The sequence below is a fragment of the Pseudomonas sp. NY11955 genome, assembly GCF_048068035.1.
Classification (GTDB): Bacteria; Pseudomonadota; Gammaproteobacteria; order Pseudomonadales; family Pseudomonadaceae; genus Aquipseudomonas.
Window position 1 is genome coordinate 114,299 of record NZ_JBLUPS010000014.1, and the last position, 46,127, is coordinate 160,425.

At 60.8% G+C, this 46,127-nt stretch carries 40 protein-coding genes (1 of these 40 cut by a window edge); 12 read left to right on the plus strand and 28 right to left on the minus strand.

Features of this window, described 5'->3' with window-relative positions; genetic code table 11:
* Positions 1-575, plus strand: partial view of a class I adenylate-forming enzyme family protein gene (locus tag ACNFBR_RS23110; RefSeq protein WP_416736957.1) — the final stretch only. 970 nt of this gene lie to the left of the window's left edge; 575 of the gene's 1,545 nt are visible here — the last part of the coding sequence; its start codon lies off the left edge, out of view; the stop codon is at positions 573-575.
* A gap of 286 nt (positions 576-861) precedes the next feature.
* Here the strand turns inward: ACNFBR_RS23110 and ACNFBR_RS23115 are convergent, their stop codons facing one another.
* The 10 genes from ACNFBR_RS23115 to ACNFBR_RS23160 all read right to left on the minus strand — a co-directional run bounded on the left by ACNFBR_RS23115 (position 862) and on the right by ACNFBR_RS23160 (position 12,256).
* Positions 862-1,902 carry an aldo/keto reductase gene (locus tag ACNFBR_RS23115; RefSeq protein ID WP_416736958.1) on the minus strand — a complete coding sequence of 347 codons (1,041 nt, stop codon included), beginning with the start codon at positions 1,900-1,902 and terminating at the stop codon, positions 862-864.
* Between the two features lie 97 nt (positions 1,903-1,999).
* Positions 2,000-2,371, minus strand: a complete 372-nt coding sequence (gene pcaC, locus ACNFBR_RS23120) for a 4-carboxymuconolactone decarboxylase (protein WP_416736959.1) — start codon at positions 2,369-2,371, stop codon at positions 2,000-2,002.
* Between the two features lie 61 nt (positions 2,372-2,432).
* Entirely contained in the window at positions 2,433-3,446 is a 1,014-nt protein-coding gene (proX, locus tag ACNFBR_RS23125; RefSeq protein WP_416736960.1) for a glycine betaine/L-proline ABC transporter substrate-binding protein ProX, read from the minus strand.
* A gap of 75 nt (positions 3,447-3,521) precedes the next feature.
* Entirely contained in the window at positions 3,522-4,436 is a 915-nt protein-coding gene (locus ACNFBR_RS23130; protein ID WP_416736961.1) for an ABC transporter permease, read from the minus strand.
* The gene (locus ACNFBR_RS23135) at positions 4,429-5,607 is read right to left on the minus strand and encodes a quaternary amine ABC transporter ATP-binding protein (protein WP_416736962.1); all 1,179 of its coding nucleotides are present in this window, start codon (positions 5,605-5,607) and stop codon (positions 4,429-4,431) included. Before ACNFBR_RS23135 ends, ACNFBR_RS23130 begins: the two co-directional genes overlap by 8 nt.
* A gap of 232 nt (positions 5,608-5,839) precedes the next feature.
* The gene (locus tag ACNFBR_RS23140) at positions 5,840-6,667 is read right to left on the minus strand and encodes an alpha/beta fold hydrolase (RefSeq protein ID WP_416736963.1); all 828 of its coding nucleotides are present in this window, start codon (positions 6,665-6,667) and stop codon (positions 5,840-5,842) included.
* An 18-nt stretch (positions 6,668-6,685) separates the two neighbouring features.
* Positions 6,686-7,750, minus strand: a complete 1,065-nt coding sequence (locus tag ACNFBR_RS23145) for an LLM class flavin-dependent oxidoreductase (RefSeq protein WP_416736964.1) — start codon at positions 7,748-7,750, stop codon at positions 6,686-6,688.
* 39 nt (positions 7,751-7,789) lie between these two features.
* Positions 7,790-9,301: an aldehyde dehydrogenase gene (locus ACNFBR_RS23150; RefSeq protein WP_416736965.1), complete on the minus strand. Its 1,512-nt coding sequence runs from the start codon at positions 9,299-9,301 to the stop codon at positions 7,790-7,792.
* Between the two features lie 29 nt (positions 9,302-9,330).
* Complete coding sequence (locus ACNFBR_RS23155; protein ID WP_416736966.1) at positions 9,331-10,302, minus strand: flavin reductase family protein; 972 nt, start codon at positions 10,300-10,302, stop codon at positions 9,331-9,333.
* Between the two features lie 160 nt (positions 10,303-10,462).
* The gene (locus tag ACNFBR_RS23160; protein WP_416736967.1) at positions 10,463-12,256 is read right to left on the minus strand and encodes a helix-turn-helix domain-containing protein; all 1,794 of its coding nucleotides are present in this window, start codon (positions 12,254-12,256) and stop codon (positions 10,463-10,465) included.
* Between the two features lie 142 nt (positions 12,257-12,398).
* Between ACNFBR_RS23160 and ACNFBR_RS23165 the strand changes: the two genes are divergently transcribed.
* From ACNFBR_RS23165 to ACNFBR_RS23175, 3 genes are read left to right on the plus strand one after another with little or no spacing between them, the layout of a single operon-like run.
* Positions 12,399-13,001, plus strand: a complete 603-nt coding sequence (locus ACNFBR_RS23165; RefSeq protein ID WP_416736968.1) for an amino acid synthesis family protein — start codon at positions 12,399-12,401, stop codon at positions 12,999-13,001.
* 60 nt (positions 13,002-13,061) lie between these two features.
* Positions 13,062-14,534, plus strand: a complete 1,473-nt coding sequence (locus ACNFBR_RS23170; RefSeq protein WP_416736969.1) for an NAD-dependent succinate-semialdehyde dehydrogenase — start codon at positions 13,062-13,064, stop codon at positions 14,532-14,534.
* Positions 14,535-14,555: 21 nt separating this feature from the next.
* Positions 14,556-15,947, plus strand: a complete 1,392-nt coding sequence (locus tag ACNFBR_RS23175; RefSeq protein WP_416736970.1) for an aspartate aminotransferase family protein — start codon at positions 14,556-14,558, stop codon at positions 15,945-15,947.
* Between the two features lie 161 nt (positions 15,948-16,108).
* On the opposite strand, the gene ACNFBR_RS23180 is transcribed toward ACNFBR_RS23175, so the two are convergent.
* The 9 genes from ACNFBR_RS23180 to ACNFBR_RS23220 all read right to left on the minus strand — a co-directional run bounded on the left by ACNFBR_RS23180 (position 16,109) and on the right by ACNFBR_RS23220 (position 27,686).
* Positions 16,109-17,113, minus strand: coding sequence for a hypothetical protein (locus ACNFBR_RS23180; RefSeq protein WP_416736971.1), 1,005 nt, complete (start codon positions 17,111-17,113; stop codon positions 16,109-16,111).
* 246 nt (positions 17,114-17,359) lie between these two features.
* Positions 17,360-17,998 carry a transcriptional regulator BetI gene (gene betI, locus ACNFBR_RS23185; protein ID WP_416736972.1) on the minus strand — a complete coding sequence of 213 codons (639 nt, stop codon included), beginning with the start codon at positions 17,996-17,998 and terminating at the stop codon, positions 17,360-17,362.
* A 113-nt stretch (positions 17,999-18,111) separates the two neighbouring features.
* Entirely contained in the window at positions 18,112-19,554 is a 1,443-nt protein-coding gene (locus ACNFBR_RS23190) for a purine-cytosine permease family protein (protein WP_416736973.1), read from the minus strand.
* A gap of 58 nt (positions 19,555-19,612) precedes the next feature.
* Positions 19,613-20,797 carry an iron-containing alcohol dehydrogenase gene (locus ACNFBR_RS23195; RefSeq protein WP_416736974.1) on the minus strand — a complete coding sequence of 395 codons (1,185 nt, stop codon included), beginning with the start codon at positions 20,795-20,797 and terminating at the stop codon, positions 19,613-19,615.
* Positions 20,798-20,809: 12 nt separating this feature from the next.
* Positions 20,810-22,300, minus strand: coding sequence for an aldehyde dehydrogenase family protein (locus tag ACNFBR_RS23200; RefSeq protein ID WP_416736975.1), 1,491 nt, complete (start codon positions 22,298-22,300; stop codon positions 20,810-20,812).
* Between the two features lie 195 nt (positions 22,301-22,495).
* Entirely contained in the window at positions 22,496-25,669 is a 3,174-nt protein-coding gene (locus tag ACNFBR_RS23205; protein ID WP_416736976.1) for an efflux RND transporter permease subunit, read from the minus strand.
* Positions 25,670-25,687: 18 nt separating this feature from the next.
* Complete coding sequence (locus ACNFBR_RS23210) at positions 25,688-26,842, minus strand: efflux RND transporter periplasmic adaptor subunit (protein ID WP_416736977.1); 1,155 nt, start codon at positions 26,840-26,842, stop codon at positions 25,688-25,690.
* A gap of 43 nt (positions 26,843-26,885) precedes the next feature.
* Positions 26,886-27,113, minus strand: a complete 228-nt coding sequence (locus ACNFBR_RS23215) for a hypothetical protein (RefSeq protein ID WP_416736978.1) — start codon at positions 27,111-27,113, stop codon at positions 26,886-26,888.
* A 132-nt stretch (positions 27,114-27,245) separates the two neighbouring features.
* The gene (locus ACNFBR_RS23220; protein ID WP_416736995.1) at positions 27,246-27,686 is read right to left on the minus strand and encodes a carboxymuconolactone decarboxylase family protein; all 441 of its coding nucleotides are present in this window, start codon (positions 27,684-27,686) and stop codon (positions 27,246-27,248) included.
* Positions 27,687-27,796: 110 nt separating this feature from the next.
* Between ACNFBR_RS23220 and ACNFBR_RS23225 the strand changes: the two genes are divergently transcribed.
* Positions 27,797-28,717: a LysR substrate-binding domain-containing protein gene (locus tag ACNFBR_RS23225; protein WP_416736979.1), complete on the plus strand. Its 921-nt coding sequence runs from the start codon at positions 27,797-27,799 to the stop codon at positions 28,715-28,717.
* A 52-nt stretch (positions 28,718-28,769) separates the two neighbouring features.
* On the opposite strand, the gene ACNFBR_RS23230 is transcribed toward ACNFBR_RS23225, so the two are convergent.
* The 4 genes from ACNFBR_RS23230 to ACNFBR_RS23245 all read right to left on the minus strand — a co-directional run bounded on the left by ACNFBR_RS23230 (position 28,770) and on the right by ACNFBR_RS23245 (position 31,702).
* Complete coding sequence (locus tag ACNFBR_RS23230) at positions 28,770-29,519, minus strand: amino acid ABC transporter ATP-binding protein (RefSeq protein ID WP_416736996.1); 750 nt, start codon at positions 29,517-29,519, stop codon at positions 28,770-28,772.
* 11 nt (positions 29,520-29,530) lie between these two features.
* Positions 29,531-30,190, minus strand: coding sequence for an amino acid ABC transporter permease (locus tag ACNFBR_RS23235; protein WP_416736997.1), 660 nt, complete (start codon positions 30,188-30,190; stop codon positions 29,531-29,533).
* A gap of 10 nt (positions 30,191-30,200) precedes the next feature.
* Entirely contained in the window at positions 30,201-30,848 is a 648-nt protein-coding gene (locus ACNFBR_RS23240) for an amino acid ABC transporter permease (protein WP_416736980.1), read from the minus strand.
* 65 nt (positions 30,849-30,913) lie between these two features.
* Positions 30,914-31,702 (minus strand): ABC transporter substrate-binding protein, encoded by a 789-nt coding sequence (locus ACNFBR_RS23245; protein ID WP_416736981.1) that lies wholly within the window; start codon positions 31,700-31,702, stop codon positions 30,914-30,916.
* 287 nt (positions 31,703-31,989) lie between these two features.
* Between ACNFBR_RS23245 and ACNFBR_RS23250 the strand changes: the two genes are divergently transcribed.
* Complete coding sequence (locus ACNFBR_RS23250) at positions 31,990-32,430, plus strand: Lrp/AsnC family transcriptional regulator (protein ID WP_401049735.1); 441 nt, start codon at positions 31,990-31,992, stop codon at positions 32,428-32,430.
* A gap of 105 nt (positions 32,431-32,535) precedes the next feature.
* Here the strand turns inward: ACNFBR_RS23250 and ACNFBR_RS23255 are convergent, their stop codons facing one another.
* Complete coding sequence (locus ACNFBR_RS23255; protein ID WP_416736982.1) at positions 32,536-35,604, minus strand: aminotransferase class III-fold pyridoxal phosphate-dependent enzyme; 3,069 nt, start codon at positions 35,602-35,604, stop codon at positions 32,536-32,538.
* Positions 35,605-35,747: 143 nt separating this feature from the next.
* On the opposite strand from ACNFBR_RS23255, the gene ACNFBR_RS23260 reads away from it, so the two are divergent.
* Positions 35,748-36,188, plus strand: coding sequence for an Lrp/AsnC family transcriptional regulator (locus ACNFBR_RS23260; RefSeq protein WP_016714074.1), 441 nt, complete (start codon positions 35,748-35,750; stop codon positions 36,186-36,188).
* Positions 36,189-36,229: 41 nt separating this feature from the next.
* On the opposite strand, the gene ACNFBR_RS23265 is transcribed toward ACNFBR_RS23260, so the two are convergent.
* On the minus strand, positions 36,230-37,576 hold the full coding sequence (locus ACNFBR_RS23265) for a dihydroorotase (protein ID WP_416736983.1): 1,347 nt from the start codon (positions 37,574-37,576) through the stop codon (positions 36,230-36,232).
* A 147-nt stretch (positions 37,577-37,723) separates the two neighbouring features.
* On the opposite strand from ACNFBR_RS23265, the gene ACNFBR_RS23270 reads away from it, so the two are divergent.
* Both ACNFBR_RS23270 and ACNFBR_RS23275 read left to right on the plus strand, forming a co-directional pair.
* Positions 37,724-38,161 carry a DUF4440 domain-containing protein gene (locus ACNFBR_RS23270; protein ID WP_416736984.1) on the plus strand — a complete coding sequence of 146 codons (438 nt, stop codon included), beginning with the start codon at positions 37,724-37,726 and terminating at the stop codon, positions 38,159-38,161.
* A gap of 73 nt (positions 38,162-38,234) precedes the next feature.
* Complete coding sequence (locus ACNFBR_RS23275) at positions 38,235-38,489, plus strand: type B 50S ribosomal protein L31 (protein ID WP_416736985.1); 255 nt, start codon at positions 38,235-38,237, stop codon at positions 38,487-38,489.
* Between the two features lie 334 nt (positions 38,490-38,823).
* Here ACNFBR_RS23275 and ACNFBR_RS23280 read toward each other — a convergent pair whose 3' ends face one another.
* Complete coding sequence (locus tag ACNFBR_RS23280; RefSeq protein ID WP_416736986.1) at positions 38,824-39,441, minus strand: dTMP kinase; 618 nt, start codon at positions 39,439-39,441, stop codon at positions 38,824-38,826.
* Positions 39,442-39,612: 171 nt separating this feature from the next.
* Entirely contained in the window at positions 39,613-40,401 is a 789-nt protein-coding gene (locus ACNFBR_RS23285) for a response regulator transcription factor (protein ID WP_416736987.1), read from the minus strand.
* Positions 40,402-40,564: 163 nt separating this feature from the next.
* Here ACNFBR_RS23285 and ACNFBR_RS23290 point away from each other — a divergent pair, with 163 nt between their 5' ends.
* The 3 genes from ACNFBR_RS23290 to ACNFBR_RS23300 all read left to right on the plus strand — a co-directional run bounded on the left by ACNFBR_RS23290 (position 40,565) and on the right by ACNFBR_RS23300 (position 45,511).
* Entirely contained in the window at positions 40,565-41,386 is an 822-nt protein-coding gene (locus tag ACNFBR_RS23290; RefSeq protein WP_416736988.1) for a carbon-nitrogen hydrolase family protein, read from the plus strand.
* Between the two features lie 97 nt (positions 41,387-41,483).
* The gene (locus tag ACNFBR_RS23295) at positions 41,484-42,809 is read left to right on the plus strand and encodes an APC family permease (RefSeq protein WP_416736989.1); all 1,326 of its coding nucleotides are present in this window, start codon (positions 41,484-41,486) and stop codon (positions 42,807-42,809) included.
* A 155-nt stretch (positions 42,810-42,964) separates the two neighbouring features.
* A complete protein-coding gene (locus ACNFBR_RS23300; protein WP_416736990.1) occupies positions 42,965-45,511 on the plus strand; it encodes an HWE histidine kinase domain-containing protein in 2,547 nt (848 codons plus the stop codon).
* Positions 45,512-45,631: 120 nt separating this feature from the next.
* Here ACNFBR_RS23300 and ACNFBR_RS23305 read toward each other — a convergent pair.
* On the minus strand, positions 45,632-46,127 hold a 496-nt coding region (locus tag ACNFBR_RS23305; RefSeq protein ID WP_416736991.1), incomplete at its 5' end, for a thiamine pyrophosphate-dependent enzyme.

The window sequence follows — 46,127 nt, forward strand, 5'->3', positions numbered from 1 at the left end:
AGACTCGCATCGACGAGCCTCGCCAGGACAACTCAGTCGGGCGACCCATTCCAGGGCTTGAGGTGCGCTTGCTCGATAGCGAGCGAAAGGCCACGGTGGGGATTGGGGAGGTCGGCGAACTGTGGGTACGCGGCCCCAACGTGATGAAGGGCTACTACCGCGCCGCCGAGCAGACAGCCGAAGTGATCGACACCGACGGCTGGCTGAACACCGGTGACATGGCTCGCCAAGATGCGGATGGCGCGCTGTTTATCGTCGGGCGTAGCAGAGAGTTGATCATCCGCTCAGGCTTCAATGTTTACCCACCCGAAGTCGAAGGCGCATTGATGGGTTTTCCTGGTGTGGTGCTCAGCGCAGTGGTCGGCCGGCCGATCGATGGCAACGAAGAAGTGGTGGCATTCGTCCAGGTTACCTCGCCTGAAACGTTCGACGTCGCCGCACTCAAGGCTTACTTGAGCAAACACCTGTCGCCCTACAAACGACCCAGCCACATCTGGGTGCTAGAGAGCCTGCCCGCTTCGGCGAGTGGCAAGGTGTTCAAGCACCAGCTCAAGACCCTCGCCACGACGCTCTGACGCCCGCCCCGCAACCAGGCCTCCGCTGCCTGGTTGCCGGCGAGTTGTCAGCCGATACATAGTTGACCTCGGTTTCGTAGACATTTCGAACGGCTACAAAGGGTCGAGTGCGGCCATTCGCGTCCGGCAGCTCTCGACCCAAAGCTGCCAGTGAGCCGAACAGCAACCTTTGTGGGAGCGGGCGCGCCCGCGAAGAATCAAACGCGTAGACTGGCACCGGCTGCGCCGGTGTTCGCGGGCACGCCCGCTCCCACAGAGTGCGCATAGCACTACGACATCAGTTTTTTCAGCGTCCGCTTTGGGGCGATAGCGGCCGGCCGTGAGCTGAACTGAAGCGCCCCTCGACCGGATAGCTAGGGTCGGTGTAATGCGGCGTGGAGCAATGCCCAGGCGGCACCAGGTTGTCGACGAAGCGCTCGTCCTGTTCCTCGATACGCACCTGCAATGCCTCCAGGTAACCGTGCCACTGCGCCTCGGTGCGCGGCCCGGCGATAACCGAGCTAACGCAGCGGTTGTTGAGGACCCAGGCCAGGGCAAAGGCAGCACTGTTGGTACCGCGCGAGGCGGCGTGGGCCGCAACAGATTGGGCAATGTGCAAGGATTCGCGTCGCCATTCGGTTTGGCGGATGCGCTGGTCGCCGCGCCCTGCCCGGCTGTCCGCAGGTGGCGGGCCGTCTGGAGCGTACTTGCCGGTCAGAACACCCCGCGCCAGCGGGCTGTAGGGCACAACGCCCAAACCGTAGTGATGGGCAGCAGGCAATTGTTCGACTTCGACGGTGCGGTTGACCAAGTTGTACAGCGGTTGGCTGGCCACCGGCCGGTCCAGGCCCATATCGTCGGCCAGACGCACGACTTCGGCAATGTACCAACCGCGGAAGTTCGACACCGCAAAATAGCGTACCTTTCCCTGGCGAATCAGGTCGCCGACGGCGCGCACGCCCTCCTCCAGGGTCACGCCGGGAACGGCACGGTGGAAGTAGAGGATATCCAGGTAGTCAGTGCCGAGGCGTTTGAGGCTTGCTTCTACGACTTGATTGATCCATTTGCGCGATTGGCCCTGACGGTTCGGGGCCGTATCGACGGGCGAGCCGAACTTGCTCGCCAGCACCCAGTCGTAGCGCCGGGAGGCGATGCCCCGGCCGACGATACACTCGGCGGCACCGCCGGTGTAAACGTCGGCGGTGTCGATGAAGTTGACACCCAGGGCCTGGGCGTGGGCGATGATGCGCTGGGCGGTCGGTTCGTCGGTGGCACCCCCGAACATCATGGTGCCCAGGCACAACGGGGAGACCTTAAGGGCACTGCGGCCCAAGTAGCGGTAGTCCATGAGTATCACCGTGGGAAGGGTTGCAAGTGTGCCTGCAGTGGCTGTGTCACGGGGCAAGCTCGCAATAGCGCTGACGCGAGCGCCCCGTGCCGAGGCATCAATCCTGCTGGAACACCTCACGGGCGCAGCGGAAGCTGTCCACCGCCGCCGGCACCCCGGCGTAGATCGCCGCCTGCAGGAACACCTCGCGGATTTCCTCCTTGCTCACCCCATTGTTCAGTGCGCCACGAATGTGAAGCTTGAGCTCGTGCGGCCGGTTGAGGGCAGTCATGAAGGCCAGGTTGAGCAGGCTGCGGGTGCGCCGGTCGAGGCCCGGCCGGTTCCATACATCGCCCCAGCAGTATTGCGACACCAATTCCTGCATCGGCATGCCGAACTCATCAGCGTTGGCCAGGGCGGCGTCCACGTAGGCGTCGCCGAGCACTTCACGACGGGTCTGCAGCCCGCGTTCAAACAGTTCCTGATTCATGCAAGGTTCTCCGTTTCGATTCTGGATAAGCGCCGGGGCGCCAGCCGCCCCGGCGTGACTGTCACTTGGCCGCGGCCACCCACTGATCGAACTGCGCCTGGTTGGCGCCGATCCACTGGTCGGCGAGCTTGCGGATCATTTCCGGCGAGCCGCCCTCCTTGCCGATCGCCGCCTCCCACTGCGACCACACGGCGGTGGGGAAATGCACCTGCTGCATCAGTTGCCGGATCGCCGGGTTGTCGGCGAGGAACTGCTTGTTCGCTACCGTATGGTAATTCCACGAGCCCATGGCCATGCGGCACGGGTTGGCATCGCCGGCGCAGCCCTCGACGTCCTTGACCAGCGCCGAGCCGTCGTTGGGAATGTCCGGCGGCAGCGCGTCCTTGGGCGTAGGCAGCCACAGCACGTCGCTACCCGGTACCAGCGCATTGGTCACCCATGACGGGCTCCAGGCGTAGAAGAACACGGGTTTGCCGCCCTTGACCTTGGTCACCACGTCGGCCATCAGCGCCTCGTACTTGCCACGCACCTGGCGCACGGTACCGGTCAGTTCGAAAGCCTTCATCTGGTAGTCGATCACCTTGCCACAGCTCCAGGCCGGGTCGCAGCTGGTCAGCTCGGCCTTGCCACTGGAGCCGAACAGCGCGGCGACCTGCGGATCTTTCAACTGGTCCAGGGTAGTGATGTTGTTGGCCAGTGCGGTCTTCTTGTCGATCAAGTAGCCGTTGATGCCACCGCCAATGATCATCCCCTCGCCCACCAGTTCGGCGTCCTTGGCCACCGCACGAAAGCCCGGCTCGCGCTGCGGCAGGGTGATATCGGTGCCGATGTCCATGTCTCGTTGGGCCACGGCGGGAAAGAACAGGGTATTGTCCAGGGTGACCAGCTTGACCTTGTATCCCAGCGCCTTGAAGGCGTCGGAGACGATCTGCGCCACCACATAGTTGCCGCCCAAGCTGCTGTCCTGGGCATAGCGGATGGTCCGACCATCGCCAGGCAGCCCTTCGGCTCGGGCGGTGCCCGTCAGGGCCAGAAGTACGGCGGCGCAGGCGAGCGTCTTGTGAAACATGTTCATCGTTGTCTACCTTCTTCTTATGCTCGTTATCGGGTTGTGGCACACACGCAAACGCATCAAGCAAGGTGTTGCGGCTCAGCGCCCCTGGGACAGCAGGCGTTCACCGCGCAGGCAGCGGCGAAGCACGCTTTTCAAGGTCAGGCTCTTGCCTGGCCGGGGCGCGCCCAGTGCCTGGGAAAAACGGTCAAGCATGATCGCCAGCAACACGATGGCGATGCCGCCGACCGCCGCGCCACCAACGTCGAGCCGGCCGATGCCCTGCAGCACCACCAGGCCCAAGCCCTCGGCGCCGATCATCGAGATCACCACCGACATCACCATCGCGGTCAGCACCGTCTGGTTCAGGCCACCGAGGATGGTCGGCATTGCCAGCGGCAGTTGCACCTCCCACAACAGTTGCCACTTGTTGGCCCCGAACGCCTGGCCGGCCTCGACGATCTCGCTGTCGACCATGCAAATGCCCAACTGGGTGAAGCGGATCAGCGGCGGCATCGCCGCGGTGGCCACGGCCACCTCACCGGGTACGTTGCCGACACCGAACAGCATCACCACCGGTACCAGGTACACGAAGGTCGGCGTGGTCTGCATCACGTCCAGCACCGGGCGCACCACCATCCATGCCCCAGGGCTGCGTGCGCACCAGATGCCGATGGGAATGCCAATTACCGCGCAGAACACGATGGCCGTGGTGATCAGCGACAGTGTGGTCATCGCCTCCGACCACACCCCAAGCACCGCGATAGCCACGTAGGCGGCAACGCTGAAGAGCGCCACGCGAAGGTTGGACAGGCGCCAGAACAGCACGAAGGTCAACAGCACCATCACCGGGAAAGGCATGGCATGGAAGGCGCCGTCGACGAAGTTGAGCAACTGCTCGATCGGCCATTTCAGGCTGGAGAACAGTGGACGGAAGTTCTCCGCCAGCCACTGCACACCGTTTTGTATCCAGTCGGCGATGGGGAACACCGCCAGGTCGTTGGCTTCAAGCATGTCGCACCTCCACGCCCTGAGCGGCGCCAATACGGGCGAGAATATGCCCAGCATCCAGGAACCCGAGCAGCCGCCCGGCCTCGTCCGTGACCCCCACCGGCTGGCCGCCAATGCACTGCGGCGCCACGTCCACCAGGCGTGCCGTGCTCGGCACGCAGGTGAAGCCTGAAGCGGGCTGCGGCGCCTGCTGGCCGCTGCAGGCCAGGGCGACCTGCTGCTGACTGAGGATGCCCAGCAGCCGCTGCTCGCCATCGACCAGGAACCCAGGCCCCTGGCTGCTGGCACCCAGCAGGGTGCGGCCTTCGCCACGCCACACCGGCGTAAGCGCGGTCATTACCGAAGCGGCGTCGAACACCCTGGCGCGGTCGACCTCGCGGGTGAAGCCGGCCACGTACTCGCTGCCCGGCTCCATGACGATCGACTGCGGCGTGCCTTCGCGCACCACCCGCCCTTCGGACATGATGGCGATACGCGAGCCAAGCTTGAGCGCTTCCTGGAAGTCGTGGGTGATGAACAGGATGGTCTTGTTCAGGGTGCGTTGCAGGCGCAGCAATTCATCCTGCATCTCGGTGCGGATCAATGGGTCGAGGGCGCTGAACGCCTCATCCATGATCAGCACGTCGGCGTCGGTGGCCAGGGCGCGGGCCAGGCCCACCCGTTGACGCATACCGCCGCTGAGCTCATGGGGCATGTGGTAGGCCCACTTGCTCAAACCCACCACCGCCAGCACTTCCTCGGCCCGGGCGCGGCGCTGGGCCGGCGCGGTGCCGCGCATCTTCAGGCCGAACTCGACGTTCTCGATCACTCGCCGGTTAGGCAGCAGGCCGAAGTGCTGGAACACCATGGAGATCCGCGAGCGGCGCACCTCGCGTAGGCCCTCTTCGTCCAGCGCGCAGAGGTCTTCGCCATCAAGCAGGATGCGCCCGGCGCTGGGCTCGTTGAGGCGATTGATGCAGCGCGCCAGGGTCGATTTGCCCGAGCCGGACAGCCCCATGATCATGTAGATAGAGCCGGACGGGACGCGCAGCGACACGTCGTCCACGCCCACCACCTGGCTCAGGGATTCCAGCACCTCGGCGCGGCCCTTGCCTTCGCGCAGCATCGCCAGCGCGGGGCCGGGCTTGTCGCTGAACACCTTGTAGAGATTCTCGATGACCAGTCGGTCAGTCATGGCTGCGACTCCTCGTGCAAATTCGGATGGCCCGCGAACCGAGTTCGCGGGGACACGGCAGTCGATGAAGGCCCGGCCTCACGCAAGGCGGCCAGGTGGAGGGATATCGAACCGCTTTTTATTCGGGGGATGCGTTTTTCGATGTTCATTGCCAGCACTCTCGTAGCAAACAGAATCTCACTGACCGGACCGACGCCCCCGCCACAGCGGGTTTGGTGGCGTGCCCGTCCACTCACTGATCGTCCATGAAAAACTCATGCAATAGGCCGGCGACCTGCCGTGGCGCCTCGATCAGGATCGAGTGGCGCAACCCCGGCAGGATTTCCAACCTGGAGCCTTGGATGCATTCGTGCATGAACGTCGCCATGCGCGGGTTGGAGCCCTGGTCGTGTTCGCCGGTGGCGATCAGGGTGGGTACCTGGATTTGGTCGATGAAGCCGCCATAGTCGGTCTCGGCCAGCACCCGATAGGCCGCCGCGTAGCACTGCGGGTCGTTCTCGGCGTCGCGTTGACGCAGGCGGGCAATCAGCTCCGGATTGCGCGCCTGGAAATCCTCCGACAGCCAGCGTGACAGCGAGGCATCATGGTGCGAGCCGCGCTCGCCCTCCTGCAATGCCGCCAAGCGCTCCAGCACCCGCGTGCGTTCCTCGCGGGTGCGCCCGGAGACCGTGGCCAACAGCGCCAGGCGCCGCAGCCGGTGTGGGTGTTGCAGGGCCAGGCGCTGGGCGATCAGGCCGCCCAGGGAGAAACCGGCCAGGTCGAAGGTGTCAAAGCCCACGTGGGCGGCCAGCGCCAGGGTGTCGCCGACGAAGTCGTCGATTTCGTAGCGGCCGAACACCCGCGAGGAACGCCCGTGGCCACGCAGGTCGAAGGTGAGGATGCGAAAGTCCTCGGCCAGGTGGCTGGCCACCGCGTCCCAGGCTTCCAGGTACGAGCCCACGCCGTGGATGCACACCAGCGGGCGCGGGCCGCGCCCCTGCAGGCGGTAGTTCAGTTCGATGCCGCCGGTGGCCAGGGTGCCCTGGATCATGCCCGATGGGTCGGAGGTTTGCGTCAGCATATGCGCTCCCTGTCCGTCTCAACCGGCCTGACGCGCAGCGGCGCGACGGGCGAAGTGCGGCATGACTTCGTCGATGAACAGGCGCAGCGTCTTCTCCTGCAGCTCGAACGGCAGGTTGAAAGCCAGCCCCAGACAGAATTGGTCGACCCCTTGCGCCTCGTACACTTCAAGCTTGCGGATGATCTCGTCGGGGGTACCGAACATCAGGTTCTCGCGGATCGCCTCGGGGTTGTAGCTGTCGCGGTTGGCCACCCGCTCATAGGGTACCGCTTCGGGGAAGCCGTTGTTCACTGTGCCGATGTTCTGCATCAGGTTCTCGAAGGCGCGGCCGTAGTCGATGCTGTGGCGCACGGCCACTTCCCAGTCCTGCTCACGGTCGTAGACACAGGTGCGGCGCTGCATCATGAAGCGCGAGCGCGGCACCTCGGGATGGTCGGCCACCGCCTTGCGGAACTTCTCACCCAGCACGACGACTTCGCTGGCCGGCGCTGACAACGGCGTGGACAGGATGTTGGCGCCGACACTGACGGCCCAGTCAAAGCTTGCCGGATCACGCGTGGCGACCCAGATTGGCGGATGTGGCTGCTGCAGCGGCTTGGGGACCGAGGTCGCGACCGGGAACTTCCAGTAGTGGCCATCGTGGGCATAATCCCCCTGCCAGAGCTTTTTCACCGCCGGCAACAACTCTTTCATGTAAGCCACCCCTTCTTGCTGCGGGATGCCGCCGGCCATGCGGTCGAACTCATACTGGTAGGCACCGCGGGCGATACCGAACTCCAGGCGCCCACCTGTCAAGTGGTCACACAAGGCGGACTCACCCGCCAGGCGAATCGGCGACCAGTACGGTGCCACCAGCGTTGAGGTGCCGAGGCGAATGTTCTGCGTGTGTTGGGCCAGCCAAGTCAGCGTAATGAACGGGTTGGGCGAGATCGTGCACTCGAGTGTATGGTGCTCGGCGGTCCACAGGGTCTCGAAGCCACCCTCATCGGCCATGCGCACCAGCTTGAGGAAGTTGTGGATCTTGTCGCTCATCCGCTCCTCGGGGTTGAAGCGCTCCATGCTCAGGGAAACTGCGAATTTCATTGTTGTTGTCTCCAGTCGTGTGAGGTTGGGCAAGCGCAATCAGCGCAGGCGGATGACGAATGGGTCCTGCAAGGTCTCGGAATAGTCCACCAGCACGTTTTTCAAGCGCGAAAACTCACGCATCACCTCGAAGCCCCCGCGGGTGCCGTAGCCGCTGTTCTTCATGCCGCCGTTGGACGACATATAGGCCGTCGAGCGATAGGTGTTGATCCAGACCGTGCCGGCGTCGACGTCACGGGCAAAGCGCATGGCGCGACTGATGTCTCGGGTCCAGACACCTGCGGCAAGGCCGTACTCGGTGTCGTTGGCCAGTTCAATCAACTGCGCTTCGGTATCGAAGGGAATGACCCCGACTACCGGGCCGAAGATTTCATCGCGCATGAAGCGCATGTCGTTGCGCGCATCGACAATGACCGTCGGTTCGAAGTACCAGCCACCGTCGCCCACTGCTTCAGCTGCGCGCCGGCCGCCTACAGCCACACGGGCGCCCTCTCGGACCGCTGAATCGACGTAGTGCTCGACTTTCTCCAACTGCGCGGCCAGCGCCAGCGGGCCGATATCGGTGTCCTCCATGGTCGGGTGGCCGACCTTGATCCGCCGTGTGCGCTCGACCAGCGCATCGACGAACGCAGGGTAGATCGACGACTCGACGAAGCAACGCGAGCCAGCGACGCAGGTTTGCCCGGCGGCGGCGAACACGCCGGCGACTACGCCGTTGACCGCATGCTCGATATTGGCGTCGGCGAACACCACATGGGGCGACTTGCCGCCCAGTTCCATCTGGCACGACACCAGGTTCTGCGCCGCATTGGCGGCGATTTTGCGGCCCGTGGCACTGCTTCCGGTAAACACCAACTTGGCAACGCCAGGGTGGCGACTGAGCGCCTCGCCGGTCGTCGCGCCATCGCCCGTCACCACGTTGATCACACCCGGCGGAATACCGGCCTGGATGGCAAGCTCCGCCAATGCCAGGGTCGACGCGCTGGTGTGTTCGGACGGTTTGATGACGACCGTGTTGCCGATCGCCAGGCACGGCGCCAGGGTGCCGGTGAGCAGCATCAGCGGCGAGTTCCAAGGCGTGATCATGGCCACCACGCCAATCGGCTCGCGCAGGTTGTAGTTCAGCGCATCGAGTTTGTTGACCGGGATGGTGTCGCCCTGCAGCTTGTCGGCCATGCCGGCGAAGTAGTAGAACGCGTCAGGCAGCCCGCGCATCTGCGCGACCATTTCCTTGAGCAGCTTGCCGTTGTCGCGGCACTCGATGCGCGCCAATTCGTCGGCATGAACCGCTACCAGCTCACCCAGCCGGCGTACAAGCTTGCCGCGCTCAGTCTGCGTCATGCGCCGCCAGGCAGTGCCTTTCAATGCAGCCTGTGCGCTACGTACCGCTGCATCAACGTCCCGCGCATCGGCCTGGGAGAACTCGTACCAGGGCTGCCCGGTGGTTGGGTCGAAACTGGGCAGGAACTCGCCGCTCTGGGCGGCGGTGAACTGGCCGTCGATGAACAGTTGCTGCCGTGAGCCTTGCAGGCTTTGCAGTGTGGTTTGCATGTGTTACCAACTCCTGATTGCTTTCTGACTCAGTAGGCTTTGTCCCAGCTCTGCGCGCTGCCGACCATCGCGACACGCCCGCCTTCCTGGGAGTCCATGTAGATGCCGAAACTGCCGCGCTCGGTCTCACGCGCATAGCGCTGCAACATGGCGCGTATCTCGTGGGAGGTGATGGTTTCGTAGGGCAGTTGATCGAGGGAGAAGAAGTGCAGCGACGGCGGCAGCGCATCCTCCACCCGTGACTCACCCAGTTTGGCGCGATAGATCAGATAACCCGGGTCGTTATCGGCGGTGTCGAATACCGAATAGAGGAAGGTGTCATCGGGCAACAGCGCCAGCTCGCCGCCCACGGACAGCGGCAGACGGCCGTCCTTGAGCCGACGCGAGGCGGTCGGCAGTACCCAGCCGCCCTTGCCATCCTCGGCCAGGAGCAAGCGCCCTTCGGATTCGATCAGGTAGCCGGTGATCATGTCGCTCGCCGAGAGCCAGCCCGGTGGCAGTGGGTCCTTGACCTGGGCATAGCGGCCACGACAGAAACCCAACGGCGCCTCAGGGCTGGTACCGAACGCCTGGACCTGGCCGAGCAGGATGATATGGTCACCTGCGTCGATGCATTGGTGCACCGTGCAGTCGAACCAGGTCAGGCAATCGGTCAGCACCGGTGCCCCGGTGTGTACCGCGACGTGGCTAACCTGGTCGAATTTGTCGAGGGCTTTGGAGGCGAAGACGTTGGAAAGCGTGACCTGCCCTTCGTGCAGCAGGTTGACTGCAAAGCTGTCGGCCTGCAGGAACACCGGATAGCTCGCGGCCCCCTTGCCAATGCACACCAGCAGCAACGCCGGGTCAAGAGAAACGGAGGTGAACGAGTTGGCGGTCATGCCCCTCGGGCTACCCTCCTCGTCACGGGTCGTGACCACGGTTACCCCGGTGACGAACGTACCGAAGGCACGGCGCAGGGCCATTGGGTCTATCGTCTTGTATGCGTGTTCAACGGTCTGCATGTCACTCACCTCAAGAATGCCGTTGCATTGATTGAGGTCAACTATAGGGACGGTGACAGGCAGGGGTCCTCCTAGGAATGGAGGAATAATCGGTGATTTATTCTCGGTTTAAGAGCAAAGCGGACTACCCCTGGCGCGTTCCCCAAGGGCGCCCTGCCCCTTACCTTTTGCCCAGTTCTGCGCCGGTAGTCAGCTGGTGCAACTGCAGCGCTAGTTCAACGGCGAAACGCCGCTCCGGCGTATCGAAGTCCAGACCGAACAGTTCCTGAATCCGTGCCAACCGGTAACGCAGCGTGGTCACGTGCAAGCCCATCGCATCGGCGGCCAACTGGCTGCGACACCCTGAGCGAAGGTACGCCGCCACTGTTTCGAGGTAGGGCGCGGCGTTTCGCTTGTCATATTCGATCAGCTTGCCCAGGGTACCGCTGACGAAGTGCCGCACATCGGTGGCGTCGGCGGCACCGATGAGCACAGGCAGCGCACCCAGGTCCGGCATTTCGAGCATGCCGCTACGCCCGTAGTCACGCGCCACCCGGATCATTCGCCAGCAGCGCTCCCACTCGATAGCCAAAGGCTCGAGCCCCTCGAAGGTTTCCCCCAGCACCACGATCGGCTCATGGCCCAGCACACGCCCAAGGGCATCGGCGATACGCCGCCCGAACCGCGCTTGCACCGCGACCTGCTCGGCGTCTACCGGCAGCAGGCAGACCAGGCCGCTACCCAGGGTGACCATGTGCATGGGCACCTGCAACTGCTTGGCCAGGCCGGAAACCTGCCGGCTGCATTCGAGCATCAGGTTGCTCCGATGGCTTGCATGACCTGCAAAATCCATGATCAACATGCGTAGCGGCGCCGCCAACGGCAAGCCGAGGCGCCGGGCGCGCGCGAGGACATCCTCCGAATCGCGGAAGCGTCGCTCGACGATCTCGGAAAACAACTCGGTCAGGGTACGGGTCTCGAAACGGTAGCGGATCACGCTGCGCATCAATTGCACACTCAAGGCAAAACAGGCGTTTTCCAATAGCAGCTTGCGCAGGGTGTCGGGCGGCGCATCACCCACGACTAGCAGCGCACCGACCTGTTCATCATCCACCGTCAGCGCTTCGATGTGCGCCGCCAGCCGGTGCTCTCCCTCAAGCGGCAGCATCACCTGACCGTCACGCTGATGCTGCAAGGTGTCGTGAATGTAGCCCAGCAACTCGCGCCCGCCGCTGCCAGCCAGCCAGCGTGTCCATTGCGCGTCATCGTACAGTGCCGGTAAGGCCGAAGCCGAGCCGACCACGTGGCCGGCGGAGAAATCCGCCACCAGTACCGCGCCACCGAGCAACTCGCCCAGGGTGGCGGCCAAGGCTTGCAACGAGTCGCCCGCCAGCACGTTGCGTAACAGCGAACGCTGCGAACCGAGAATGCGTTGCAACTGCTCATTGGCTTCCAGTTGCGCACGGCGCCGATGGGCACGGTCCACGGCGATCGCCCCCAGATCAACCACCGCGGCCATGAAGGTCAGGTCCTCCTCGGCCACCTCCCTGACCGAGCGCGAAATGACGGTGAGCACCATCGGACGTCCTTCAGCATCGCTGCTGGGCATCGGCAGGGCCAGTACGGTGCGGTAGTTGCGTGCCAGGGCGTCACGCCGATAGCCCGGAAAGCGTGTGGTGTGCTGGGCATCGCGGATGTAGACCGGCTCCCCACTTTGCAACGCGATCAGCGAGGGACTGGTCGCCAGTTCCCAGCGGTCCTGCATTTTCTGCGGCAAACGGCTGCTCTCATAGCGCGCCATGACCACACCGTATCCGTGAGCGAGATCGATGCACATCACAGACCCAAGGTCCCAGCCACCTTGCTGGCAGGCTGAGCGGGTCAACTCACCGAGCAACGATTCCAGGTCCTCGTCGGAACTGATCTGGCTCGCCACCCGCCGCAACGCCGTGATTTTTTCTTGTTGTTCAGGCATCGGGTACCCCTTTCACTGATAAGGATTAATCGAATCAGAGGAAAAATAACAGAATCTTGCAATGGTTCGACGGAAGATTCGCGCCGAATCAGTGACTAGCATGGCCTTCAAACCCACATGGCCCACTGTCCTGGAGGCTTTGATGCCCGCTGATATCCGCAAGATCGTGACGTTTATCGAAACTACCCATCAGGAAGGCGGCAAGGACGCCCCCAGGCCGATTACCTCGGTGGTTGTCGCCGCCGTGCTGCGCAACCCTTGGGCCGGCCAAGGTTTCGTCGAAGACCTGAGTCCCGAGATCGTTCGTCTGGCACCCGAGTTGGGCCAAATGATGTCCGCAGCATTGGTGGCCCACCTGCCCAAAGAGCGTGTACAGGCCTATGGGAAAGCCGCGGTGGTGGGCACCAGCGGCGAGATCGAGCACGCCGCCGCACTGATCCACACCCTGCGTTTTGGCGACGTGTACCGCGAGGCGGTGGATGGCACGGCGTTTCTCAGCTTCATCAACACCCGGGTTGGCGCGGGTGCGTTGCTCAGCGTGCCGATGATCCACAAGTCCGAGACAGGTAAGCGCTCGCACTTCATCACCTCCACCTTCCAGATCGCCGACGCACCTGGCCCTGACGAGATCGTCATCGCCATTGGTGCCAGTGATGGCGGGCGTGTCCACCCCCGTATCGGGGATCGATTCAAGGACCTGGAGGACATTGCCGCAGAAAGCAAGCTTGCCGGACATCCCGCATGAACACCTGACGACTGTTCCCCATGAGCAAACCCTCACGCCGGAAAAACCGAGGCAAAAATAATGAAAAATCGTGCAACGGCAGCGTTACAACAGTTGAGTCGTCCCGACCTCCTGGAGCTGCGTGCCTACATAGCTGGGCAATGGATTAATGGCGAAGGGCGCTTGGCCGTCACCGACCCTGCCACCGACGAGGTCATTGCCCACGTCGCCCATTGCGACGAGCACTGGATCGACCGTGCCGTGGACGCCGCCAGCGAAGCCTTCGCCAGTTGGCGTGCACTGCTGCCCGCTCAGCGCGGCAATCTGTTGCGCAAATGGGCTGCGCTGACCCGTGAGCATTGCCAGGACCTCGCGACCATCATGTCGGCCGAGCAAGGCAAGCCCTACACCGAGTCCCTCGGTGAGATCGACTACGGCGCCAACTTCCTGGAGTGGTTCGCAGCAGAGGCCGAGCGCAGCTACGCAGCATCGATCCCTAGCCATCTGCCGGGTAGCCAGCTCACCACCCGGCTGCAACCGATTGGCGTCACTGCAGCAGTCACGCCATGGAATTTTCCGAACGCCATGATCACCCGCAAAGCCGGTGCGGCACTTGCCGCCGGCTGCCCAATGATCATCAAGCCGGCGCCAGAAACACCCCTTTCCGCGCTCGCCCTGGCGAGGCTCGCCGAAGAAGCCGGGCTCCCGGCCGGGGTATTCCAGGTGGTCACCGGTGATGCGCCGAAACTGTCCAGGCAGTTGCTTCAGCGCACCGAGGTGAGGGCCTTCAGCTTCACGGGTTCCACCGAAGTCGGCCGGATTCTGCTGCGTCAGTCCGCCGACACGGTGAAAAAGGTCTCGCTTGAGTTGGGCGGGCACGCGCCCTTCATCGTCTTCGATGACGCCGACGTGAACGAAGCCGCCACCGCGTGCATCGCCGCCAAGTTTGCCACCTCTGGCCAGGATTGCCTGGCCGCCAACCGCATCTACGTGCAGCGCAGCCACTATGACGCCTTCGTAGCCGAGTTCACTCGGCTGGCCAAGGCACTGCGTGTCGGTCACGGCCTGGTAGAGGGTGTGGATATCGGCCCGATGACGCGTGTCAGCGTTGCCAACAAATGCCGTGATCATATTGGCAATGCGATTTCGCTGGGCGCACGGCTGATGTGCGGCGGCCTGGATCACAACCTGGGCAGCAGTTTCGTCCTGCCGACCGTGCTGGCGGACGTCACCGATGAAATGGACATCGCGTTTGAAGAAACCTTCGGCCCGGTGGCGGCGATCCTACCGTTCGACAGCGAGCATGAAGTCGTTCAGCGCGCCAATAAAACCGAGTACGGCCTGGCGGCTTATGTCTACACCAACGACCTGAAGCGCGCGGCGCGCGTATCCGAGCAGCTGGAGTACGGCATGGTCGCGCTCAACACGCCGAAATTCACCGGCGCACCGATTCCGTTCGGTGGCTGGAAACAGTCCGGCCTGGGCCGGGAAGGCTCAAAACATGGCCTGGCCGAGTACATGGAGCTCAAATACGTCTGCGTCGGCGGCCTTTGATCAAATAACAGGAGAACAACCATGGACAAGCAAAAGATCGACCTCATTTCGGCCCAGGATCGTGGCGCGGTACTGCACCCGTTCACCCACCTTAAGGACTTCGCTTCCGGCAAGCTGGGGGCCCCAACAATCGTCGAGACCGGCAAAGGCATCACCATCACGGACGCGACCGGTCGTGAGTACATCGACGGCTTCGCCGGTTTGTATTGCATGAACGTCGGCTATGGCCGCACCGAGGTAGCCGAAGCCATCTCCCGTCAGGCGCACAAGCTCGCGTACTACCACACCTATGCCGCGCACACCACCGACGAGTTAGCGCGGCTGTCCGATCGGCTGGTAAAAATGGCTCCGGGCAAGATGAGCAAGGTGTTTTACGGCCTGTCGGGCTCCGATGCCAACGAAACCCAAGCCAAGCTGGTCTGGTACTACAACAACCTGCGTGGTCTGCCGAAGAAGAAAAAGATCATTTCCCGTGATCGCGGTTACCACGGCTGTTCAGTCGTCTCGGGGTCCATGACCGGCATGTCGTTCTACCACGACTACATGGACCTGCCGGTCTCCGGTATCTTGCGGACCGGCGCTGCGCACCACTACTGGGGCGCCGAACCCGGTGAGACCGAGCAGCAGTTCTCGCAGCGTCGAGCCAACGAGTTGGAGGAACTGATCCTGCGCGAAGGCCCCGACACCATCGGTGCATTCATTGCCGAGCCAGTGCTTGGGACCGGCGGCATCACACCACCACCCGCTGGATACTGGGCAGCCATTCAGCCAATCCTGAAAAAGTACGACATCCTGCTGATCGCCGACGAAGTCATCACCGGCTTCGGCCGTACCGGCGCCATGTTCGGCTGCGACAAGTACGGCATCGAGCCAGACCTGATCACGGTGGCCAAGGGCCTGACCTCGGCCTATGCGCCGCTCTCCGCCTCGATCGTGGGCGAGAAGGTGTACAAGGTCATGGAGGAAGGTGCGGACAAGGTAGGGGCGTTCTCCCACGGCTACACCTATTCCGGTCACCCCATCGGGGTTGCAGCGGCCAATGCGGTGCTGGACATCGTCGAGCAGGAAGACATTCCGGGCAACGCGGCAAGGGTCGGGGAGTACTTCCAGAAGTCCATGCAGGAAACCTTCGGCGCGCTGCCGATCGTGGGCGAGGTGCGTGGCGTGGGCTTGATGGCGGCCATCGAGTTCGTCGCCGACCCACTTAGCAAGACGCGCCTGGACCCGTCACTGAAAGTCGGTGCGCGTATTTCCAAGGCGGCCCGTGATCGCGGCCTGATCGCCCGGGCCATGCCCCATGGCGAAATCCTTGGCTTCGCGCCACCGCTGGTCACCACCCGAGAAGAAGTCGACCGGATAATCGACATTGCTCACAGTGCAGTCTTGAGTGTTATGGGCGAGCTTAAGCTTTGACCTTGATGTGATCGGAATGGTCGACCTGCTATGAGAACTGGCTGAGCCACTGCCCTGATCGATTTGGGCGAAGAAGAAAGCACCGGCTTTCTACTTCGCCCTCGGCAGCGCAAAAGCTGCGCCAAACCCACGCTCCTCGAGTGCAAGCGAGAATTTGAGCGCTACTTCGCGTGCTCCCGCAGCCACTGCTCTCGGTGTCGCAGCTTACGCTGCATCTGTTGCTCAGGTAGATCATAGGCCCTGAGGTGGGCGACCCGAATTTCAATCCGAGCATTCAGTTCAGTGTGAAGTGCCGGCACACCATAGCCGTTTTCGGCATCTCGGATGAAACATACCCGCTCTTCTTCGATTGAGATCACTGAGGTACGCAACCTGGCAAGTTCATGGGCCACCTCGTCCTGCTCGTTTTTCAAGGCCTTTAAGGTCTTACCTGACGCTTTCAAGTCGAAAAACTCAGCCCTATCGCGCTTGGTATCAACAATACGTTGCTTGGTCTGGCCAAATTTCTCACCCATTTGCTCCAGCGCCTTATTCAAGGCGTAGATATCACTGTTGGCCTTGTCGATCTCTTTTTTCACCCGTTTGATCTTCTCGAATACAATATCCCGGTCGCTCTTGGCGCGCCGCAATGAATTTTGGCTAATCCCGAAGATTGAGTATTGGGGAATCTCTCGATCCTTTTTCCCCAGCAAAACCCGACTCCGGTTGGCTTGCGCATACCAGCTCGCAATTTCATCCTTTAGTGCTTGGTGTTCTCCATACAGCTCTTTTTTCTCCTCGTGTAACTCTTCGCGGCTTTCGTATTCGGATGATTTCTCATTCCTCTTCAATCGCATTTCACCGAGCAGCCGATCTTTTTCCGCGTACAGGGCTTCGAGCTCAGCGCGATAGTCGCGCTGAAAGAGGCTTACCAGACGCTTGGCTTCAGCAACTTTGGGGTGCAGCGCTGCGACCGCACCGTCCAGCCGATCACGGGTAGCATCGAATTTTGCGGCCGCCTCATCCTGGACGCGCTTACGGCGCTCGGCTAGATCCGCCTCCATCTCTTGTGTAGGGAATTGATCGTAGGCCTCCGTGACATAGCGGTAACGCTCTGACTCCTCGAAACGCGGCCAGTCAAGGTGAATGCGAACATCGCGACTAATTGAGGCAAGCCATTTAAGCATCAGGGGAAAGCACCTTCACCGAGACGAACAGATACCAGGAAAATGGCTTCCCAACACCCCGGGAGCCGTCGTGATTGCCCTACGCCGATACCCTTTACGAAATCAGCACAGGTGGCGACACCTACGAGCGATAGCCGAGCGGATGGCACTCTTAGGTTTTAGCCTGCCGCCCCACACCTCCCCTAAGCGATGCCCAGGATCTTCAAGTCAGGTCATGCGGCCAATTCTAATTGCCATTGGAATGCGCTAGCCGGGCTGAGCACCAATCAACAGCTGCGCCGTCTGCAAACAGCACTTTTCTGCCTTGCGGGCGCTGAAAGCCCTGTGGTCCAGCGCCCACTCCAACCAGAACCCATCAATCAGCGCGGTGATAATCAGCGCGCTGCCCTTGGCATCCAGCGCCAGGTCCCGCTCGGCCGCGATGGCCTTGAACACCCCCTCAAGCTCCTTGCGATAGTCAGCGTAGAGTTTGCGATTGAGTTCTCGCAATTGCTCGGAAGACACCGCCGCGCTCCAGAAGCCGAGCCAAGTGGTGAGGATGAACTCGTTGAAGATACTGCCTCGGAACGAGGAGCGAATGATCGCGGTGAGGCGCTCCACCGGCGTACCGCCCTGGGTTTCCAGATAACGACGGGTCTCCTCGCGCAACTGGTTGGTGAGCTCCTGATAGGTGGCGAGCATCAGTTCGTCCTTGCTGGAGAAATGATGACCGATCAGCCCGACCGACACCTCGGCCTCGTCACAGATACGTTCGATCGTGGTGCCAGCGTGGCCGAAGCGCGTGATGCAGCGCATGGTGGCTTCGACGATGGCCTTGCGCCGTGTCTCTGGATCGACTCTGGTCCTGCGCTTTCGGGGCTTATCGTTCAGGCTGTCCACGCTCATAGCTGAATCCGCTTCTCTTCTCACTGGAATGGCAAACCCGCCCGGTGCAGAGCACCGGGCGGGGACGCCAATCTAACAAGATTTACCGATACGTGCAGGTGCCGACCTCAACCTCAAGCCGTGGCGCCGTTTTCCAGGTCCTGGTCGAGGCGGCTGACCTGGCTGAGTTCCTGCTGAATGTTCTGCGAGCGGCACAGCCACCAGTAGGCAACCGCCGATACCGCCAGGCCGATCGGCATGCTGATGTCGGCACCGTCCAGTTGCCGCGCCACGTAACCGGTGTACAGCCCAGTGGCGGAGAATGGCAGCATGACCACGAAGCCCACCAGGTAGGCACCAATGCCACGCCAGTTCCAGCGTCCATAGAGGCCTTTGGGCTTGAAAATTTCCCGGATAGAGAACTTGCCGTGGCGCACGACGTAGAAGTCCACCAGGTTGATGGCCGTCCAAGGCGTGAACAGGTACAGCAGGATGGCGAGGAAGTCACCAAAATCCTTCACGAAGTTGTCCGAGGCGGTCATCGCGATATAGATCGCCGCGCCGCCCACCGCAAGCATCGACAGCACACGCTTGAGCAGGGTCGAAGTCTGGGGTTTCACAGTGTCGACGATGCTCAGGAGAGTGATCGACGCGCCGTAGAAGTTCTGGGCGGCACTGGTCACCAGGCTCAGCACGGCGAGAATCAGGACAATCTCGCCGAAACCGTGAAACACCATGTCGCCCAGCAGCACCAGGCCCTTGGCAAGATTCTGCCCAGGACTCAGGGCCGCGGCCAAGGCGCCCAGAAGCATCATCCATACGCCTCCGATCATCGCGCCCAGGTACGTCCACCAGAACGAAGAGCGGACGCTGACATTCGGCGGCAGGTAGCGCGAGTAGTCCGATACATAGATCGCCCAGCTCAACTGGTACGCGGCGGCAACGAAGAACTGCGCAAGGAAGGGCGTAGCCTTGAAGCCGCTGAGGGTCAGTTGCTCCTGCGGCAGTTTCACGTAGACGCATAGGCCGACGGTGAATACCGCCATGACCCCGATCAGCAGGAACGCCAGCCAACGCTGCACCTTGTGGAAGGTGTTGTAGCCGGCAATGGCCATGACGATGGCCAGTATCGAGAAGAGGATTGCCGATGGCTCCTGCGGGGCGTCGAACAGCTCGTGCAGGGTCTGCCCCACCAGCAGCTGGTTGAAGGCGTTGTAGCCAACGTAGGTGACGATGGCCACCACGTACACCAACAGCGCGCCCAAGTAGCCGAACTGCGGCCGCGACTGGATCAGCTGCGGCAGCCCCATCTGCGGCCCCTGGGTGGAGTGCCCGGCCATGAACAGGGTGCCGAAGGCACAACCGAGGAAGATGGCGATGGCAGACCACATCAGGTTGGCACCCAGGCCGATGCCGATGATGCCCACCGCCAAGGTGGTCAGGTGCGCCTCGCCACAGAACCAGATTGGCCACAGGTGCCAAGCCTTGCCATGGCGCTCGGCGAGAGGCACGTAGTCGATGGAACGGGTTTCCAGATTCAGCCGTCCGTTGGCGGAGGCAGTCTTGGGAGCTGACATGGGGTTCGTACCTTTATTGATATTGTTGTGAGCACAGCAAGGTCGTCGCTTCCCGCGACTAGGCCCGTTCCTCATCCAGGGCCAGATGCAGCAGCGATTCCAGGTCTTCGATACTGCTTGAGCGCGGGTTGGTCTGCCGCGCCGGATCGCCCATGGCCTTGCGCGCAATGGCTGGAATGTCATCGCGACGTAGCCCGAGCGAGGCCAGGGAAACCGGGATGGCAAGGCGGTCCAGGCACGCACAGATCGCCTGCTGGAAGCTCTCGAAGTCATCGCCCGCCAGGCCCATGGCGCGGCATACCGGCCCCAGGCGCGGCTCGATGGCCGCGCGGTTGAAGCGCAGTACCCTGGGCAGGATCATGGCGTTGGTCAAACCATGGTGGCTGTTGTAGGTGGCACCCACCATGTGGCTGAGCGCATGAACCAGGCCAAGCCCCTTGAGGAAGGCCACGCCCGCCAGGCACGAACCGATCAGCATGCGTCCGCGTGCTTCGAGATCGTCGCCCTGCTCCACCGTTCGCTCCAAGGAGCCCCAGAGCAGCTCCAGCGCCTGCAGCGCAGCGCCGTCGCAGAGCGGGTTGAAGGTTGGCACGAAGTAGGCTTCCAGGGCGTGGATAACCGCATCCAGGCCGGTCCAGGCCGTCAAGTGCGCCGGCAGGCTGAGGGTCAGTTCGGGGTCGAGGATCACCGCCTGAGGGCGCGCCAGCGGATGCCAGACGCAGCCTTTGATCGCTCGCTCGCTATCGGTGAGCATTGCCGTGCTCTCGGTCTCGGCACCGGTGCCGGCGGTGGTCGGGATGCAGATCACCGGCGGGAAATCGCTGGCGACCAGGCCTTCGGGTACCGGTTTGTCGAAATCGAACGCCCACAACGGCAAGCGCGTCTGCCGGGCCACAAGGGCCACGGCCTTGCCGCCGTCCAGGCCACTACCGCCACCGAGGGCGATGATGCCATCGGCACGCCATTCGCGGAACGCCGCGGCGCCCTTGAGCACTGCCCGGTCACTGGGGTTGGGCTCGATTTCGCCGAACAGCCCGCAGGCCAGGCCCGCATCGTTCAGCAGCGCCTGCAGCTCGGCCACGAAGGGCAGGCGCAGCGAGCCCTGGTCGGTCACGATCAGCGGCCGGGAAATGCCATGCCGCTTGCACAGTTCCACAAGCGCGGTGCGCGCGCCTGGGCCGTACTCGATGGGAAGTGGCAGGGTCCAGCTCTGCCGCGACAGGGGGGAAAGGTTGTCAATCACGGTATTGCACCTTCAGCAGCGGATGATGGTCGACTTGAGTTCGCTGTACTTGTCCAGGGCGTGCACGGAGTTGTCACGGCCATTGCCGGACTCCTTGAAGCCGCCGAACGGGAAGTTCATGTCGAGCAGCTCGTCGTAGCAGTTCACCCACACAGTACCGGCACGCAGGCGTCGCGAGGCATGGCGGATGGCGCCGAGGTCGGTCGACCAGAAGGCTGCCGCCAGGCCGAATTTGCTGGCATTGGCGAGCGCGATGGCGTCGTCCAGCCCATCGAATTCGATGACGCTCAACACCGGCCCGAAAACCTCTTCGCGGGCGATGCGCGAGGTGGCGTCAGTGGCGAAGATAGTCGGTTGCAGATAGTGGCCGCCGGGGACCACCCCACAGTCCTCGCCCCCCAGCAGCAAGCGAGCTTCACGCTTGCCCAGCTCGATGTACTGGCGCACACGCAGGTACTGGGCTTCGTCGATCAAGCTGCCGGTGACGCTGGCCGGGTCAAACGGGTCGCCGGGTAGATAGGCACGCGCAGCCTCCAGCAGTTCAGCGATGAAGGCCTCGGCGATGGGGCGCTGCACCAGCAGGCGCGAACCTGCGCTGCACACTTGGCCCATGTTGCTGAACACCGCGGCCGCAGCCGCCTGAGCCGCACGGCGCAGGTCCGGGCAATCGGCCATGACGATGTTCGCCGACTTGCCGCCCAGCTCCAGCCAGACGCGCTTGAGATTGCTATCCGCCGCATGGCGGCTGATCTGCCGGCCGACAGCGCCGGAGCCGGTGAAGGCCAGGCAGTCGATCTGTGGGTGCAGGCTGAGCAGGCGACCGGTCTCGCCATCGCCGGGCACCACGTTGAAAACGCCCTCGGGAACCCCCGCCTCGCGGGCCAGGCCGGCAATGCGCAAGGCGCTCAGCGGGCTCTTCTCCGAAGGCTTGAGGATCAGGCTGTTCCCGGCGGCCAGGGCCGGGGCGAACTTCCACGTCGCCATCAGCAGCGGGTAGTTCCAGGGCACTATCGCCGCCACCACGCCGACCGGCTCGCGCGTCACGGTGCCGAGGAACTGCGGATCGCAGGCGGGTACCTCGCCGGTGACCTTGTCGACCAGCTCGGCGAACCATTCCAGACAGTAGATGGAACTGGGGATATCCACCGCCGTGGTATCGGCGATGGGCTTGCCGGTGTCCAGTGTCTCCAGCAGCGCCAGTTCTTCGGCATGCTCCCGCATCAGCGCAGCCCAGCGCAGCAGCACGGCCTTGCGTTGGCGTGGCACCAGGTCGGCCCAACCACCGCTCTCGAATGCCCCACGGGCGGCAGCCACGGCGTGATCTACGTCAGCCCGACGGCACAATGCAACTTGCGCCAGCTCGCGGCCATCGATCGGGCTACGCACGGCAAACGTCTCGCCATCGCTGGCCCCCACATAGGCGCCGGCGATGAACGCACGCGCCTCCATCACCAGGTCGGTGCTCCGTCCACGCCAATAGACGGCATCTCTGAGTTGCGACATGCGCATCCCCTCATGTTGTTTTTGTTCAGGCCCGGGGATGCTATGGCATACTGAAAATCTATTCAATAGAGTATCGGGCCGCTATTGAATTTATTTTCAATAAATCGACAGGTGACCGATGGCTGGAGCAACGCCACAGCACTGTTATCTGCTTACTCGATGTGAAAAAATTCCTTTCGCCAGATCCAGCGGGCATCACGCCAGGCGCTGCGCCTCATGCGCCGGCATGCTTGAAGGATGGTCGGGGATGGTTGCGCCTAGCTTCCTCATCACCACATAGAACACCGGGGTCAGGAACAGCCCGAAAAGGGTCACGCCGAGCATGCCGCCAAAGACGGTGACACCTGTGGCGTAACGGACCTCACTGCCCGCTCCGCTGCCAATCAAAAGCGGTACCGCGCCGGCAATGAATGCCACCGATGTCATCACGATGGGACGCAGACGAAGCCGGCAGGCTTCCAACGCCGCTTCAATGGTTCCCCGCCCCTGCATCTCCAGCTCCCGCGCAAACTCGACAATCAGGATTGCGTTCTTGCACGCGAGCCCCATCAGGACCACCAGGCCAACCTGGACGAAGACGTTGTTGTCACCGCCCGCGATCCATACCCCCACCAGCGCGGCGAACATGCAAACCGGCACGATCAGGATGACCGCCAGTGGCAGCGTCCAGCTCTCGTAAAGCGCGGCCAATACCAAGAAGGCCAGCATGACGGCGATCGGGAACACGATAACGGCCGTATTGCTCTGGGTGACCTGCTGATAGCTGAGATCTGCCCATTCCAGCTCAATGCCTCGTGGCAGTGTGCGAGCGGCGATTTCCTCCAGCTTCTTGATCACCTCGCCAGAAGACATGACCTTAGGGTCCGCGTCGCCGATCAAATCCGCAGCCGGGTAACCGTTGAAGCGCATCACCGGGTCGGGTCCAAAGGCCGAGGCAATGTTGACCACGGCACTTAATGGCACCATGTTCCCTTGAGCGTTGCGTACACGAAGGTTGCCTACGTCTTCTGCGGTTTGCCTGAAGCGTGAGTCGGCTTGAGCAATGACACGGTAAACCCGGCCGAACAGGTTGAAATCGTTTACGTAAACAGACCCCAGATACGTTTGCAGCGTGTCGAAGATCGCCGGCAGCTCAACCCCCTGAGCTTGCGCCTTCACTCGGTCGACCTTGACCTCCAGTTGCGGGATGTTGGATTGATACGAGCTGACGGGGAAGGTCATCCCTGGAGTGCTGGCGACCTCGGCCTGGAATTTTTCCAGTGCCTGCTGCAATGCCGCGTATCCCAAACCACCTCGGTCCGTTAAAAACAGCGAATAGCCGGAGCCGTTACCGAGGCCTTGGATGGGCGGTGGCAGCAAGGCATAGGCTGCGCCGTCCTTGATGGCAGCGAATTTGCTGTTCAGCTCGGCATTGATGTCCGCGGCACTGCGGGTGCGTTCACCGAAAGGTTTGAGGATGACGTAGGCGGTCACCAGGTTCGGGGTAGCGGTGTTTTGCAGCGCGTTGGAGCCGACATACGAGTTGGCAAAGTCCACACCCTCCACCGTCGAGGCGATCGCAGACATCTCTCGGGCTACCGCGTCAGAGCGGGAAAGCGATGCACCCGGGGGAAGCGTCGCGCCGGCGAAGAGATAGAGCTTGTCCTGGCTGGGAATGAACCCGGTCGGGATGGTGTTGAACAACAGCCCGGTCACCCCTAAGAGCGCGGCGTACACCAGAAAAACCAGTCCCTTGCGTGGCAGCAGCCTGGCGATGCTCCGTTCATAACGTTGCGAACTGCGGTTGAAGAACCGGTTGAAGGGGCGCAGCAGCCAACCAAGCGCAAAATCCATGCATCGCGTCAGCCTGTCCTTCGGGCTGTCGTGGTGACGCAGCAGCTTGGCTGCCAGCGCCGGCGATAGGGTCAGGGAGTTAACCGTCGAAATCACCGTCGAGATCGCGATGGTGACGGCAAATTGCTTGTAGAACTGCCCTGTCACACCACTCATGAAAGCCATCGGGATGAACACGGTGCACAGCACCAGACCAATCGCCAGGATAGGGCCTGATACCTCCCGCATCGCCTGATGGGCAGCTTGCAGGGGTGTCTGACCTAGCTCGATGTTTCGTTCGACGTTTTCCACGACCACGATCGCGTCGTCGACTACGATACCGATCGCCAACACCATGCCGAACAGAGTGAGCGTGTTGATGGAGTAGCCGAGCAAATAGAGGAACGCGAACGTTCCCACGATCGAAACTGGCACTGCGATCAGCGCAATGATCGATGCCCGCCAGGTTTGCAGGAAAATCACGACCACCAGAACGATCAGCGCCATCGCCTCGAACAGCGTGTGCTGCACGGCGTTGATCGACTCGCGCACGAAGACTGTGGGGTCCCATACACTGACGTACTTGACCCCTTCCGGGAAGTCTTTGGACAAAGCGTCGAGTTTCGAATACACCTTGTTGGCGACGTCGATTGCGTTGGCCCCGGGGGTTAGGAAGATCCCGACTGCAACCTCCTGACTTTTGCCTCGGAATACACGCATCGTGTAATCCCCCGAGTCCAGCTGCACCCGGGCAACGTCGGCGAGCCGGGTGATCTGGCCATCACGCCCGGTTTTCAGGACGATGTCAGAGAATTCCTGCTCGGTCTTGAGCCGACCTTGCACGTTTATGGAAATCAGAAAATCGGTGTTCTGGGGCGAGGGTTCGGCGCCGAGCTGCCCGGCGGATACTTGAACGTTCTGCTGGCGGATAGCATTGATGGCGTCCTGTGCGGTAATACCACGCGCGGCGAGCTTGTCTGGGTCAAGCCAGATCCGCATCGCATAGTCGCCGGAGCCGTAAAGCACCACGTCGCCGATCCCCGGAATACGCGCCAGCTCATCCTTCACGTGCAGGCGAAGGTAGTTGCGCAGGTAAAGGGCATCGAACTTCTCGCTGGTGGAGAACATGTCCACATACATCAGCGGTGTCGGGGATTGTTTCTGCGTGGTGATGCCATATTGGCGCACCGTTTCAGGCAGGCGAGAAAGCGCCTGGCTTACCCTGTTCTGTACGCGAACCGCCGCCGTGTCTGGGTCTACCTTGTCGTTGAAGGTGACTACGACCTGCAACGTGCCATCGGAGCTGGCCACCGACTTCAGATAGACCATGTCTTCAACCCCGTTGATGGCCTCCTCCAGGGGAACAGCAACCGACTCGGCAATCTCTTTAGGGTTCCCGCCCGGATAGGTGGCCTTCACCACCACGGTAGGCGGAACAACTTCTGGGTACTCACCAACAGGCAGCAGCGGGATTGCGATCAGCCCCGCTGCAAAAATGACAATCGACAGAACAATCGCAAAGATTGGCCTATCGATAAAAAACTTAGAGAAATCCATGAGACAGGCCTTCGCAGGTTATTTCAAGCTTTTATGCGTACTGGACACGTTCATTTCAGTACTTGCTGGGACGAGAAGATTGGGTGAGACCGCCATGCCGGAGGCATAAATTTGCTGAAGACCGGAAACTATCACGCGCTCGTTATTGTCGAGGCCTGCGGCGACCACACGCTGCTGCCCAACCAACTTGCCGGGCTCGATATACCTTTTTTCAGCCTTGCCATCGCCGCTCAGTACGTAGACATACTTTTTATCTTGATCACTCAAGATGGCGCGTTCAGGCACCAGTGTTTGCACCTGCGATTCACCCACTGACAGTTCTACTTTGGCGAAGAGCCCTGGCACCAGCAACCTGTCTGGGTTCTTCACCGTCGCCCTTGCGCGAATGGTGCCTGTTGCAGCGTCCACCTGGTTATCAACGAACGAGAGTTCCCCTTCATAGGGAGAGTGTTCGTCATTTGCCAGTCCGACGCGCACCTGTGTACGTTGAGAGGCCTTCAAGCGTTCTTGATAGTTCAGGAAGCTTTGTTCATCCGGGTCGAAGTAAACATAGACCGGGTCCTGCGACACCACCGAGGTGAGTACAGACTGGTCCGCGACGGCCAGGTTGCCGACCGTGAGTTGTGCCCGACTTGTCCGGCCATCGATGGGCGATCGAACCTCGGTGAACGCCAGATTGAGAGCCGCTGTCGTCACCTCGGACTCAGCAGCATGTACCTCAGCAACGCCCTGTTCGTAGGCTGCTCGCTTCTGCTCAGCCTCCTCCATCGATATCGCATGGCTCTTGATAAGCTGCTGCGCTCGCTGATTTTGTTGCTTGACGAAAGCAAGTGAAGCCCGTGCCCGCTCCAGCCGGGCTTGCGCACTCGCCAAGGTAGCGCGATAGGGGCGTTGGTCAACGACAAACAAGAGGTCGCCTTTGTTGACCTCGCTGCCTTCCTTGTAAGCGACCTTGGTGATGTAACCACCGACTCTTGGCAGCACCGATACCGTTTCCATAGCCCCGATGCGGCCATTGAAACTGTCCCAGGGTTTCACGGGTTGAACGGTTACACTAACAACATCGACAGCGGGAGGATTGGCTGGCACTTCCAGCGTGGTCTCTTTGTTACATCCAGCGATCAGCGAAATTGTAGCAACGAAGCCAGTTGCAATGAGGGCGGGAGAGCGCACGGATTGATCCTTTTCACTAAATGGCAAATCGATTCGCCGTGGTTTATTCAGCAATCATTCCAGCGCTGACAGAATCGTCACCCACCTGCAGCGAATCTTTACTCGCCTGATGATCCTGTTGTTCGCGCTCCGCTCGCGCCTTTGCTTGTTGAGCAAACATCGCCTTGTTTCGTTCCTGGAAACGCTTCGCCGCTTCTGCACCGTCAGCGGCATGTGCAAAAAAAGGCAGTACTATCATGAGTGCAGCACAGGTTTTGATAATGTTTTTCATATTGACTCCGTCAAAGAGCGCGCACAGACACGCGCAAAACGTTAAAGATTTGATTCGAGTGGGGGTGTTTGAAAGTTCAGGCTGGGAGGAAAGTCGCTGTGTAGTGTCAAACACCCGAATTCGGATGGGGGATTACTTTGGCTGCATGGCGAAACCGACGCCGAAGCGGTTCCAGGCGTTGATGGCGGCAATCACAAAGGTGAGCTCGGACAGCGCTTGCTCGTTGAAGTGAGCTGCAACCTCTTGGTAAATCTCATCCGGTGCATGCCTCTCTGCCACCAGGGTGAGGGTTTCAGTCCACAGCAACGCAGCACGTTCCTGGGCATCGAAAAACGGTGTTTCTTTCCAGGCACTGACAGCCATCAGACGGCGTGGGGTTTCACCTGCTTTCAGCGCATCGGCGGTGTGCATGTCGATGCAATAGGCACAACCGTTGATCTGCGATGCACGAATCCGCACCAGCTCTCGCAGCGATGCCGGCAGAATGGATTGAGAAGCGGCCTTTTCCAGCCCCATCATGGCTTTCATGGCTTGTGGGGCTGCTTCGTAATAATTGATACGTTTGGTGCTCATCACGATTCTCCAGTTGGTTCGCCACCGCTCGGTGGGATGAGCAAACTGTAGTGAAACCGTGATTTCGGATAAACTGGGTGCAATCGTTTTGTTTGTACGGAAACCGCACAATGGCATTGGACCGTTTGGAGGCGATGCGGGCGTTTTGCCGCATCGTCGAAGTGGGCAGTTTCAGCGGTGCTGCAGACTCCCTGTCGCTGGCAAAAACAACGATCTCAGGCCAAATCCAGGCCCTGGAAAATCTGCTTGGAATCAGGCTGCTGCATCGTACAACGCGTAAAGTTTCACCCACACCCGAAGGGGCCGCCTACTACATCAGAGCGCGTGCCGTGATTGACGATGTGGACGAGCTGGAGGCTTCGACTTCGCAAAGCCGAAATGTCGTGCGCGGGCGGGTTCGCATTGAAATGCCCTCCCCTGTCGGAATCTTGTTTGTGGTCCCTGCCCTTTCCGAGTTCGCCTCGACATTCCCCGAAATCCATCTCGACATCGGCTGCAGCGAGCGTGTCGTTGATCTTGTTCAGGAAGGTGTGGATTGTGCGATTCGTGGTGGAACCATTACTGATCAGGATTTGGTGTGTCGGCCTATTGGCCAAATGCGGTTTTGCTTCTGCGCATCCCCCAGGTACCTGGACAGTGTCGGCATCCCCGACACCCCTTGGGACCTGCCAAACCACAAACATTTAGGGTTCAAGTTTCCTGCAACGGATAGGCGTTTCGTGCCAACCCTCACACGCGGGTCAGACAGTTTCACCTTGGATCATCAGCCATCCATGTACTTCAACAACGGCAGTGCAACTGCCGCCGCCGCGGTCTCCGGGCTAGGTGTTGCCTTCCTTCCAACGGCCGAGGCCGTGCCGCATTTCAAAACGGGTGCGCTGGTGAGGGTCTTGCCTGATTGGCAGATGGCGAGCATGCCCCTTTCCATCGTCTACCCCTACACCCGCCACTTGTCAGCAAGGGTACGCGCCTTTACCGATTGGGTGACCCTGTTGATGGCCAGCGATCCGCTATGGTCGTTGTCGGACTGATTGCTGGCTCAGACGAGGCGACGGATCGATTGCGCCGAGCGCCTGCAATGTCCTAGCACTGATGCAGATGTTTTTTCAAGAAAGCCCGGGTGCGGTCCTGCACGGGATTGCTGAGGATCTCACTCGGTGCACCCTGCTCCACGACCACACCGCCGTCCATGAACACAATCTGATCGGCCACCTCACCGGCGAAACGCATCTCGTGTGTGACGATGAGCATGGTCATATGTTCGGCCGCCAGTTGCTTCATGACCAGGTTCACTTCTTCGACAAGCTCGGGGTCTAGTGCCGACGTCGCCTCATCGAACAACATCACCTTGGGTTCCATGGCCAGTGCACGGGCAATGGCAACCCGCTGTTTTTGCCCCCCAGACAAACGCGATGGGTACTCGTCGATCTTGTTAGCCAACCCAACCTTCTGCAAGTACTCCAGGGCCAACGCCCTGGCCGCACTTTTCGAATAGCCTTTTAACTTCACCGGCCCTATCGCGATGTTTTCACAGACGGTGAGGTGCGGAAACAGATTGAAGTGCTGAAACACCATGCCCATCTGTTGGCGCACCTGGTTGATATGCTGTTCGAAGGCGCGGCCTTTCAAGGGCCGGTTGACCTGGTCGCCGTCAAGCCACACCTCACCACCATTGAGCACTTCGAGATGATTGATCGAGCGCAACAAGGTACTTTTACCCGAACCACTCGGCCCAATGATGGCGACGATCTGCCCACGCGACACCGACAGGTCGATACCCTTGAGCACCTCAAGGTCACCGTAGGCTTTACGGGCACCTTTCACTTCTACCATAGCGTTGCTGTTCATCGTGACATCTCGACTTTTGCTTCAATAAGATGCAACCCAGCCTCGAGCACCAGGTTGGCCACGTAATAGATCACCGCGACGGCGAGGTAGAACTCAAACGGGCTATAGGTTTCGCTGACCGCCAGTTGGGCGCTGTAGACGAGTTCGGCAATACCGATAATCGACACCAGCGAAGTGTCCTTGAGCAACACGATGAGGTTGTTCCCCAGTGGCGCAATGGTTTTTCGCAATGCCTGCGGAACAATGATGTAGCGCTGTGTCATCAGCTTGCTCAGGCCAATCGAGCGCGCGCCTTCTATCTGGCCTGGGTCAACCGACTCGATCCCGGACTTGATCACGTCGGCGTTGTAGACCGCAAAATGCAGGCTAAGCCCGATCACCCCGGCAACCATCGCCGGAATATCGATACCCACTTGAACCAGCCCGTAATAGATCACATACAGTTGCAGCAACAATGGCGTGCCCATCAACAGCCAGGTTACGAAGCGCACGGGCAGTGCCATGGCCTTGGGCGCATACAAGTCAATCAGGGCAAACAGCACACCCACTGCCAGGCTGATGACACTGGAACAGAGAAACATTACAACCGTCCAGCCCAGGCCAGTCGCCAGCATTTCATAATAAGGCGTGATGACGCTCAGGTTTAATCCTTCCACTGACAAGCCCTCACTTGGTCGCGTATCGCCGATCCAGCACTTCCACCACATATTTGACCGCGTAGACCATGACGATATAAAGCAACGCCGACACCGTGAAGATTTCGAACGGTTTGTAGGTTGAACTGATGAAGCGCTGCGCGGTGTAAGTCAGTTCAACCACGGAAATGGCCGACACCAGGGCAGAGCCCTTGATCAGGCCAATGGCATTGACGCCCAAGGGCCTGATCATGAGTTTGAGTGCCTGGGGAATGATGATGAACAACAGCGTTTGCCTGCGGCTGAAACCAATCGACCGTGCACCCTCCTCCTGGCCAGGATCGACATTATCGATAGCACCGCGAATGGACTCGGACATATACGCCGCGATGTTCATGCCCAACCCGATCACCGCCGCGGAAAATGGCTCAAGTTCAATGCCTATTTGTGGCCCGCCAAAATAGATGATGAACAACTGTACCAGGCAGGGTGTGCCGCGAAATACGCTGACGTAGATATTCGCCACCCAGCGCAAGATAAAGACTGGCGATAACCTGCACGCCACCAAAACGATTGCCAGGAGCAAGCCCAGTAATAATGACAGCAACGAAATCTGCACAGTTACCCAAGCGGCTTCCATGAAGTACGGGTAGGTGCGATGGATCAATGACAGGTCCATAAAAACCACTCACAAAATTCAACCAACCCGGCCCGACCTATCGGCCAGGCCACTGCAGGTGTGCATCAGCGAATGTCGCTACCCACCCATTTCATGGAGATTTCTTTATAAGTGCCATCGGCCAGGATCTCGTCCAAGGCCTTTTGCAGCTGGGCCTTGAATTCAGGGTTGTTCCTGCGAATGGCAATGCCCAGGCCTTCGCGACCACCCTGCTCGTCCGGCAGGCTGATGATACGTACTTTCTGCCCGGTCTCCTTTACCGCAACCATGACCGGAATGCTGTCCATAACGACGGCATCGATACGCCCGGCATCCAAGTCCACCAGCATTTCTGGCAAGCCTTTATAGGTGCGCACTTTGAGATTGCCGCGGGCACGCGCCCATTTGTCATGAGAATCGCCCAGCGTCACGCCAACGGTGACATCCTTGAGGTCATCAAGGACCTGGATCGGAGAGTCTTCCTTGACGCCGATGGTACGACCGGCATGGTAATAAGGCCCGACGAAGTCAACGGCTTTCAGGCGCTCGGGCGTAATGGTCATCGAGGCGATGATGGCGTCATACTTTTTGGCCAGCAGCCCGGCAATAATGCCGTCGAAGGGTGTGGTAATAATTTGTAACTTCACACCCAAGCGTTGGGCGAGTGCTTCACCCACGGAGGCGTCGAAACCGACAATTTCATTCTTTTCATTGGCAAAACTGAAGGGCGCATACTGGCCGCTCATGGCCACGCGCAGTACGTTTGATTCTTGAACGGTCTGCAGATCATCGGCTTGCGTTATGCCATGAGAGAACAATGCAGCCGCTGCCACTGCACTGGATACAAGTAGCATCCTGGTTTTTCTTGCCAGCATCGAGGCACTCCTTTGACGTTTCTATTTCTTATTGTCTTGGGCGCTGAGGTCCCTACCTGCACAGTGAGCTTTGCACACTGATACTTTGAAATCACCCTGCAATGTGCGTGTTCGAATGGCACTTTGCCGGAATCGACCGACATAATGCCGGCGCTACTTCGACCCGTGAAAATACTGGAGTAGTGTCTTGCCATGCACCCACAACAAGCAAGCTTTCGGTTGGCCTGCCTCCTGCACTTTTCCGGGGCGGCCGGCCATTTATCGGTGATCAGGCGGGAGTGTCAGCTTTGCGCGAACTAGACATCAAAGATCGGGAAATCCTCGACATACTTTCCAAGGAAGCACGCGTGGCACTCAAGGCGCTGGCTGCCAGAATCGGCCTGTCGCGAAGTGCTACCAGCGAGCGGGTCTTACAGCTGGAGCGTAGCGGGGTCATTCGCGGATATCGTGCGGACATTGGTGAAATCGATGCCAATGTAATCCGGGCGATTATCCTGGTGGCACTAAAACGGACACCGGCACTGGGGCTATTGGACTTGCTGGCACAGAATGCTCAGGTGAAACGGGTTTCGTCTGTCAGCGGGCAACTCGACCTCGTAGTCGAGGTCGAGGCGCGGACGATTGATGATTTGAACCGGGTGCGAGACGCCGTAGCGTGCCATGACTCTGTCGACGACATCACGACGGCAGTCGTGCTACGGCGTGATATCGACCGCCAGAAGGCCTGAGTTCGCACTGTACCTGGGGTAGGCGCTGCCTTGCGCTGCGAAGAGACCATTACAGCCGAAGATGCTGTTGCGCCTTACCGGCCTCTTCGCAGCACAAGGCTGCTCCTACAGGTTCTGCGTTTGCCCTGCCATCAGCGCTGCGCTGAAGCTATCTTTCAGCACTTCGAGAAGGAAGTCGGCATTGGCCCGGGTGAAGATCATTGATGGGCGCATCTTCAGCACGTTGTCATGCGGGCCCTCGGTGCCGATCAACACACCGCGCTCCCTGGCGCCATCTGCAACTTTCCTGGCCAATGCCGTGGCCGGCGCCTTCGACTTGCGGTCAGTGACCAACACGACACCGAGGAACAGACCCAAGCCACGCACATCACCGATCACGTCAAATTGCTGCTGCAGCTTGCGCAAACCATCGAGCAGGTAATTGCCGACGTTCAAGGCATTCTCTTTCAACTGGTCGCGCTCGATTGCATCGAGCACCGCCAGGCCAACCGCGCAGGACACGGGGTTGCCAGCGAAGGTATTGAAATACTCCATGCCGTTGTCGAAGGCATCGGCAACTTCGCGCGTGGTCACCACCGCCGACATCGGGTGACCGTTGCCAATCGGTTTGCCCATGGTGACAGCATCCGGCACCACGCCCTGAGTCTCGAATGCCCACCAATGGCTACCCACGCGGCCAAACCCGACCTGCACTTCATCGGCCAGGCACAATCCACCTTCGGCGCGAACCATGGCGTACACCTGCTTGAGGTAGTGTTCGGGCAGGAACACCTGCCCCGCCACGCTGGGGATCGACTCGGCAAGGAAGAACCCGGGCCTCTTGCCTACCTTGCGCATGGCATCCAGTTGCTCTGCTACCGACTCGGCAAAGCGCTTGCCGTGTTCCTCCACTGGCCAGTGCTCGGGGGCGTAGTAGCTGTCCGGGACCACCGCCTCGTAAACATGCGGCGCCCGGCCCTTGCCGGCCTTGCGTTTGTACTTGTAAGGGCTCAGGTCGATGAGCTCTTGCGTGGTGCCGTGGTAGGCCCAGTCCAGCACGATCGCCTGGTCACTGCCGGTGTAGTTGCGCGCCATGCGCAGCATCAGGCTGTTGGCTTCACTGCCCGAACAGCCAAAGGACGCAACGCAAAGCCCCTCTGGCAAAGTGCCGGTCAGGCGTTCGGCGTATTCGACGATGTTGTCGTGAAGGTAGCGGGTATTGGTATTGAGTCGCGCAGCCTGACGGGTCAAGGCTTCGACCACGTCGGGGTGGCTATGGCCCAGGTGGCAAACATTGTTGAAACAGTCCAGGTAGGCCCGCCCGAAGTTGTCGATCAGCCATACGCCATCACCACGCACGAACTTGATCGGGTCGCTGTACGAAATGGACAGGTTCGGCAGCAGCAATTCCTTGCGCTTGGCAATGATCTGGGCCTTGGTCATGCCCTGCTGGTTATAGGTCTCTGGTGCAATACCGGCCAAGGTCGAGGCATCCGGGAACAGGTCTGCCCACACTTCGCGGTACTCTGGTTCACCAACGCCAATGACCTCACTCGCGCTGAGCTGGGTATCGGTGGTCATCTGCAGATGCAGGTGGGGGATCCAGCCGCCATTTTCCTTATCGGTGCCCATGTAACCGACCAGGTCGCCAGCTTCGAGCTTGTCACCCACCTTCAAGCGGCCCAGCGCCTCATGGGCCATGTGCCCCCACAAGGTCAGAAATGGCGGGCAACCTTGCGGAGCGTGCTCGATCATCACCAGGCCTCCATAACCCAGAGGGTCTGGTTCTACCTCGACGCTTCTGACGGTGCCGGCCACCGGTGCGTACAACGGCGTACCTGCCGGCATCACCAGGTCGACTCCCACATGCAGGGTGCGGCGCTGCCCCTTGATGAAGCGGGACTCGAAAGCACTGTCAGTGTAGATGGTACGTAACTCGCCCCATGGGCCGATGGCCAGCGGCACTTTGTTGGCGGCGGAGAACTCATCCCACCAGCGGGTGGCATCTGCAGGGCGCTGCTCGGCCGAGGCGATGGTCATCTCGTGGCTGGCGTCGCCGAACGGTGCGATTACCTTGTCGAGAATGGCGGCTGACGGGCGCACCAGGTCGGCGAACGATTTGCGGTTATCGGCAATCCAGCGGCGGACTTCGCCTGCACCGTCGATGGCATCGAAACCACAGGCTTTACGCAGGATACCGGTGGCCAGCCGCGGGTTCATCGAATCAAGCTGTTCCAACAGGCGCCAGGCAGGTGCCTCACTGATCGCCAAGTAAGGATTGTCGTCGGTCTGATCCTGCCGAGAAGCAGAGAACGTGACGCTGATCACCAGGCGCATGGCTATCAGGCTGAACAACACATCGAGTTCTTGCGCTTGCAGCGGGTACTTTTCATTGAAGCCGGCCACCAGCGCGGCCGCGGCGCCAATCGGGTCGTCCATGTCGAGAATGGCGTAAGCGCTGGCGATCGCGACCTCGGCAATCAGCACGCTATGCACTGCATCGCCAAAGTCGATGAAGCCGGTCACGGTGCTGGTGGTTTCGGCGTCGACCAGAATGTTCCAGTCGTTGGCGTCGTTGTGGATGACTTGGGCCCGGAGGGACGCCAGCCTGGGCTGAACACTGTGCTCGAACTGGCTGATGAAACGCTCGGCAATGGCTCGTCGCTCGGGGTTTTTGATGTGGTGAAGACGCGAACGGGAGCGCGCAGCATGGCGCAGATCCCAATCCAGGTCACGGACTGCGCCTGGGTGCATGAAACCCTGGAGGGCGCGGTCCAACTCACCGAGTGCCTGGCCAAAGTTTCTCATCAGTGCGAGGGAACGCCTGGCCTCGGCCAGTGGCGTGCCGGCCAGCCAACTGACCAGGCGTACAGCATGCTTCTCACCTGTGGCGCTGGCCACGGACGGCAAGTAGTCGCCAGCCACGCTGGCGCGCAGGTGAGGCACACGCAAATGCGCGCCATGCACGGCCAGGTGATCGAGCAGCGCGGTTTGAAACTCGCTTTCTACCCTGGGCTCGCTGGCATTGATGATTTTCAGGATCCATCCTGCTTCGAGGCCAGTCTCCAGCCGATAATTGCGATCACGCTCCCCATCGAGAGGCGTCGCTGTGCCGGTGACGTTGAACAAGTCTTTTGCGAGGCCCTCTGCATCGCTTGCCGAAAACCGAGGTGCCGGGTGGGAAAGGTCTGTCATATCATCACGTTCCGAGCGAGCAAATTGTTTTTTCAATAGCTTGTCATGCACCGCCGAAACCGACACCCTGCATACGGTCGGGGTCGACAGGCATTATGCCGGTTCCGACCGGCATAATGACGGCGAGCTGATTGGGTGGTGCAATGCGTGAGCTGGACGCAAAAGATCGTGAGATTCTTGAAGTACTTTCGAAGGACGCGCGCATTGCGCTAAAGGCATTAGCCGGCCGCATAGGGCTTTCCAGAAGCGCCACTACCGAGCGCGTAGCCAACCTTGAACGCAGCGGGATCATTCGTGGTTATCGCGCAGACATCGGCGAAATAGACGCCAACGTGATACGCGCGATCTTGCTGGTGACGTTGCAGCGCACGCCTGCCATGGGGCTGCTCGACCAGTTGGCAACCGACGCCCGGGTGCGCCGGGTTTCCTCGGTGAGCGGCCAGCTTGACCTGGTGGTTGAAGTGGAAACCCGGACAATCGACGACCTCAACCAGGTACGCGACAACGTGGCCCGTCATGAATCAGTGGATGACATTACCACCTCGGTAGTGCTGCGCCGCGATATCGACCGCCAGGGCGCCTGATGGTCGGCTGGGGTATTCGAGCGCGAGCAGCATTCGAAGGGTCAGCGCCGCTGCACATTGAACGCTAGAGGTAATCCCTGACAATGTTCGTTCAACTTGTGGTCATGCCAGGCCAATTGGCCGGAGACAATCGTGGTGGTCACGCGATGCCGCAGCCGATGGTGCTGGAATGGCGTCCACTGACAGTGGGCAAGCACCGGGTCAAGGCTGACTGGCCGCGGCTCGGCGAGGCGCTCGATCAGTACGAGGTCCGCCCAGTAGCCCTCACGCAGGTAGCCACGCTCCTGGATCGCGAACAGGTCGGCGACTGCGTGGCTGGTTTTACGTACCAGCTGAGTGATGGGCAGCACGCCCTCCTCGATCAATTCGAACAACGCCGGCAGTGCATGTTGCACCAGAGGCAAACCGGAAGGTGCCGACGCGTACGGGCTGCGTTTCTCTGCCAGGGTATGCGGCGCATGGTCTGTGCCAATGACATCGATGCGGTCGCACAACAACGCCTGACGCAACGCCTCTCGGTCTGCGCGGGTTTTGATGGCCGGGTTGCATTTGATGAGGTAGCCAAGGCGCGAATAGTGACTGTCATCAAACAGCAGATGATGGACACACACCTCAGCCGTGACCCGCTTGTTGGCCAGCGGGCCAGGCTCGAACAGTTTCAGCTCTTGGGCCGTACTTAGGTGCAGCACGTACAGGCGTGTGCCGAACCGGTTTGCCAACTGCACAGCCAGGCTGGACGAGCGCCAACAAGCTTGTGCCTCACGTATGAGGGGGTGCATCGCCGCTGGGATGAAATCACCGTACTGCTCACGGTAGCGCGCTTCGTTGGCGAGGATGGAGGGCGTGTGCTCGCAGTGCGCCAGCAGCACCGTCGGCACACAGGCGAAAAGGCGCTCAAGCACCTTGGGGTCGTCGACCAGCATGTCCCCGGTGGAGGCCCCCATGAACACCTTTACGCCCGCGACTTGTCGCGGGTCGAGCCTGGCGACAGTTTCGAGGTTGTCCTTGCTCACACCAAAGTGAAAGCCGTAGTTGGCAACGGAGGAACCGGCCGCACGGGCCTTCTTGTCGGCAAGGGCTGCCAGGGTCAAGGTCGCCGGGTTGGTATTGGGCATGTCCATGAAGCTGGTAATGCCACCTGCGACAGCGGCCCGTGACTCGCTGGCAATGGTGCCCTTGTGCGCAGCCCCGGGTTCGCGAAAGTGCACTTGGTCGTCGATCATCCCGGGCACCAGCCAGCGCCCTTGTGCATCGATTTCGACAGGGGCATTTATACCCTCGATGCTGCCGGCGATTTTCTCGATTCGCCCGTGGGCAACGAGAACATCGGCATCGAACACCTTGCCTTCGTTCACCAGTCGGGCATTTCTGACCAGGATACCGCTCATGAACGAGCCTCCCTGTGTCTACGGCTCACCACCTGTTCGCCTTTGAGAAACATGATCCGAAACCTGTATCAGCAATGTTATGTTATAACACATTACCGCACCCCGGCATGACCCTGCCACTCATCTTCTAGACACTCAGGTAAGCCCATGAGCGCAACCGCCACCTTCCCTAGCACCACAGGACCCTGCACCGATACCGAACCGGCCTGCCTGGCAGGCGCCAAGGCCGCCCTCTATCGCTGGGCGGCAACGATGGCCACGCGTGACGTTGACCAGGTGCTTGCGCTGTATGCGCCAGACGCCATCCTGGTACCCACCCTATCCAACCAGGTACGGGACTGCGACGACAGCCGCCGCAACTACTTCGAGAACTTCTTGGCCAATGACGGCCTGGTGTGCGACATCCAAGTGTTCAAGAAACGTGTCAGCCGCAGGCTTGGCACCGTGGTTGTCGGCGGGCTTTACACCTTCATTTTCCGCGACAGCGGTATACAACGCGTAGTACCGGCGCGGTTTCTGTTCACCTTTGAACAGATCGATGATCAGTGGCTGATTACCGGGCATCACTCGTCGATCGAGGCTTGAATCGTTCGTTGTTGCAAATGAATCGCAACATCGTCTAAATTGTTACTGTATAACATTCATTAAGGAGTTCGATATGAAACCCGGCATCCATCCCGACTACCGCCCCGTCCTGTTTCATGACGTGGCCGCCAACGCCTACTGGCTGATCGGCTCTACCATCGATACCGACAAGACGCACGTGCACACAGATGGCCTCCGTTACCCCTATGTGACGCTCGACGTGTCCAGTGCTTCGCACCCGGTCTACACCGGCCAGGAACGTAAAGCCAAGGCCGAAGGCCGGGTGGCAGGCTTCAACAAGCGGTTTGCAGGTTTTACCGCCAAGTAGGAACGGCCGCTTTCGGTGCAAGAAAAGCGGCGTTTGCAACACCATGAGCGCGCGGTTTCAGGCTGCCCAGGTTTCCTGAAGCTGGCGCCACAGGGGGCGCCCTGCTTCCATATTGAAGACTGCGGTCGAGATCCGCGTCTTCGCGTGTTGGCCGGGCAAATGGTGCGTCTCGCGATAGCGCACCCCAGCGCCCTGTGGCAATTGCGCGATGATCTCCAACCCAGTGACCTCGATGCGCAAGCCTGGTTGAGCGCCCGCACGTCGCGCAAACAGCGACGCGACCTCGCCAAGAGGAAAGCGTGCGCTAACAGCTCGATCAGCTTGCTGGCAGCGTTCACGTGTGGCGAAGTACAGCCTGTATTTCGCCAACCACCTGCCGCGTTGCCTGGTCGAGGGTGCCTTCATTTCGGCACAGCACCCAGCCATGTTCGGCGACCGCGCGCTCGAACGCTTCGGTGCAGGCAACCTGTTCATCCAGGTTGTGGATCACCGTGCTGCCCAGCCCGCGGTTGCGCGCCATGGCCCTTGCCCATGAGGTTTCAGCGCTGGTGACCACGCCGACATGCAAATCCGGCACTTGCACGCCGCGCTCCAGGTTCAACTGCATGACCCGCGCAAACGGCACATTACGGCGAAATGCAGCGTCAGAGGGGTACCAGCGATCGATCAGGATGATGCTGTCAGCGGGTTGTCTGGGCAGTACCTTTCGGGAAATCCAGGCGCGGCTTTCTGCGAAACGCTCGCAGACCTGATACTCCAGATCCTGGCAAGGGCTTCGGGCGAGCCTATTGACCAGCACCATGGTTTCGCCACGGTTGGGGTCGTTGTTTCTCTCGCAAAGGCGGACGACCTTGTGCCCGTCCAGCCTCAGGGCTTGAGTCACGGCCTCCAGCAGTGTGGTCTTGCCGGTGCCCTTGGGGCCATCGATGGAAACAAACAGCGGGCGGTTCATCTTTCAATACCAATAAGCACAGGCGTGGGATGAGAGCACTTATCACACCCCGCCTTCAAGCGCTTTGCGAAAAGAGCACACTTGTACTCCAGCGGCGAGCAACTCGGCGCCGTTGATGAAACCTGCGTCGAGCGCCCCGCGATGAACGCAGGGAAAGCCCGTCAACCTGAATCAGCCCAGTTGGGCCTGCAGAAACAGCGAAAACAACTCCGACTGCGACTTGATCCCCAGCTTGCTGTACATGTGCTTGCGGTGCACTTTCACGGTTTCCACGGAGATTTCCAGCTTGCGCGCTATCTCCTTGCTGGAACAGCCGCTGAGCATCAACCTGCCCACTTCCAACTCGCGCCCGGTCAGCGGCGACTCCATCTGTTCGACCTTTTGCTCCATGCGGCTTTGCCAGTGGGGTGCCGGCGCAGTGGCTGCTTCCAGCAACTCACGCTCGAAAGCCATGCGCTGGCGCATCAGGCCTGCCACCCACGGTCGCAACAGTTCCAGCAGGGTGACCTGTTCAAGGGTGAAACGTCGTTTGCAGCCAAGTGAAAGACACAGCGTGCGCTGCGCATCCAATTGCACGTTGAACTGAATTTCATCCGCTACCACATTAAGGCGAAAGTAGCGCTGGTAGTAATCGGTCTGTTCGAAGCATTCGGGGGCAACGTCCGCCAGCCGCACCAGGCCGGAGGCCGCAGCTTCGCGGCTGGCCACGTAGAATGGGTCCAGCAGGTACAGGCCGTTCAGGTAATCCTGAAACAGTGGATCAGGGTTGCCGTCCTCGCTGGGGCATTCGGCGAACACCTGCGGTCGCGCCGCCGAAAACAGCAGCGCGACCCAGCTGTCGCAGGGCACATATTCGTTCAGCAGCCGCACCAAGGTTGGCCAGAAATGCGCCTTGTCGAGTGTTTCGATCAATTGGCCCACCGCGCGGTGCCAGGCAATGTCGTGCAGCGTAAAATTCATCCTCTACCCCTGTAGGGTTACCACGCGGGCGTAATACCCCCAGCGTGACCACCACCCCATAATCCGGGCTAGCTTACGCTGAGCGAACCTGTACCGGGATCGTTTTTTACGCCCCTCGTGCCGCTGGCGCGTGGCGGCTGAAGCAGTTAGTCGAGGAATACACATGAAGGTCGAGCTTGTTCAACTGGCCGGTCGCGATGGCGACACCGTCTACAACCTGCAGCGCACCATCGAGGCGATCCACAACTGCCGCGCCGGTACCGAGCTGCTGGTGTTTCCCGAAACCCAGCTGACCGGCTTCCCAACCGAAGACAACATTCGCCTGGTTGCCGAGCCGCTGGATGGCCCGAGCATCACCGCTATCCAGCAAGCTGCGTGCGCGCGGGACGTCGCCGTGGTGGTCGGCATGGCCGAGGCAGCAGCCAATGGCAAGTTCTACAACACCACGGTGCTGGTCACCGCTGAAGGTGTGGCCCTCAGCTACCGCAAGACCCACCTTTGGGCCTCCGATTGCGGCGTGTTCACCCCAGGCGATCGCTATGCCACGACCTTGTTCAAAGGCGTGCGGGTCGGCTTGCTGATCTGCTTCGACATCGAGTTCCCTGAAAGCGCTCGCGCCCTGGGGCAGCTCGGTGCAGAACTGATCATCGTCACCAACGGCAACATGGACCCGTACGGGCCAACCCATAGAACTGCCATTACTGCACGCGCCATGGAAAACCAGGCTTTTGCGGTCATGGTCAATCGCGTCGGTGAAGGTGATGGCGGCCTGGTCTTTGCCGGCGGCAGCGCCGTGGTCGATCCCTATGGCCAACTGCTGTGCGAAGCGGGCCGTGGCGACTGCCGCCTGAACGTCGAGCTGGACATGGCACAGCTGCAGCAATCGCGTAGTGAATATACCTACATCGCCCAGCGTCGTATTCACCTACCAGGTGAACAGCACGAGCACGAAAACGGCCTGCGTGAACTGATCATCCCCGCCTGATCTTCCACCATTCAAGCCCCCTGACGGGCAGGCAAGGCCGCCAAGGACGGCAGCACGTTCGACTCTGAATAACAATCACAAGCTGGAGCAAGCAGTAATGGCCACACTCAAGCGAACACTTTCGCTGGGCTCGGTGGTGCTTTTCGGCATCGCCTACATGACCCCGATCATCGTCCTTGGCACCTTCGGCATTCTGGCGGATACCACCGCAGGGATGGTACCCGCAGCCTATCTTGCAGCCGCCATCGCCATGCTGTTTACCGCCTTGAGCTATGGCAACATGGCACGCGCCTTCCCGGTTGCCGGATCCGCCTACACCTACGTACGCAAGTCGATCAGCCCGCAACTGGGCTTCATCACGGGTTGGGCGGTGCTGCTCGACTATCTGTTCCTGCCCATGGCGATCTGGCTGATTGGTGCCGCCTACCTGCACTCGGCTTTCCCCAGTGTTGCGCAGGCTGTCTGGGTACTGGCGTTCATCGTCGTGACCACCCTCATCAATGTGGTTGGCCTGCGCCTGGCAAAAACCGTCAACGGCTTGTTGATGTTCATTCAGCTACTGGTGCTGGCGGCGTTTGTCGCGCTTGCCGTGCACTACGTGTGGGGTGACCCCACAGTGCCGTTGTGGACGCTTGAGCCGTTCTACAAGGACGGTGCCCAGTTGCCGCTGATCATGAGCGGTGCCGCGATTGCCTGCTACTCCTTCCTCGGCTTCGATGCAGTCAGCACGCTGACCGAAGAAACCAAGGAGCCACGCAAGAACATCCCGAGAGCCATCCTGCTGATCACCCTGATTGGTGGCGGACTGTTCATCGCTTGCAGCTACTTCGTGCAATTGGCCCATCCTTCTACCGACTTCGCCAACGCTGATGCGGCAGCCTATGAAATCGCCCAGAACATCGGCGGCGACCTGTTCGTCAGCGTTTTCCTGCTGGGGCTGATCGTTGGCCAGTTCACCTCTGGCCTGTCGGCTCAAGCCAGCGCCTCCCGGCTGCTGTATGCAATGGGCCGCGACGGTGTGTTGCCCAAGTCGTTCTTCGGCAAGCTCAGCGAGCGCTTCAGCACCCCGGTGCCCAGTATCATCCTGTGCGGGGTAGTTGCCCTGCTCGCCTTGCGCATGGACGTGACCACTTCCACCTCGTTCATCAACTTTGGCGCCTTCCTGGCCTTCAGCCTGGTCAACCTGGCGGTGATCTTCCATTACTGGCTGGCCATGGGGCAACGCGGCGGTAAAGCCGTAATGCTGTACCTGGCATTTCCCCTGGCGGGGTTGGCATCCAACCTGTGGTTGATGGCAAGCCTGGATCACCTGGCAATCTACCTGGGGTTGGGATGGCTGTGCCTGGGCATGCTCTACCTGACCGCTATTACCCGAGGCTTCAGCAAGCAGCCGCCAGAGATGCATTTCGAAGAAGCGCAGTAAAACAAGCAGCGGGTAAAGGCCGGGGTGTGCAAACCTCCCGGCCTTGCTTGCAACAGCCCTCGCATCTGCCGTGCCCAAGTGCGGCAATGCCTGCTAGTCTGACGGACGATGGCAGCCCTGCTGGCAGCCTCCCCTTTAGCCACAGGCATGGGCCAATGACCTTCGACCCCCAAGTAAACCTCACCAACTGCGACCGCGAGCCTATCCAGATACCTGGCAGCATCCAGCCCCATGGCTGCCTGCTAGCCTGTGATGCATCGGCGACCGTGATCCTGCGTCACTCAGTCAATGCCCCGCATTTGCTGGGCGTAGCAGGCGATATCAACGGCCAGAAGCTGCATGCGGTGCTTGGGGATGAGGTAGCCCACACGTTGCGCAACGCGTTGGCCCGTACCCGCGAAGCCTCGCGCCCCGCACTCAGCTTCAGTGTGACGCTGCCCAACGGCCAGGCCTTCGACGTTGCCGCCCACTTGTTCAAAGGCACTGCGATCCTGGAATTCGAACCGGCCGGCGCCAGCATCGCCGAGCCCATCGAGCTGGCCCGTACCCTGATTGCCCAGCTGCGCGAAATCGACCAGACCAACAAGTTATTCCGCGACGCAGCCCGCTTTGTCCGGGCCGTGCTTGGCTATGACCGGGTGATGATCTACCAGCTGGGCAGCGACGGCGCCGGCAAGGTGGTCGCCGAGGCCAGGCGCAGCGACCTCGAAAGTTTCATGGGCCAATACTTCCCCGCCTCGGACATCCCGCAGCAGGCTCGGGCGCTTTACCTGCGCAATCCGATCCGGGTCATTTCCGACGCCCATTTCAAAACGGTGGCCATCGAGCCTGTCCTCGACCCATCAGGCGAGCCGCTCGACCTGTCCTACGCACACCTGCGCAGCGTGTCGCCGATCCATTGCGAGTACCTGTGCAACATGGGCGTGGGCGCTTCGATGTCGATATCGGTCATCGTCAACGGCGAGCTTTGGGGGATGATCGCCTGCCACCACTACTCGCCACGCACACTGGCCATGGGGCAACGGGTAGCCGCAGAGATGTTCGGCGAGTTCTTCTCACTGCACATCGAGACCCTGCGCAGCCGGCAGAAGCTCGAAGCCGCCGTGCGCGTGCACAAAGCGCTGGACAGCATGCTGCGCGACGCCAACCAGACAGCAGACATCGATGGCTTCTTCCACGCTCGCTTGCCCCGGCTGATGTCGCTCATCCCCTGCGACGGTATCGGCATGTCGCTGCAAGGCCGCTGGTCTTGCGCCGGCCTGGCGCCACCCAAGTCGGCCGTGCCCGATTTGCTGCGCCTGGCAGACATGGTCAGTGAAGGCCGGACCTGGGCGTCCAACCGCCTGTCGATGGTGTTGCCTTCGGCCCAGGCGTACTTCACCGATGTATCTGGCTTGCTGATCATCCCGATGTCGCAGCAGCCGAGGGATTACCTGATCTTCTTCCGCAAGGAGGTTGTCGAAACACTCGACTGGGCCGGGGACCCGAACAAGACCTATGACAGCGGAGCGCTGGGCGACCGCCTGACACCTCGCAAAAGCTTCGCCCTCTGGAAAGAAACCGTTCACCAGCAGTCGCTGCCCTGGACCGAACAAGACCGCCAGTTTGGCGATGCGATCCACACCGCCATTGTCGAAGTGGTGCTGCACAACTACGAGCTGCTCGCCAGCGAGCGCTCGAAAGCTGAAGTGCGTCAGCGCATCCTCAACGAAGAGCTCAACCACAGGGTCAAGAATATCCTGTCGCTGATTGGTGCGCTGGTTGCCCACCCGACGTCGGAGAGCCAGACCCTGCAGGACTACGTGGCAACGCTCAAAGGGCGTATCCAGGCATTGTCGCTGGCCCACGATCAAGTGGTGCGCGGTGATGGCGGTGGGCGCCTGGCGATGCTGCTGGAGGCCGAGCTTTCGCCCTATCGCACGGCTGCCGGCGTGATCGAGCTACAGGGCCCGAACGTTATCCTCGATGCGCGCGCGTATTCGGTCATGGCCCTGGTGCTGCACGAACTGGCTACCAACGCAGCCAAGTATGGGGCGCTGTCGCGGGCCGGCGGCAAGCTTTCGGTGAGTTGGGTGATCGACGCGAGCAATGCCTGTGCCATCAGCTGGCGTGAAAGTGCTGGGCCAACGGTACGCCCGCCCAGCCGCAGTGGCTTCGGTTCGGTACTGATAGACCGCAGCATCCCGTTCGACCTGGGCGGTACCAGCAGCGTGGAGTATCACCCCGAAGGCCTGCAAGGCTTTTTCAGGATTCCTGCCAAGCACCTTTCCGTAGCCGAAACGGCAGAGCCTGCCATCCCCGCCTCAACTATGGCCTGTGCGACCGATGCCTTTGCCGCGAGGTCAGGCTTGTGTGTACTGATCCTCGAAGATCAACTGGTAATTGCAGTCGGCCTGGAACAAATCCTCAACGATGCGCAAATCAAGCACGTGATCACCGCCAGCTCCGAAGATGAAGCCATGCAACTGCTTGGCAGCCGCCAACCCGATGCCGCGATACTGGATGTCAACCTGGGTACCGGCACATCCATTTCGGTGGCCGATGAGCTGGTGCGCCGACAGGTTCCGTTCCTGTTCGCCACCGGCTACGGCGACGGCATCAGCATTCCCGAGCACTTGCAGCACGTGCCCGTCACGCGCAAGCCTTATGACGCCAATGCCATTTTGGCCAGCCTGCAAGGTCTGCTTGACCTGAGCGTGTAGGAGCAGCCTTGTGCTGCGAAGAGGCCCGTATGGCTGACAGTAATGTGTCGGCTATACGGGCCTCTTCGCAGCACAAGGCTGCTCCTACAAGGGCACGGCGTCAGCCGTGCCGGTCAGGCGTTACACCGCCAGCGCGCGCTCACGCAGCTCGCTGTTGAGGATGCGGTCGTTCTCGCTGTAATCGACCGGGCAGTCGATCACGTGCACGCCCGGGGTCTTGATGCAGTGCTCCAGCAGCGGCAGCAGGCCTTCGGCGCTTTCCACACGGTGGCCATTGGCACCATAGGCTTCGGCGTACTTGACGAAGTCCGGGTTGCCGTAGTCCAGGCCGAAATCGGTGAAGCCCATGTTGGCCTGCTTCCAGCGGATCATGCCGTAGCCGTCGTCACGCAGGATCACCACGGTGATGTGCATGCCCAGACGCACCGCGGTTTCCAGCTCCTGGCTGTTCATCATGAAGCCGCCGTCGCCGCACACCGAAATCACCGGGCGGTCCGGGTGCACCAGGTGCGCCGCCATGGCCGAAGGCAGGCCGGCGCCCATGGTCGCCAGGGCGTTGTCCAGCAGCACGGTGTTGGGCTTGTGCGCCTTGTAGTTACGGGCGAACCAGATCTTG

Coding starts and splice junctions, on each gene's coding strand:
- ACNFBR_RS23170 (WP_416736969.1), top strand. CDS start 13,062: ATGAAAAATCGTGCAACGGCAGCGTTACAACAGTTGAGTCGTCCCGAC.
- ACNFBR_RS23150 (WP_416736965.1), bottom strand. CDS start 9,301: ATGCAAACCACACTGCAAAGCCTGCAAGGCTCACGGCAGCAACTGTTC.
- pcaC (WP_416736959.1), bottom strand. CDS start 2,371: ATGAATCAGGAACTGTTTGAACGCGGGCTGCAGACCCGTCGTGAAGTG.
- ACNFBR_RS23260 (WP_016714074.1), top strand. CDS start 35,748: ATGCGTGAGCTGGACGCAAAAGATCGTGAGATTCTTGAAGTACTTTCG.
- ACNFBR_RS23265 (WP_416736983.1), bottom strand. CDS start 37,576: ATGAGCGGTATCCTGGTCAGAAATGCCCGACTGGTGAACGAAGGCAAG.
- ACNFBR_RS23230 (WP_416736996.1), bottom strand. CDS start 29,519: ATGGTAGAAGTGAAAGGTGCCCGTAAAGCCTACGGTGACCTTGAGGTG.
- ACNFBR_RS23200 (WP_416736975.1), bottom strand. CDS start 22,300: ATGTCGCAACTCAGAGATGCCGTCTATTGGCGTGGACGGAGCACCGAC.
- ACNFBR_RS23220 (WP_416736995.1), bottom strand. CDS start 27,686: ATGAGCACCAAACGTATCAATTATTACGAAGCAGCCCCACAAGCCATG.
- ACNFBR_RS23130 (WP_416736961.1), bottom strand. CDS start 4,436: ATGCTTGAAGCCAACGACCTGGCGGTGTTCCCCATCGCCGACTGGATA.
- ACNFBR_RS23270 (WP_416736984.1), top strand. CDS start 37,724: ATGAGCGCAACCGCCACCTTCCCTAGCACCACAGGACCCTGCACCGAT.
- ACNFBR_RS23155 (WP_416736966.1), bottom strand. CDS start 10,302: ATGCAGACCGTTGAACACGCATACAAGACGATAGACCCAATGGCCCTG.
- ACNFBR_RS23190 (WP_416736973.1), bottom strand. CDS start 19,554: ATGTCAGCTCCCAAGACTGCCTCCGCCAACGGACGGCTGAATCTGGAA.
- ACNFBR_RS23145 (WP_416736964.1), bottom strand. CDS start 7,750: ATGAAATTCGCAGTTTCCCTGAGCATGGAGCGCTTCAACCCCGAGGAG.
- ACNFBR_RS23175 (WP_416736970.1), top strand. CDS start 14,556: ATGGACAAGCAAAAGATCGACCTCATTTCGGCCCAGGATCGTGGCGCG.
- ACNFBR_RS23180 (WP_416736971.1), bottom strand. CDS start 17,113: ATGCTTAAATGGCTTGCCTCAATTAGTCGCGATGTTCGCATTCACCTT.
- ACNFBR_RS23290 (WP_416736988.1), top strand. CDS start 40,565: ATGAAGGTCGAGCTTGTTCAACTGGCCGGTCGCGATGGCGACACCGTC.
- ACNFBR_RS23165 (WP_416736968.1), top strand. CDS start 12,399: ATGCCCGCTGATATCCGCAAGATCGTGACGTTTATCGAAACTACCCAT.
- betI (WP_416736972.1), bottom strand. CDS start 17,998: ATGAGCGTGGACAGCCTGAACGATAAGCCCCGAAAGCGCAGGACCAGA.
- ACNFBR_RS23140 (WP_416736963.1), bottom strand. CDS start 6,667: ATGCTGACGCAAACCTCCGACCCATCGGGCATGATCCAGGGCACCCTG.
- ACNFBR_RS23285 (WP_416736987.1), bottom strand. CDS start 40,401: ATGAATTTTACGCTGCACGACATTGCCTGGCACCGCGCGGTGGGCCAA.
- ACNFBR_RS23300 (WP_416736990.1), top strand. CDS start 42,965: ATGACCTTCGACCCCCAAGTAAACCTCACCAACTGCGACCGCGAGCCT.
- ACNFBR_RS23275 (WP_416736985.1), top strand. CDS start 38,235: ATGAAACCCGGCATCCATCCCGACTACCGCCCCGTCCTGTTTCATGAC.
- ACNFBR_RS23160 (WP_416736967.1), bottom strand. CDS start 12,256: ATGCCTGAACAACAAGAAAAAATCACGGCGTTGCGGCGGGTGGCGAGC.
- ACNFBR_RS23295 (WP_416736989.1), top strand. CDS start 41,484: ATGGCCACACTCAAGCGAACACTTTCGCTGGGCTCGGTGGTGCTTTTC.
- ACNFBR_RS23215 (WP_416736978.1), bottom strand. CDS start 27,113: ATGAAAAACATTATCAAAACCTGTGCTGCACTCATGATAGTACTGCCT.
- proX (WP_416736960.1), bottom strand. CDS start 3,446: ATGAACATGTTTCACAAGACGCTCGCCTGCGCCGCCGTACTTCTGGCC.
- ACNFBR_RS23280 (WP_416736986.1), bottom strand. CDS start 39,441: ATGAACCGCCCGCTGTTTGTTTCCATCGATGGCCCCAAGGGCACCGGC.
- ACNFBR_RS23255 (WP_416736982.1), bottom strand. CDS start 35,604: ATGACAGACCTTTCCCACCCGGCACCTCGGTTTTCGGCAAGCGATGCA.
- ACNFBR_RS23245 (WP_416736981.1), bottom strand. CDS start 31,702: ATGCTGGCAAGAAAAACCAGGATGCTACTTGTATCCAGTGCAGTGGCA.
- ACNFBR_RS23205 (WP_416736976.1), bottom strand. CDS start 25,669: ATGGATTTCTCTAAGTTTTTTATCGATAGGCCAATCTTTGCGATTGTT.
- ACNFBR_RS23135 (WP_416736962.1), bottom strand. CDS start 5,607: ATGACTGACCGACTGGTCATCGAGAATCTCTACAAGGTGTTCAGCGAC.
- ACNFBR_RS23115 (WP_416736958.1), bottom strand. CDS start 1,902: ATGGACTACCGCTACTTGGGCCGCAGTGCCCTTAAGGTCTCCCCGTTG.
- ACNFBR_RS23225 (WP_416736979.1), top strand. CDS start 27,797: ATGGCATTGGACCGTTTGGAGGCGATGCGGGCGTTTTGCCGCATCGTC.
- ACNFBR_RS23240 (WP_416736980.1), bottom strand. CDS start 30,848: ATGGACCTGTCATTGATCCATCGCACCTACCCGTACTTCATGGAAGCC.